Below are 46,776 nucleotides of genomic sequence, written 5' to 3'. Positions count from 1 at the left end.
ATTTTCCTCATTCAGGACACCTGGTTTATGTGAAATCGGCAGGATTATGCTCCCACGCGCCGGTCGGCAAGCGGCAGGCGCTTCCCCGCAAACCGCTGTGAAAAGTACAACAAAGTGCAAGGAAGTGGAATTGTGGTAGAGCGTGTGCCACTTTCGGGGCTGGCAAAGACTTTGCGACACAGAGGCGCAGAGAAAACAGGGACGGGAAGGCTTCTTAAGTCTTCCTCTTAATGTTGCTTTTCTCTGTTTTCTCTGCGTCTCTGTGTCGCATATTCCCCGGCTTCTGCCTGCATTGTTGCATATCAGACGGATCGGTGTTTGCAGGCCTGATGAATCTTCCAGAGGCTGCGCCAGGTGGCCGCGGCGCGGTCCATGAGGCCCATGTTCTGCAGCGCCAGGGCCAGCGAGGCTCGGATCTGCTCGTTGTCGCCGGCGGTTTCGCTGGCGGTGTTCAGGTGCGCGACGGCCTGGTCAAACATGCGGCGGTCGGTGTACAGCAGCCCGAGGCGATAGTGCAGGTCGACGTACTGGGGTTTGATGTCCAGCGCCTGCTTGAAGGTCGCGATGGCCTCATCGACATGGCCGAGTTCCTCCTGGCAGATGCCCAGCTTGATGATCGCCTGGATGTAAGCGGGGTTGATCTCGACGGCCTTGGCGAACTGCTCCATGGCGTCGGCGGTGCGGTTCTCTGCCCGCAGCAGCACGCCGTAGCGATAGCGGACATCGGCGTGCTGGGGCTGGCGCAGGACTTCCTCGGCGTGGCGCTCGATCTGCTTGTGCAGCAGATCGTCGTTGTCCAGTTGCACGCCGGCCGCCGGGTCGTCCTGCGGGGCGTCGAAGGCCTTGAGGTATTCGTCGGCCAGGGCGGCCTTGAGCTGGAGTCGCGCGGTCTCGGACAGCAGTAGCGTCGAGTTGGGTTCGACGGCGGCGGCGAGGTCGAAGCTGTTCATGGCCTCGGACTTCTGCCCGGCGGCCAGTTGGGCCACGCCCATTCCGATGTAGTTGATCATGACGTTGTCGTTGAGCTCGGAGGCCTGGTGGAAGTATTCGGCGGCCTGGTCCCATCGTCCGAAGACCAGGTGGTGCGTGCCGAGCTTGACGAGGGCTTCGAGGTAATCGCCCTGGATGTCCAGCGCGGTCTGGTAGTACTTCAGGGCCGGCTCGTCGTCGCCGATCTGGCTGTACAAGTCAGCCAGGCGCACGTGCAGGTCGGCGAAGGCGCCTTGGGCCTCGATCATCTCGTGGAGGCGGTCGATGGCCTGGCGCACCTGCCCGTCGGCGACGAGCGTCTCGACCTGGTCGTCCATCAGGGCCCAGTTCTCGGGCTCCATGGTGATGGCGATCTGGAACTCCTCGATGGCCTCCTTGTAGCGTCCGGCGCGATGGTACAGATGGGCCAGGGTCGAGCGGATCCACGTCTCCTGCGGCTGCGATTTCTCCATCACCCGATACTGCTCGATGGCCTCGTCCAGGTTGTCGCAGGCGGTGGCGATGGCCGCCAGTCGCTGGCGGGCCTGCAAGGCCTCGCCGTCGGCGGCGATGACGTCGCGGTAGTACTGTGCGGCCTCCTGGGGGCGGCGGGCCTTTTCGAGGCAGAACGCGATGGCGAACAGGATGGGCGTTTCGCCGCCCTTGAGCGTGTTGGCGATCTTCAGGTGCTCCAGGGCCCGGTCGATCTGGCCGTGCTCTTCATACGCCGCGGCCAGGCCCACGCGGGCGGCCAGGTAGTCGCTCTTGTATCGGCACGCCAGCGTGAGGTGCTCGATGGCGGCCTCGACATCCATGCCGCGCAGGCTCGCCAGGCCCAGGCGGCACTGGGCGTCGGGCCATTGCGGGTGCTGGCGGCATTGCTCTTGGAGTTCGTGCATGCTCTGGCGCGGCGCGGACCAGAAGTACCGGTCCAGCACGTCGCCGATTTCGCAGTCGAGCCCTTTGCCCAGCAGTTCCAGCAGATAACTCATCTCAGACCTCGTGACTCAGGCGGCGCGTCTGGCGGCCGCCGGCGTGTAGTGCGGGTTCAGTTTCAAAGCGGTTGTCGCATGTTCTGCGGCCTCTTGGGGCTGGCCGAGACTCTTGAGCAAGCCCGCCAGGCGGAAGTGCAGGTCGGGCCAATTGCCTCCGGCGTTGATGGCCTGCTGGAGGCTCGCTGCCGCCGCGGTCGCGTCGCCGGCGCCTTCGAGCAGTTCGGCCAGCAGGAGCCAGGCCTGGACGTAGCGGGGGTTAATCGCGATGCAGCGGCGGGCGTGGCTCATGGCCTGATCGATGCGATGGATCCTCGCGTGGATGCGTGCCTGGTAATAGTGGAGGTCGGCGTAGCTCTCGTGCCGCGCCAGGGCGATACCCATCACGTCGGCCAGCATGGCGAAGAGGTCCTCGTCGATGTCACTGGGCGGCAGCGACAGCAGCGCCACCAGGTAGTCCGGTTCGGCGACCAGGTACGCCGCCAGTTGCCCCGCCGCGGTGGGACTGACCGGGATGCTCGGTTCGGGCAGGCGCAGGAAGACCTGGTATCCGCCCTGCATGGCCGAGCGGACAACGAGGGGAAGTTGAAACGCCAGCGTCAGATCGGCCGGGTCCAGCTCGTACGCCCGCTGGAAACTCCGCAGCGCCGCCTGCACCTGCCCCAAGGCCGCGGCGACCATCCCCAGCCGGTAGTGCGCCTGGGCGTTGGAGCAGTCGAGTTCAACGGCGTGGGCGATAGCCTTGCGGGCGGCGGCGTAGTCGCCTTCCGCGGCGTGGAACAGGCCCAACTGTATCAGCAGCCCAGCGTCGTCGGCGAACAGGCGCACCGCCTGGTGCATCGTCATGTAGGCGTCGCAGCGCCGCCCGGCCCGCCATTGGGCCAGCGCAAGCCGGCGATGCTGCGCCGGGTCGTCCTGCCTTGCCTCGTGCTGGCACTCGACCGCCGCCATGCATTGGTCATGTCGGCCGGTTCGCGCGTAGAGGCACGCCAGGTGCTCGGCCAGGTCGGCGCGGTTGTCCATGATGACGGCCGCGGCGCGGAGGTGCTTCTCGGCGGCGGAATAGTCGCCTGCCTTCAGGGCCTCGATCCCCATCGCCCGCAGCGCCATGCCTTCGTAGAAGGTGCCGACCTTTCCCAGGAGGTCGCCGCGTCCCTGCAGGCGCGACAACTCGTCGGCCGCGGCGGCGTATTGCTGCCTGTGGTAAAGGCTCAGACCGTTGGTATAGGTCCCCAGTTGGCTCTCTCGCTCGGGCACGCCAAATCCTCCATCCGATACATCGGCACGAGAGGGCGGCGGGTCAAATAAAGGGGCAAAACGGATGGGACAGGCCGGCGGCGATGGCGATCAATACGCCCCTTGGCCCGAGAGAACCACCGGAAGGGTCTGGATCATGATCAGCGCATCGAGCAGCAGGCTGCGATGCTGGACGTAGTACTGGTCCAGGCTCATCCACTGGGCGAAGGACAGGTCGCTGCGGCCTGAAATCTGCCACAGGCACGTCAGCCCGGGTTTGACCGCCAGGCGGATGCGCTCGGGCCCCTGGATTTTCAAGGACTCGGGCATCCACAGCGGTCGCGGACCCACCAGCGACATGTGCCCGGCCAGGACGTTGAAGAGCTGGGGCAGTTCGTCGATGGAGCTTCTTCGCAGCAGTCGCCCCAGCGGCGTGAGGCGCGGGTCATCGGAGATCTTGAAGACCGGTCCGTCCTTCTCGTTGCGATGGCCCAGGAAGGTGCGGTCGTCTTCGGCGCCGACTCGCATCGTGCGGAACTTGTACATCGTGAAGGGCAGCTCGCCCCGCCCCGCGCGCGTCTGGCGGAATACGACCGGGCCGCGAGAGGTGATCTTCACCAGCAGCGCCGCGATCAGCATCAGCGGGGCCGTCAGAATCAGCAGCAGCGTCCCCAGCACCACGTCGGTGGCCCGCTTGGCGATGTCGTAAACGAAATTTTCCGGCAGGGCCGGCGCGGGCCGCTGAGCCAGCGCGTCCAGAGAAACCTGAGTATCGAGTACCGCGGCCATAACGAGCTCACTTGCATCGGAACATCGCACGGTCGTACAGCGATTCCATTCGCCTGGCGACGGCCGCCCACGACATCTCGTCTCTGACAAGACGCTGGGCGCTGAACCCTCTGCTTTGTCGCATCCCTGCTCCAGATATACATCGGCTGATCTGGTGTGACAAATCAGCATAATCGTCAAGACTAAAATATAGCGCCTTGTCCCCCAAAAAACAAGCGTTTTCTGCCGTTGCGGCTGCCAAAATGCATTTTCCGAACGCGGCGGCCTCCAAAAGCACCAGCGACATGCCCTCAAGAGCGCTGGGGTGGACGACAAAACCGGCATTGTCGTATAACTGGACCAGGTCGTCGCCAAATTGCGGACCCAGGAACTTGACGCCCGGCCCGGCCAGTTCGCGGCACCTTCGGCCGAACCGGTCGTCGGGCACTTCGCCGGCCACCGCAAGGGGCCACTGCCCGCCGGCTTCGTTCCAGGCCCTGATCAGCAGGTCGAGGCGTTTCTCGGGAACGACGCGTCCGACATAGAGCCCGTACGCGTCGCGCGTCAGACCCATCGCCTCGACGCGGTCGCTTCCGACGGGCTGCTGCGGCGACGGCGGCGCGGCATTGGGCACATACAGCACCTCGCGGGCAAACTTCTGCGACAGCTCCTGCGCCAACGGCTGTGACACGCACGTGACGACCCTGGCCATTCGCATGCCCATCCACAGCCCACCGCGCAAGGCCCACCGCGCGGGCAGAGACCACTTGTCGCGCCGCCAGTCCGGCGCGTGAACGGTCAGGACCATGGGCAGCCGCCCCATCGCCGCCAGCGGGCTCCACAGCGCCGGCCCGGGGGAGTGAACGTGAACCACATCCACGCCGCGCCGCAGCACGTCGACAAACGCCGTCGCCGTGTGCGTCAGAGCATCCAGATGCTTTCCCCGCAGCCCCGAGGTGATAATGCGCCGCCCGGGCCCGTCGTAGGCGGACGTGCCGACGTAGTGGCGGCGGCTGTACACGAGCACCTCATGCCCTGCCGCCGTCAGCTCTGCCGTCAGCGCCTCCACCACCCGCTCGACGCCGCCCTCGCGGGCCGGAACGCCGCGGGAACCTATCATTGCGATGCGCATCGTCGGGCCGCCTCATCAAAGAGCTCTTCAAGCCGTCGCACGGTCGCCGACTCGTCGTGCCAGTCGCGCAGCCGCTGGGCCGCCGCGACGCCCATCTGCCGCCGCTGCTGGGGGTGAGCCAGCACGTCCTTGACCACCTCGACCAATGCCGCCGCGTCGCTTGAGCGATACAGCCGCCCCGTCTGACCGTCCTGCACCCATTCCCGCAACGAGGGTTGATCGGGCACGATGACGCACTTGCCCGCGCGCATGGCCTCGAGCATGCTCATCGGGCTGTTCTCCATGCACCGGCTGGTCACCACCAGCGCCGCCGCCCGGGCCAGGTGCGAACCCAGCGCGTCGTGGCCGACGTCGCCCAGGAACGTGACGTTGCCAATGCAGCGGCGTGCGGCCATCTGCCGCAACGGCTGCTCGGTGGGCCCTTGCCCAGCCAGCACGACGCGAAGCCGGGGCATGGCGGCCGCCAGGTCGATCAGCAGTTCGTTGCCCTTTTCGTCGCTGAGGCGTCCGACATAGAGAACGCTGCCGTTCTCTTCGACGTCCGGCGGCAAAGCGATCTGGCTGACGAGGTTTCGCAGCACGACGGTCTTATCGCGCGGCAGGCCCGCGGCCACCATCGTGCGCCGCATGAACTGCGTGGGGCAGATGAACACGTCGACGCCCCGCTGGTAGCGCCGCGTCAGGCGCTGCAGGTAGCATTCGATCGCCAGCGCCAAGCCGCGCAGCCCCGCGCAGCGCGGGCTGGCGGCGTGATAGAACCGGTTGGGCAGGCAGCGCTGACAGAGCCCGTCCTTTCGCATGAAATGCTTGGTCGGGCAGGCCAGGCGGTAGTCGGCCAGCCGCATCACCACGCCCACGCCGCGGCGCCGCAGGACCGGCAGAATCGCCGGCGTCAGGTGATGGTAGATGTTCTGCAGGAACGCCACGTCGATCTTCTGCCGCCCCAGCATCGCGTCAAGCTTCTGTGCCGCTTCGCGATTATGCACCAGGCGCGGCAGGTCGGCGGCTTTCTCGAAGTCGTGAAACGCCGGCATGTCGGCCGCACCGCCCGGGCGGACGCAGCCGAAGCGGAAGACCTCGTGCCCGCGCCCGCGCAGCAGCGCCTCGGCCAGGCGCAGGTACGTGCCCACGCCTCCGAAGGCATCATAGAATTTATCCACCAGCAGGATTCGCATGTCAGTCTTTGCCGTCGAGCCGCAGACGCCGCAAGTGGGCGCGCAGCTTGTTGAGGGCGATCCACCCCAGCACCGCCAGCGGGCGGCGCCGGTATTCGCTGCGGGCGGTGCAGATCATCCAGCAGTTCTCGGGGCAGGCCGCCGCGGCGCGACGGGCCTCGTGTGCGTCGCCGCCGTGCCAGATCGTCTGCCAGTCCTGCCGGCAGAGGTTGCCCATCGCCCGCCCGTCAACCGAGCAGTGATAGACCGTGCCGTCGGCCTGGAGGAAGAAGAAGTCTCGCCCGGCGGCACACTTGACGCGCCACGCCCGCCCCGCCAGGTAGTGATACGTGAAGCAGGCGAAGTGCGCCCGCAGCCATTGCTTGGGCCGCCATGATCGCAGCCATCGCTGCGTCAACTGCGCGAACGCCCCCACCAGCCAGTCCGGGATCTGCTCGTCGCCCAGGTCGCTGACGCCCAGGTGCGTGCGGGCCTTGTGGGCGGCCACCACGCCCAGTTCCAGGTCGTGCTCCGCCGCCAGGGCCGCCACGTCCAGCAGTTGGTCAAGGTTCGAGCTGGATAGCGTCATCCCCAGCCGCAGCCCGCGGAACCCCGCCTCGGTCAGGCCGCCGATGAGCTGCATCGCCGCGTCAAAGGCGCCGCTGACGCCGCGGACGTTGTCGTGGGCCTCGCCCAGACCGTCGAGGCTGACCGCCAGGCGGATGGACGGGTCGATGAAGCGGATTTCCTCCATCGCCGTCAGGATGCGATCGACCATCCAGGCGTTGGTCGAGATGGTGATCTGCGCGTGCGGGCAGCGCTGGCGCAGTTCATCGACGAACTGCGGCAGGTCCGGTCTCAGGAACGGTTCGCCGCCGGAGAGGTTGATCGTACGCAGGCCGCGCGGCAGGCGGCGCATGTCGGCCGGCGTCAGTGCGTCCGCGGCGGTGCTCTGCCACACCTTGCACATCGAACATTGCGCGTTGCATCGGTGGGTCACGGCAATGACCGCGTCCGTCGGTCCCTGCGCGGGATGAGGCCGCGTCGCCTCGGCCTGTTGTGCTTGCGTCATGATCAGGTCCTCAGACTTTGAACGCCATCCGCCGCAGCCACCGCTTCAGCGGCGTCCGCGCCGCCAACACGTCCACCAGCGGCGGGCAAAGCCGCATCGCCGCCGCCAGCACGCTTGCGGCTGGAATCTTCACCCACCGCGGCAGCGGAAAGAACGTCCGGAACCGCTGCAGGTACAGAAAGGCCCGCAGCCGCCGGTACACCCGCCGCATCGCCGCGTCGGTCATGTGCGTCGGACGAATGCTCGGCCGCTGGGTATATCCATCGGCCTGCTCGTAGTCGTCCCGCAGCAGATTCGCGGCCGCCGCCCGCTCGTACAATGCCGTTGCCGGGTAGGGATAGAAATAGAATACCGCGCCGGCGCTGGGCTTGACGCGGCAATTCAACTCGTACGTGCGCCAGGCCATCTCGGGGGTTTCGGTCGGCAGGGCGATCATGTTGTACGCGTAGGTTGCCAGGCCATGGCGGTGCAGCGTCGCGAAAGCGGCGATGATCTGCTCGTTGGAGATCCGCTTGCCCAGCACCTCCTCCCGCAGCGACGGGTCCCCCGATTCGATGCCGATGTCGACCGAGACGCATCCGGCCGCGGCGAGCTGGCGGGCCAGTTCGTCGCTGACCATGTCGGCGCGGCAGTTGCATTCGAACGGCAGATTCACCGCGGCGCGGTACAGGTCCAGAAACTCCCCGCGCCAGCGCGCGTTGAGCAGCAGCAGGTCGTCTTCGAAGCGGATCGACCGCGCGGCGTACCGCCGGGCCAGTTCGGCCGTCATCGCCGCGGCGGAAGGCGGCGTGCGAAACCGCACGTACGACTGCGGCGGATCGAAGTCCTTGCGCAGCGCCTCGTTGCAGCAGAACGCGCAGGCGAACGGGCAACCGCGGGAGACCACCACCGACAGCCGACCGCCCAGGTCGTGGACGATGCGAGGCATGTCGAAGTCGTCGTAGCACGGCTGCGGCAGGGCGTCCAGGTCGCAGGGGTCGTCGGCACGGCTGCTGATGAACCGCTCGCCGTCGAAGTAGCAGCAGCCTTTGACGCCTCGCCCGTCGCCGCCGGCGGCCAGCGCGTCCAGCCATGCCGGGAGGAACCGCTCTGCCTCGCCGCGGCAGGCGCAGGTGACGCCCTCGACCGAGGCGGCCTCGCGCGGGGCCAGCGTCGCGTGAACGCCCCCCACCACGATCGGCTTGCCCGTCGCCCGGGCAAGAATCGGCGCCAGGCGCCGCACGTGCTTGAACTGATTGGTCATGGCCGAGAAGCCGTACGCGTCGGCTGCGTCCGTGGCCACCGCGGCGAGGAATTCCTCCTGGCCGACGGCGCGGGACAGATGCGTCAGGCGAACCTGGTGCCCCGCCGATCGCACAGCGGCGATCAGCGACGCCAGTCCGTGATGAGCGCCGGGATAGAACCCTGTGTCGATGTCCAGGTAGATCAGATGGATGGCTGCGCCCATCAGCGTCCCGCCTCGGCCGCCGGCACGGCCACGTTCCAGCGCCGGCGCCACAGCTCGAACATGGTCAGGGCGAACAGCCGCCACGTGTGGTCGTAGCCGCGATGCTGCTGGTCGATCATCTTGGCGATGAACGCGCGGTCGAAGAGTGAAGGCTCCGCCTGGCGGAGCGGTTCTTCCATGGCCTGGCGCCACGCGCCGGCGAACCACTGCGCCACCGGCGGCGTGAAACCCTGCTTGCGGTCGAGGTCCAGCCCGCGCGGCAGCAGGCGGCGAGCGAGCAGTCGCGGGAGGATCTTGCCCGCGGCGGTCGTAGCCCGCAAGCGGTCGGGAACGCGGGTGAAGGCGAACTCGATCAGCTCTCGCGACAACAGCGGGCAGCGCACCTCCAGCGACGTGAGCATGCTCGCGCGATCGATCTTCACCAGGATGTCGTCGGGCAAGTAGCTCAGAAAATCGCCCGCGGTCACTTTCTGCAGCGGCGTGGCAAATCGCTCGCCCAGGGCGGCGCGGCAGATTTCGGGGGCGCCCCAATCGGCAATCTGCCCAGCCGCGCCTCCCAGAAGACGCCGGCGATAATGCACATCCCAATACACCGGCAGTTGCGCCATGCCCTCGTCCGCCTCGGCGGCCAGGGCGAGCAGACCGTTGCGCCGCAGACGCCCTGCCGGAATGCACCGCACGGCCATGGCGCCCAGCGCGCGCCGCACGGGACCGGGCAGGATCGCCCGCAGCCGCTCCAAACGCAGCGTCGCGCGATGAGCCTGGTACCCGCCGAAGAGCTCGTCGCCCCCGTCGCCGCCCAGGGCCACCGTCGCGTGGCGGCGGATCTCGCACGAGACCAGGTATGTCGGAATCATCGACGCGTCGCCCATCGGCTCGTCGAACTGCTCGGCCATTCGCTCCAGCAGATCGACCGACGCCTCGGCGGCCGCCAGCTCCGTGTGCCGCGTGCCGAAGTGCTCAGCCACCTGGCGGGCGTAAGGCCCCTCGTCGTGCGCGCCGTGACCGGGGAAGGTGACGGTGAAGGTCCGCAGCCCCGGCCCGGTCACTTCGGCGGCGGCTGCGGTTACCAGGCTCGAATCGATCCCGCCCGAGAGCAGCACGCCGACGGGAACGTCCGCGACCAGTCGCGACCGGACCGAACGCCGCAGCAGTTCGTGCAGTTCCTCGACGAGCGCTTCGGGGTCGGCGGCGGCGGGGGCGGGGCCGGCGGGCAATTGCCAGTACGGCCAGACCTCCATCCGGTCTTCCCGCAAGTCGTACGTCATCGCGCATCCGGCGGGCAGCTTATTGACGCCCTCGAGCACGCACCGCGAGCCGGGGATGTGCCCGTACGCGAGGTAGTGGTTCAACGCGTCGATGTTCAGCCGGCGCGGAAACGCCGGGTGGGCCATCAAGGCCTTGAGCTCGGAAGCGAACCACAGCACGCCGTCGGCATGGCGGTAGAACAGCGGCTTCTCGCCCGCGCGGTCGCGGGCCAGCAGCAGGCGCTGCCTCGGCCGGTCGTACAGGCAGAATGCGAACATGCCCTCCAGCCGCTCCAGGCATGACGGTCCCCACGCGCGGTAGGCCTCGATGATCACTTCGGTGTCGCTTCCGGAGCGGAAGGCGTGGCCCAGGGCGATCAGTTCGCTGCGCAGGGCCTGGAAGTTGTAGATCTCGCCGTTGAAGACCAGCACTAATTCGCCCGCCGCGTCGGTCATCGGCTGATGGCCCAGCGGCGTCAGGTCGATCACCGCCAGGCGGCGATGACCGAGCATTATCGGCCCGCCGTCAAGCGGCCAGACGCCCGCGTCGTCAGGCCCGCGATGGGCCATCGTGTCGCGCATGGCGATAAGCTCTGATGTGCTGACAGGCCAGCGGAGCGATGCAATGCCGACGATGCCGCACATGTCAGCGCCCTCCTTCGCCGGCGAGCACCTGGCGATACAGGCGGTCGTACTGGGCCGCGACGGCCGAGGCCGACCAGGCGCCGCAGGCCTGCGCGGCCCGCTGGGCTTTGGCACGGGCGGCCGAAGCGTCACCGAGCACCTCGCCAAGCACTGCCGCCACGTGCGCCGCATTGTCCGGTTGAACGAACGCCGCCTGCGTGCCGTCCACGATTTCGCGGTGGGCGTCGATATCGGACAGGATCAGCGGGCATCCGCACGCCATGGCCTCCAGCACCGCGTTTGGCCGGCCCTCAATCTTGCTCAGCGAAACCATCGCGTCGGCGGCTTTCAGGCACGACCACAGATTATCGACGTATCCGGCAAACAGAACCGCCTGCCCCAGGCCCAAACGCCGCGCGGCGTCCGCCAGCGCCGCCGCCTGCGAGCCGGTCCCGCACAGCAGCAGCCGGGCCGGCACGCGCTGACGAAGCACCGCCAGAGCCTGCAGCAGCACCGGAAGGTTCTTGCCCCGTTCCAGTCGGCCGGCGTAGACCAGCAGCTTATCCTGGGCCGTCGCGCCCAGTTGCTCGCGCGAGAACGCCGGGGCCGCCTGGATTTCCTCCAGCGGCACGATGTTCGGGATAACGCAGTGGCCGCACGAAGCAATCTGCACGCGCCAGTAGATGTCGGCCGCTGCGGAATTGCAGACGATCGCAGCGGCCCGCGGCGCCGCCCTGCGGCGCAAGGCGTTCTTGAGAGTCCAGAACCCCTCGGGATACGTCCGCCCGTCGCCGCGCTCGCAGAGAATCCAGGGCACGCCGGCCCGGCGCGCCGCGGCAGAGCCGCAGATGTCCATCGCCGTCAGCCAGGACTGCACGAGTTGGGCGCCGGTGCGCTTGACGATCGCCGCGATGCGCGAGGCGTTGCGCAGATCATAATTGTGCCAGGTCCCCAGCGCGTGTACGGTCGCGCCGGACGCCTCGAGCCGCTGCAGGTTGACGCCGCCGTCCTGGCGCAACGCCACGTGTACCTGCCACCCGAGGTCCTTCAGCGCCGCGGCCAGGTACGCCAGTTGCCGCTCGGCCCCGCCGCCGCCCATTGACGGTATGCAGTGCAGGATGGTGTTCATGTAGGCCTGCCTCGCGCGGGGTCGCTATCGCCGCCCCACATGTCGCGCACGGCGGCGGCCGCACGCGAGCACATCTCCGCCGCCATTCCGCGGGCGAACCCCAGGTTCCATCGCTTGCCGAGGGCGGCGCCCCAGAGGGCGTGCAGGAGCATGGTGCCGATGAAATCGTGCATCACCAGCAGCCACGTGCCGGCCCCGCGATCCATCGCCGTGGCGGCCACGTGCAGCGAATTGCGAACGTACCGGCGTCCGCAGGCGGCGCTGTCGCCGGAGCGTGATTGAGCGTTGTCGTGGATGATCTGAAGATCGGCGGCCAGAAACAGCCGGCGCCGGCGCCCGACGCGGAAACAGAATTCGCGGTCTTCGGAATACGCGTACCCGGTCATGGTTTCGTCGAATCGTTCCGCCGCGGCGGCCTCACGCCTGAGGCTGATGGCCCCGCCGCTGATCCACCGCGGCAGGGACAGTTGCCGGCCCAGCGGAGCGGGCAGGCGAACGTACCGCGCCGCCTGCACGCGGGGGCGCCAGCAGCACTCGCCGGCCAGGCAGGACGCGACGCTCCAGAGCCGTCCGCCCAGACCGCGGGGGTCCTGGCGGCAGAGCCCGCCAATGCCGTCGATGACGCCGGCGGCGTCCTGCTCGTACAGCGCCACGAGGCGCTGCAGGAAACCGCCGGGCATGATCTGGTCGTCGTCGAACAGCAGCACGATATCGCCCCGGGCCCGCTCCAGGCCGAGGTTTCGCGTTGCGGTCGTCGAGGGCGGTTCATATCGCAGGCAGCAGTACTCCACGCCCGCCCGGCGCGCCTCGTCGCCCAGCTCCGGCGCAAGGCCAACCGTGCCGTTATCGACTACGATCAGTTCCAGCGGTCGAAGAGGCTGGTCGAGGATCGATCGCACCGCCCGCCCCAGTGCCTCGGGACGGTCGCGCGTCGGCAGCACGACTGAGACGCTCATCGCCATGCCGGCCTCCTCCGCAGTCCCTGGATCGTCTGGCGCAGATACAGCAGGATCAGACGCTTCTGCTGGTCGGAGATGATCCAGCCGGTGAAAATCACCACCAGCAGCAGACCGATCCATACCGGTCCGGCGGTCAATTGAGGCAGCAACAGCACGACCGGGCTGGCCAGGATGACGTACATCGAAAGCTCCAGGCGGCTGCGGCTGATGAGCAGATACGGCACCGCCACGAGCAACCCGCCGCCGAACATCGCCACGCCCATCGCCCAGGCGGCGCGTATGGCGCCCTGGGTGGGCCCATCGGCCAGCGTCACCCAGTAGAAGCCCAGCAGCAGGTTGATCGCCCCGGCCGTGGCGGCCATCAGCATCGGCACCAGCGGTCGCTCATGCAGGCGGGCGACCATGTTCAGCAGCGACAGGTTGGCCGCGGAAAAGAAGAAGAGCAACTGCCCCCCCACCAGCAGGGCGCTGTCCTGCTGGTAGGCGGCGGGAAGAATGCGCACCCACATCGGCGCGCTGACATATGCGACGACCGCCACGGTGCCCACCGCCAGACCGACGGTTTTGTAGGACACCTGCAGCACGGACATCGCGATGTCGCGGCGGTCTTCCTGCCAGCGCTTGACGACGTGCGTAAAGACGACCATGAAGACCGCCGTGGCGAGGAACTCGATCGACTGCGTGAACCGCAGCAGTCCGCCGAAAATCGCGCTGACGTCGCCGCCGTAATGCTTGTTGGTGATCCGGTAGCTCAAGTACGTCAGCACCCGCCAGAGCAGGTTGCCCGCCAGGATGATCGCGCCGAACTGGTAGAGCTGCCAGAGCGAACCGGCGCGGGAGGGCGCTTGCGGCCGCTTCGCCGACGGCGAGGCCACCGCCACCTCCGGTTCGTCCTCGACGCTGATTGGGTCGAGCACCACTTCCGGATCGCGCGGCGCCAAGCGGGCGGCTGCAGGCGCCAAACGGCGCACGGCCGCGTTCAGCATCAGGGTTCCGACCGCCACCGCCACCGCGACGGATGCCGCGTGGGCGATCAGAATCGCCAGACCGCTTCGCCAGAGCGTCAGCGCGCCCAGCGCCAGCAGCAGGAAGAGCACGCCGCTGAATGTTTCGGTCGCGGCGATGAGCCGGTACGTCCGCAGCCCGTACATGAAGCCCAGCATGTTCAGGTACAGCGCCAGCAACAGGGCGTTGACCAGGGCGGCGGCGCAAACCCAGCGCTCATAGGGATGATCACCCGCAAGGGCTCCGGCGGGCAGCAGCGTGTGCTCGGTGATGAAGTCCAGCGCGCCCATCGCCGCCGCGGCGGCCACCAGGCACGAAATTGCCACCGTCAGCCGCACGCGGCGATAGAAGGTCTGCAACTGCCCCTGGGCCTCGTGAAGGCTGACGTAGCGCGTCAGGCCATGGTTGGCGCCCAGGGCGATGATCTGGCTGCCCAGGTCGAAGATCATGCTGCCGGCGAACCAGAAGTTGAATTGCACGGCGGGAATCATGTACATGAACAGCAGCGTTCGCAGCAGGCCCAGGCCCCGCTGAAAAAGCATCGACGGAAGATACACCCCGAGCGAATCGGCGATGCGCCCCACCCGGAACAGTCGGTCAACCCGGGACAACGGTCGCCTCCGGATGGGCCGGGGCATAGCTGGGCAAGTCGATCCGGTGAGGCTCCAGCAGGCGGTTATAGCCAACGACAAGCCCGGCCAGCGTCCATGTCAGGCCCGTAGTGAAGAAGTCCGTCGTCGTGTCATTGAACATGGAGATCGTAATGTAGTTTGCCAGCGCCACCCAGAACAGCACCACCAGCGGGCGGCTGAGCAAGCCGTGAGCGTCCGGGGGCATCTTGCGGTAAAGCTGCAGCGACTCGCGGAACATCAGCACCAGGATGCCCACCAGCAGCACCAGGCCGAGGATTCCGGTTTCGGCCAAGATCGCCAGGAAGACATTGTGCTGCATCATTTCCGGCGGCAGGGAACGCGTCGTGGGATCCTGCTCGAGCGACTGGCGCGCCTCGGCGAAGCGCCCGTATCCCACGCCGGTGAACGGATGCTCCTGGGCGATCTGCCAGGTGATCTTCAGCAGCGCGATGCGGTCTTCGATCGGACTGACCTCCGCCACGCCGCCCTTGAGACGGTCGCTCTGCTGGAGGTTCTGCCAGAACAGCCCCGTCAACAGCAGCAGCGCCACCAGGCCCGACGCCAGTTTCAGCACCCCGCCGCGACGCCCGCCCCAGATCAACCAGATCAGCCCGCAGATCAGGAAGCACAGATACGCCGCCCGCAGACTGGTGAAGAATATGCCCGGCACGACCAGCAGCGCCTGAACCGCCGCCAGCACGCGAACGAAGCCCCGCGATCGCCGGATCAGGAACATGTCGACAAAGAACAGGAATACCAGCAACGCCCCCTGCGGAGCGGCAGAATAGAACGGCCCGCGCGACCGGGCAAAGTGTATGCCCGCTTCGACCTCGGGGTTATTGATGTAGGCCGGGAAAATGAAGTCGCGCGCCCCCGCCCAGTATTCGGCATTGGCCAGGTACTGCAGGTAGCCGATGTACAACGCGTACCACCCGAAAATGAAAATCAAAAACAGCCCGACCGAAACCTGGCGCTCGTTGCGCGCGGCGTTGTACATCAGGAAGAACATGACCGCCGGAAACATCAGGCCGCCGATGAATCGGAAGTATGGCGGCTGAAGGATCACGTCGCTGTCGGCGGACCAGCCGTAGGCGGTGGCGCTGATGGCGCAGTAGACCAGCATGGCCCACATGACCCACAGCACCGTGCGGTCGAACAGGACAGGGCGGCGTCGAAACGCGAAATGCAGGGTGAATGCCAGCACCGCCGCCACGAAGAGCAACCGCGGGATCGTGAGGTTGAAGAAGCCCGGCACTTCGCCCCGCCAGAACGTGCTGTCCAGGACGCCGTAGGCCAGAACCCACAACCACGCCCAGGCGGTGATTTCCCATCGCAGGGCGGCAAAGACCAGCAGGGCGGCCAGCGCCGCGCCGGCCAGGAGGATCATCGTCTGGTCGGGGCGCAGCAGCGCCATCGCGGCAGCGCCCAGGGCGACTGCCACGACGAAGGCCCCGCTGAGGATGTCGGTTCTGGGCCGGCCGGTCGTGGGCATCACGACACCTCGCCGCTGCGGTCGGCGGCCTTATACACGGTTGTAAAGGAACTTGGGAATCGGGTATGTCCGCATATTCAGGATGACGCCGACGACCCGCCCGCCGGCACTTTCGATTCGCTTCTTGGCCATGGCCACCGCCTCGCGCGGGGTCTGGTCTGCCCGCACCACCAGGACGGTGTCCTTGACGATGGCGGCCACCATCTGGGCGTCCGGATACGCGTTGGCGGCAGGAACGTCCACCAGGACGCGGTCGTATTTCGAGGCCAGGCTTTCCAGCACGCCGCGCAGGGCCGTGCTTCGCAGGATCTCCAGCAGCCGCTGGGAGCCTCCGCCGGCAGCGAAGACATCCAGGCCCGGCGTGACGCTCTGGGCGGCGATCTCCGGCGCCACGCCGTCGAGCACCATCTCGCTGACGCCGAGGTTCTGCTCGAGCCCCATCACGCGATGCAGCGCCGGCGAGCGGAAGTTCAGGTCCACCAGTGCGACGCGTTCACTGCCGGCGGGCAGGCTGCCCGCCAGCGCCAAGGCTGACGCGACGGTGGTGGCGCCTTCCTGCTGTCCGATCGAGCTGACCATCACGCTCTTTCCGGCGCCGTGCCCGGAGAAGAACAGCGAGGCCCACAGGCTGTGGAAAATCTCCTGCGCGTCGCCACGGAGGGTCATTCGCACCGACGGCAGTTCGGAATGTTCCAGGATGTTATTTTCGGATTCAGTCTCGGGCATGGGTCACCTATGCGGTGCGAACAATTCTTCTTCCCAGTTTGGGCACCGACCCCAGCACCGGAACGCCCAGGTAGCGTTCGGCATCGTCGATGCTCTTGATCGTGTGGTCGAAGTGGTCGGCCATGAAGGCGTAGATCAGCCCAAGCGTCACCGCCGCCAGCAGCGCCACGGCGATGTTCAACCACACGATCGGGCGGTACGGCTGATTCGGATCCGGTCGCGTCGGGGCGTCCACCGTGCTGATCAGGATGGGGGTCCTGCTCAGCTTTCCGGCCGTGACGGCCTTGACAAGCTGCTCGTCCTCTTTGTCGTACTGCGCCTGGGCGCTATCGAGTTCCAGGCGGAGGCGCTGATATTCAGCCACCTTGAGCGCGAGGGAATCCATGTCTTCCTTGTTCTTCTTTTCCGCGGCCTCAAGCGAGTCGCGCCGGCTGGTGAGCCGCTGGCGTTCCTGCTCGAGCCTGGCGGCGTGGCGTTGCAGTTCATCGAGCAGCGCCCCGTACGTGGAGCTCAACTCGCGGCGGAGATCCGCCACCTGCTGAAACGTGTCGGTATATCGAGTTCGCAGGGCCGTCAATTCCAGCGTGATCGCCGTCAGGCGTTCCTGGAGCTTCGCGACGGTGTCGTTGCCCTTGAGCACCACCTCCGGCACGGCAAGCTTTGAAAAATCCTCGCGTTTTCCGGCCTCGAACTTGGCCATCTCCGCCAGCCCGTTATCCGTCTGGGCCTTAAGACTTTCCTGGGTCTTGCTGATCTCCGCCAGGGAGGCGTTGAGCGTGATGATCTCGCTGCGGCTGCGGGTTCGCAGGATGGCCTCGCCCATCTCGCCGCTGGAGCCGTTGGTGTACATCTGCAGCACCAGGGGCAAGTCGCCCTTGATCTTGGTCTCGATTTCCAGCTGCAGGGCCGCCTGGGCCTTATCCCGCTTCTTTCGCGCGGCGTCCAGCGCCGTGTCACGCAGGAAGGCCGTCGCCTCGTCGCTGCGCTGGCCTTCGATCACCTTGTTGCGATCCATGTAGGCCGCCAGGATGCACCGCATCACCTCCTGGGCCCGCTCGGCGGATTTCTGCCGCGATTCGGCCGTCTGGCGCTGCAGCGGCACGAACTCCTCCGACCAGTCCACCCGGATCTGGAACATCTGCGTAAAGGCCGAACCCGTGCCGCCGGGCGTGACCACGCTCACGCTGTTCTGGACCTTGCGGAACAGCGACTGGTTGGCGGAAACCCAATTGGCGATTTCCTTCTCCGACGGAGGCGTGTAGTTCTCGCCGGGTTCGCCGAACTTGCCCTTGTCCAGACGGTCCATCGCGGCCGCCAGCACGTAGTCGCTCAAAATCAGCTCTCGCTGGCTGCCGACGTAGAGAGAGATTTCGTCGCGGTCGGCCATCCGCGTTTCCAGCGGGCTGCCGATCGACGTGGGGGCGGCTTTGAGCCGCACCTCGCTGCGGTATGTGCGGGGGGCGAAATACGTCGCCGCCGCGGCGGCGCCGACGACGACGATCACGATGATCGTCATGCCGACGAATCGCCCGGCCAGCACGCGCACCAACTCTCGCAAAGTCCTGCCTGAATAGTTTTCTGCCATAGTTGCACCTTGTTGCCGCCGGCGGCGGTGGCCGCCCGGCGAGCGTTGATCCTACTTAAGCCAATCCACCGTGTCGCCGACGGTATAGTTGGCCGACACGTTACTGCTGAAGCCGCCGATATTGCGGATGCCGCGCTGCCAGACGTACTCGATGTAATCGGCGCGTTTGGCGATATCGGTAGTGGGCACGTAGACGATGTCGCCGTCTTCGAGCCACATGTCGTAGCGGTACTTGCGACAGTCAACCTGGACCGCCCCGGCGTCGGGTCGCTTGCGGTTCTCCAGCAACTGGTACACGTTGACGATCGCGGCCTGCGGGCGAGGCAGGTGCCGGCGGCGAATGACCATGACCTTGCTCAGGTCCGCCCGGGGCGGGATGTAGCTGCCGGCCTGCGACAAGGCCTGCAACAGCGACAGTTCCTGGTTGGTCTCGATGGCCCCGGTCTTGTTCAACAGCGTTCCGGGGATCTTCACCTCGCCCAGCACGTAAATTCGCGTCGGGGCCACGGCCTGGATGTTGACGGTCACCTCGAGTTCTTCCAGACCGACGTCCTTGTAGGCGCTGTTGAGGTCGGTGTGCAGTTCGCCTACCGTTTTGCCCGCCGCGCCGATGTTGCTGACGAACGGCAGCGAGATCGAACCCTCCGGCGTGATCGGCACCAGGCGGCTTTGACCGCGAGGCGCCGTGGTGATCGCGATGCGCAATTCCTGGATCTTCTTGTTCGACTCCAGGAAGCTCACCGTCAGCACAGGATTGCGGATGTACTTGGAATACAGCTTCACAAGCTCGTCCTGCAATTCCTGAATGGTCTTATTATACACATTTACCGTCCCCACAAGAAGCAATTGAAGCGTCCCGTCGGAGTTCACCCGCTCGGTCTGATTCATGTTGGGATTGAACGGAAAACGGATGCTGATCTCGTCCTCGATCTTGATCTTGTACGAGGGCGTGCGGTTGTGCCGGACGTGATAAATGATCTCGAGCTGATCGCCCTCGCGAAGGCGATAGTCCCGACGCATCACGTGCGCCACCGGAACTTCCTGCGCCGGATACTTGTCCTGCAGAAACTCAAGCGGGAGCGGACTCGACGCCGGTGGCGTGTGTGTTTGACAGCCGACAACAATTACCACGGCCGCCGCCAATGCGATGCTGCCATATCGAAGGATCATATCGTTACCTCGTGGTCGCCACGAATGCGTCGCTGACATCCTGACGGACCCGCTCCAGGGCCTTGAGCACTTCCTGATACGATTGGTATCGGCCCACCTGCACGACGAAGCTCACCGTCTTATTGTTCATCGCCGGCTCCACGCGGGCCGGCATGCCTGTCTTTTTAAGCCGCTCAGCCGCCTGCTGCGCCTGGCTCTTCTGAGCGTAGAGCCCGGCCTGCACCGTCCAGGCGCGGCTGTTGATCCGGGCCGCCGCCTTCTGCGACAGCTCGCCGGCGGGGAAATAAAACCCCAGCTTCGAGAACTGCTGGTCGGCCTGGGACCATTTGCCCTGCCGCTGCAGCACGCTGCCCAGTTGATAGTAGGAATGATCCGCCGGTTTCTCGCCGGGCTGGACGTGCATCAGCGCGGCGGCGTATCGCCCGCCGGCCACGTCCATGTTGTTTTCCTGCCAGGCCATGTCGCCCAGTTTGTTCAGCGAGTCGGCCATGATCGGGTCGCTGCCGCCGCGGTCGACAGCCGCGACGAAATCATTGCGGGCGCCGGCCTGATCGCCCAACTGCAATCGGGCCAGGCCTCGCAGGTAATATCCTTCGTAGGCCTTTTTCGAACCGCCGACCTGATCGATGAACACGTTCATCTTCTCGATCGTGCCTTTGTAATCGCCCTTGCGGTAGATCTTGTGACCTTCATCCAGCAGCGACTGGGCCTGCGGGCTCAAACCGCTGGCGCATCCCGATGCCGCCATCGGCAATAAAAGCGCGAACACGATCTTCCACATCGCTCTGTGCATGCAAATCCTTGGCTGTTGACGTCGCGTGAAACCAAGACTATTTCATTGACTTTATCATCGACATGAGCCGCGCCGCGACTTTAGCCATACGTGGCGACGCCTTAAGCGGTTAGCCCGAAAACTATATGAACCGCAGAGATCGCAAAGCACGCAGAGAAGCAGATGGCTTGAAACAAGAACATTCAATGTTGCGGCTGGCGCTGACCGTCAAAATGCCTCTGCGGTCTCTGCGATCTCCGCGGTGAGATACCTGGGTTAATGCGCGACGCGTACGCTCGAGGCCGCCACCGTCAGCGTCCCGAACTGTTCCTGCACGGCGCCGCGGATCAGGTAAGGACCATAGGAAACATACCTACCCTCGCCCGCGCCGCCGCCCCGCTGGGGCAGAACCACCGCTTCGAACAAGCCCCACTCGTCGTCGAGAGTCACAAAGGTGATGGTTCCGCCGTCACGCGAGGGCGTGTCGCGACGGGCCTCCAGCAGGCCCGCGATGCGCACCTCGCGCCCCACCCGATGGGGCAAGTCGCGGCTGCTCGCATCGGTCTGCCCCGCCAGGGCCCGGCGATAGAGGCTCATCAGGTGCGCGCCCGTCGAGATGCCCAGAATGCGACGCGCATCGGCGTATTTCCGCGCGGGCGGGTAATCGTCCAATCCACACCCCACCGTGGCCGCTGGCGACAGCAGCATCGCCCCCTGACGCCTGGCCGCGGCGCTACTTCCGCCGCCTTGGCGCAGACCGCTGGAGGCGAACATCTCCAGTTCCATCATCAGTCGCGCCCGGTTGGGCTCGAAGGCATCGAAAGCGCCGCAGAGGATCATCGCGCGGCCTTCGTTGAACCCCAGGCCGCTGCGATAGAGGCAGTCGCTGAGGCTTTCGTACGCCCGGCGGGCGCGGGCGTCGATCAGCGAGGCGATGGCGACCGGGCCCAGGCCGCCAATGCGGTTGAACCCCACGCGGATGCAGTCGCCCTCGAGCGTGAACTCCTCGCCGCTGGCGTTGGCGTCCGGCGGCAGGAAGACGATGCCGGACCGCTTGGCCTGCTCGACGTACACGCGAGGGTGGTACATGCTCTGGTTGTTGTTGAGCGCCGCGACCCAGAACTGCCGCGGGTAATGCGTCTTGAGCCACGCCGAGGCATACGCCAACTGGCCGTAGCTGGCCGCGTGGGCGCGGCAGAAAGAATAGGCGTTGAACTTGGCCATCTGAACCCACAGGTCCTTGGCGTAGTCGGCGTCGACCCCGCGAGCGCGGCAGCGCGACAGAAACTCCTGTGACAGCCGCAGACGCTGCCGGTCGTCACGACACTTCTGAACCGCCTTGCGGAATCGGTCTCCCTCGGCCAGCGAGCAGCCCGTCAGTTCCGCCGCAACCCGCATGACGTCGTCCTCATAGAGCATCACGCCGTGCGTTTCCTGCAAGAGTTCCCCGACAGCCGCCCCGGCGGGCGAGGACTTGTCCGCACGTGCCTCTTCTTGCCCAAGCCGCCGGCGGATGAACGTTTCCTTCATCCCGATCCCGCCCGCGCCCGGGCGCACCAACGCCAACGCCTGCATCAAATCCACCACGCCGCGCGGCTGTATCGCCCGCAGCAGATGCCGCATCGCCGGCGATTCGATCTGGTTGCAGCCGACAGTGTCGGCGGCGCGAAGGGTCGCCAGGGTTGCCGCATCGCCGTCGCCCAGCGACTCGTGATCGATCGCCGAGCCGCCTGGCCCGGCCGCCACAAGATTGCACGCGTAACGGATCGTCGAGAGGCTGCGGTTGCCCAGCAGGTCAAGCTTCACCAGCCCGATCGCCTCGACGCCGTCCTTGTCCATCTGCGTGACAAGGACGCCCTTGGCGGCCGGCTGAACCGGCACGTAGCGATCGATGGGCTGCGGCGAAATCACGATTCCGCCCGGATGCACTGAAAAATTATGCGGCAGGCCGTTGATCCGCGCCGCCATCGAGGGGACTGTACCCGGCTCCGATAGAGCAGCCTCCCCCATCCGCGAGATCTGATCGTTCGAAAATCCAAAGGCTTTGGCCGTCTCGCGCAACGCCGAGCGATCCTGAAACGTGCAGTGCGTGCTGACCATCGCCGCGTGCCCGCGGCCCCAGCGGTCGAAGGCGTAGTCGATGATCTCGTCGCGGACGCGCCAGCAGAAGTCCAGGTCCAGGTCGGGAAAGTCCACCCGCCGCTCGTTGAGGAACCGCTCGAACGCGATCCCATACGTCAGCGGGCAGACGTTGGTGATCCCCAGCAGATACGCCACGAGGCTGCTGGCGCCGCTGCCGCGGGCGGCAATGGGCACTCCGCGCCGGCGGGCGTGCTGGGCCAAGTCCCGCACCACCAGGAAGTATCCCGAGAAGCCTTTCTCGTCGATCAGCGACAGCTCCCGCTGCACTCGCTGCTGCAATCCCGGCGGGTCGTTACCGCCGTAGCGCCAGGCGGCCCCCTCGCGGCAAAGTTGCTCCAGATGCTCGCGCACGCTCATGCCGGCAGGCGCATCGACGTGCGGGAAGATCGGCCCGCGCGGCAGCAGTCTGAACCCCTCGCAGCGCTGGGCCAGGCGGCGGTTATTCGCGATCGCATCGGGCCAATCGGCCAGTGCCGATCGCAATTGCTCGCTCGATCGCAGGTGCGCGCCGACGGGAGGCAGTTCGTCGGCCGCCACATCCTCATATGCAAGCCCCAGCCGGATCGCCGCCAGCAGGCGCGCGACGTCGCGGTCCTCCTCGTTCAGAACCAACGCGGCGCCGGTGGCCGTCAGCGGCACGGACGCCTCATGCGCCCACGGTATAAGATGATGCAATACCCGGTGCGGCTGCACTGCCGGATCGATCCCCGCCCACAACCGCCCCCGCAAGGCTCCCCCGTCCGCGACCGACAGGGCGGCGCCAAGACGGGCGTCTGCGACAATAAATTGCAGCCCCTGCGAAAGTCCCGGCAGATCCCGCACCAATGAGAACCCTCCCCCCGCCCCGCCGGGGCGGGTTCGAGAGGGAGCGCCGTCTCCGGGGGCTTCGCCCCCGGCTAGATCTCCATCGCCCCATTCGGGGCGAAGAGGGAGCCAAACATCCGCAGGTTCCGCCAGAATGGCCGTGATGATCCGGCACAGATTCGCATACCCCGCTTCATCTTCAATCAACGCCACGACGGACTCGCGCCCGACAAGCAGTTCCGCCCCCACAAGCGGACGCACCCCCGCCTCGCTCGCGGCCGACCAGAACATCGCAATCTCGGCCAGACTGTTCACATCCGTCAGCGCCAACCGTTCATGCCCCAGCCGCGCAGCGCCAGCCACCAGCGCCCCCGGCAGCGCCGTCCCGCGCAGCATCGAATAGCCGCTGCGCACGTGCAGTGGGATGATTGTTTCGTTTCGCATAAGTCGCCCGACGCGAATGAGCCTCGAAGAGGCTCCAGGATTTAGCCGGAGGCGTGAGCCTCCGGAAAGCGTTGCTTTTTGCACCCGCCTCGCAGAGGCGGCAGGTTTCATGGTTCCATCCGAAACCTGCCGCCCCTGCGGGGCTTGGAGTAAATTGGACCTTGTTCCGGGGGCTCACGCCCCCGGCTAAATTCTGAACGCCCCTTCGGGGCTCTTATTCTGTTGTTCTCTCACCTCTCACCTCTAACCTCTCACCGCTGTTTCATTTCGTCAGACTCGGCGTCCGCAGCACGAAGCCGTAGTCGTTCTGATCGAGCTTGCCCAGCAGCTCGATGCTCTTGCCGCTGACGACGGCAGCGTGGCCGTAGCGGTCGCGGATGGCGTCGATGGTCTGATGGAGCTGGCGGCGGCGGGCCTCCTGCGACGACTCGAACAGTTTGCCCGCCTCATCAATGCGGGAAAACTTCGAAAGCACCACTCTCACGTGCCGCAGCGACACGCGGCGGCTGTACAGGGTCGCCAGCAGGCCCTTGACGGTGTTGAAAAGAACGTCATCGTCTGCCGAAGGCTCGGCCAGCACCTGCTGGCGGCGGTCGCCCCTCCAGTCGTCATAGCGGATGGAGACCTCGACGGCCCCGGCCGCCAGCCCCGCGCCGCGGGCGGTGCGGATCGCCCGTTCGGTCAGGTAGAAGAGCATCCCGGCGATCTGGTCGCGATTGCACGTGGGGCTGTGGAATGTCGTCTCGCGCGAGATGCTGCGCGGGCGCGCCTGCGGCTGAAGCGCCTGCGCATCGCGGCCGCGGGCGCGCTCGTAAAGCACCTCGCCGCGCTGACCGAGCATCGCCCGCAGGAACTCGCGCGAGAGCCCCTGGAGCTGCCCGACCGTCTGGATGTTCATGTCGGCCAGGCGGGCGCCCGTCGTGGGACCCACGCCCAGCAGCTTGCGCACGGGCAGGTTCCGCAAAAACTCCTGCACCTCGCCCGGGGCCACCCAGACCACCCCGCGCGGTTTGGCCGCGTGCGAGGCCAGCTTGGCCAGCATGCGATTCTCGCCCAGCCCCACCGACACCGGCAGGTGTACCTGCTCATGCACCTCCTGCTGCAACCGGCGGCCGAGCTCGTCGGGACGGCCGTAGAGCCGCCCGAGCCCGCCGGCGTCGCCGTAGGCTTCGTCGAGGAACGTCTCGAGCCCGCACGTGTAGCGGCGGCAGACGTCCCAGACCTGGTCGGCCAGGCAGCGGTAGATCTGGTAGTCGCCCTTGAGGATGACGGCCTGGGGGCAAAGCCGCTTGGCCTCGGACAGGCCCATCCCCGCGTGCAGCCCCCGCGCCCGCGCCTCGTACGAGCACGAGGCGATGCACCCGCTGCCGACAATCACCGGCCGCCCGCGCAGGACGGGAATCAGCAACTGCTCGACGGAGGCGAAAAACGCGTCCATGTCGACGTGGACGATCAGGCTGTCTTCACTGTGAAGCATTTACAATTTCCAATTTTCAATTTCCAATTTGCATGCCGATTGAACCGCTACAGCGCCGGCCCGTTGTTCAATTGGAAATTCCAAATTGGAAATTCGAAATCGACACTCACTCCACCGCCACCTGGTCCAGCCACCACTGCATTTCGCTGCTGGCAAAGTGGATGAAATACGTCTCCTGGCCGACCTGCACGCTATAGTGCAGGGTGTAGCCTTCGCTGGTTCGGTCGCTCCAGCGGGCGTTGACGGCCTTGATTTCATACGTCCGCCGGCCCCAGACAAACCGCACGGGGCTGGCCTGTCCGCCGGAGAACTCCGCGACCACGCGGATCGGTTCCTGGATTTTTTCGATGTTCATAATCCACCCTAACATCATACTAACATCGGTCCGGACCGAAGTCAAACTCAAGTTTTTGCCGCTTGGAGCAATGCCTGGGCGAATCCGGCGCATTCGGCAGACCGCGTGCCGCACCGGCGGGCAATATTGATGAATTGGCGATGAGGCCTCGTCGAGGCCTGCAAGCCTCCCCCGCTATTGCCACATGACCATGAAAAAACTCCTGCCCGAAGGCAGGAGCGATAGTGGAGCCGAGGGGGCTCGAACCCCTGACCTGCTGATTGCGAACCAGCCGCTCTTCCAACTGAGCTACGGCCCCGGAACGTCTCTACTGTATCGGAAAATATCGCCTGTGACAATAGCCTATGCACAGTTGAAGCGAGTCGTTTGTCCCTTTACTATACGGATAGCGAATGAAGGAGCGTCCCATGAAACTTCAAGGCAAGCGCATCGCCATCATGATCGACCAGGGCTACCAGGAAATCGAGGTCTGGTACCCGTACTACCGTTTTATCGAGGAAGGCGCCCAGGTCCTGTTCGTCGCCCCCGAGGCAAACGCCACGTACCCCTCCAAGCTGGGCTATCCGTGTACGTCGCGCGTGGCGGCCGCCCAGGTCAGCGGCAGAGACTTTGACGCCGTGGTGGTCCCCGGCGGATGGGCGCCAGACTTCATGCGCCGCGACGAAGGCATGGTCCGCTTCATTCAGCAGTGCGTGGCGGCCGACATCGTGCTGGCGGCGATCTGCCACGGCGGGTGGATGCTCTGCTGCACCGACGCGCTGCGCGACAAGCAGGCCACGAGCTTCATGGCGATCCGCTTCGACATGATCAACGCCGGCGCCCGCTGGGTCGACGAACAATGCGTCGTCGACGGAAAGCTCATCACGGCCCGCAAGCCCGACGACCTGCCGGCGTTCTGCCGGGCCATCATCGAGGCGCTGACCTTGTGACCATTTCCAATTTCCGATTTACAATTTCCAATTGAACAACGTCGGCGCACAGAGGCAGTTGAGCGTTTTGTTATAAATTGGAAATTCCAAATTGGAAATTGGAAATCCTTACTGCGCGAACAGCGCCCGGCCGATGCGGAGCATCGTGGCGCCTTCGGCGATGGCGAGGGGATAATCGTCGCTCATGCCCATCGAGAGATGCTTGAAGGCCGGTCCGCCGATCTTCTGGCTGCGGATTTCTTCGAAGAGTTCGCGCAGGCGCACGAAGGCCGCCCGAGCGCCGGCGGGACCTCCCTCGGTCGGGCCGATGGTCATCAGCCCCACCAGTCGCAGCGACTTGAGCGTGACGGCCAGTTCCGCCATGTGCAGGGCGGCGCCGACGGCGCAGCCGGATTTCTGCGGTTCCTCGGTGCAGTTGACCTGCAGGAGGATATCGACGGTCTTTTCGTCCTTTTCGGCGCGGGCATTAATTTCTTCGGCCAGTCGCAGCGAGTCGACCGAGTGGACGACCTGCACGAAGGGAAGGACCTTTCGGACCTTGTTCCGCTGCAGCGTGCCGACCATGTGCCATCGCGGCGTCAGCGGTTCGCTGCTGCGGCGTCGGGCCAGCCAGGCGTCGATAGCCTCGGCGCGTTCGGCGAGAATTTGCGCCCGGCTTTCGGCCAGATCCGTCACGCCGGCTTCGAGCAGGGCCTTGATGCCGTCAAGTTCGGCGCTCTTGGTCACCGCGATGATGGAGACTTCCTTCTCGCTTCGGCGCGCCGTGCGGCAGGCGTCGGCGATGTTCTCGCGGATCTGCTGGAGATTCTTCAGGATGCGGTTCTTGGTCAGCGCCATAACGGGGGCACCATACCGCGCTGGGCGTCGATTAGCAAGGCTGCACAACGGACACGAGGGTCAAGAACTTGAACGGGGATGAAATCAGCCGCTGAGGTCGCTGAGGACGCTGAGGAAAGAAGTTGTTTTATCTCTTTCCGACCTCAGCGTCCTCAGCGACCTCAGCGGCTTAATCAATCGGCAACAGGCCTACTTCAGTTTCATGACGTAGTTCATGCAGTATTCATCGCGGCCGGCGACGGCTTCGGCGGCGTAGATCGCCGGCATGATGCCCTCGATGCACGGGTCGATGAGGCCGGCATCCATGCCGTGATAGATCGCCTGGCTGAGCAGGGCGAAGTTCACGAACTTGCGTTTGGGCAGACCGAAGCTGATGTTCGAGCAGCCGCCGCCGATGTGAACCGTCGGCCATTCCTTGTGGATCGCCTCGATCGCCGAGATCACCATGCGTCCGGCGGTCTGGTCGGCCGAGACGGGCAGGAAGCACGGGTCGATGATGATCTCGTCGACTTTCTTGCCCACGCCGGTGAGTTTCTCGATCAGCGCCTGTGCGCTCTTGAGACGGTCGTCGATGCCGCAGGGCGTGCCCGCGTCGCTCATCAGCAGCGCCACGATCATGCAGTCATACGAGCCGGCCAGCGACAGCAGCCCGTCCAGGCGGTGCTGCTCGAGCGAGATGCTGTTGAGGATCGGCTTCTTCTTGGCCTTGTCCAGGCCAACCTTCACCGCCGACGGGTCGGCCGAGTCGATCGCCAGGGGCAGGTCGCAATTGGCCTGCACCAGGTCGGCCAGCCAGGCCATGTTCGCCGCTTCGGCGCCGGGGCGCGGGTCGCCGCCGTTGATGTCGATGTAGTCGGCCCCCGCCGCCGCCTGTTCCTGCGCGGTGGCGATGATCGCCTTCTCGTCCTTGGCGGCCAGGGCGGCCGCAATGGCTTTACGCGTCGCGTTGATCTTCTCGCCGATGATGATCATGGCTCACCTTTTTAGTACCGGCCGCGGCCGGGGAGTCCTTCGAAGGGGTTCTTCATAGCCTCTGGCGACGCGAGGATCAAGAGGCAACGGTTGAAATTCGCGTGGCGTGGCCGTCTCTCCCGTGATTATAGGGAGCATGGGCGAGATGCCCATGCCACGACGGCGATCACTTCTGCATCTTGTCCCGCGCTTCGGCGAACTGCGACCATAACGTGCTGCGATCGAAGACACGGCACACGCCGGCGACGCTCTTGGCAAACTCCGTCATGCTCTTGGCCTCGAAGTCGGTGGCGCAGATGCTGATGATCACGATGCGGACTTTCGCTGCCTTTATCGTATCGGTCAGGGGCTGGAGAGTTTCGCTTCCTTTTCGCGTCAGCACGACGACGGTCTGAGGCTTGAAGAAAAGTGCCTTCTGCATCGCTCTTCCCAGGTCGGTCATGCCGTTAGGCTCGATGCTGACCAGGAACATCCCCGCTGCGGCCAGGCCGGCCTTATCGGCCTTTACCGGCGAATTGGGCAAGACCAGATCTTCTTTGGCCTGACAGGCTACGATCGAGAACTGCCCGCCGTCGAGAGACTGCATCGAGACCCGAGTCATGTCGCACGCAAAGACCAGCGCCGAGTCCAGCGACATGCTGCCCGCGCCATCGACGATGTAGACCACCGGCGCCTTGATGGCCACGTCGTCGGCCACGGCGGGGGCGCTCTTGGGCAAGAAGGGGTTCAAGTTGTCGGGAGTGGCGCCCGGCGGCGGCGGCGGAGGCGGCGGGTTGACGATGGATACGACGATCCAGACGCCAAAGCCCAGCAGCACCACCAGCGCGCCAAGCATGACCATGGCGGTGACGCCCTGCAGCAACACGCGCTGGGCCTCGGGAACCTCGCTCGCGTCGACAGCCCCCGCCGCTGTCGCCGCCACGGGCTTCCTGCCTGCCACAGCCGCCCCGGTCCCCGGCGCCGCCGGACGCGAGCCTGGGGCTCCCGGCCGGGCGCCGGGCGCCGCCGGGCGGGCGACCGTCTTGGTCGTGTCGACCATTCCCGGCACCGGCACCAGGGCCCGGCAGTACGGGCATCGGCAGATGCCACCGGCGAAGGCCTCGTCGATGGCAATTCGTTTCTTGCATTCCGTGCAACGTATTTTCATGAACAGATTTCCGCTGCTATTGGTTCTGACCTATTATCATACCTCAATCAGACGACAATGCAAACGTGCCTGCGCCAATCATGCCAAACGACCGCCATGGCACCCTGCAAACCAATCGTCTATACTCATTGAATGCCTCTTGCAACGTTCAACCCTGTGTCGATCGGTCCGGTTCGGATCGAACTGCCGGTCGTGCTGGCGGCGCTGGCGGGATACACCGACCTGGCGTACCGCCGCATCTGCCGCAAACTCGGCTCGCCCTTCTGCGCCACCGAGGTCATGCTCGACAGCAGCCTGCTGGCCGGGCGAAAGCTGCGACACCGCCTGGCCGCTACCGCCCCCGACGACGAACCGCTGGCTGGACAGCTCCTGGGCAGCGACCCGGAGGTGATGGCCGAAGCCGCGGCCAGCCTCGCCCCGGAGGAGTACCAGGTGATCGACCTGAACTTCGCCTGCCCGGTCCGCAAGGCCATCCGCCGCAAGCGCGGCGGGTTCCTGATGAAACGCCCCGAGCAGGTGCTCGAGATCATCCGCCGCGTCAAGGGGGCGGCGCCTCAGCCGCTGACGCTCAAGCTGCGGTCGAGCTACTCCCGCGACGCCAGCGACCGCGAGGCGTTCTGGCAGATCGCCCGCGGCGCGTTCGATCTGGGCGTGGCGGCTATCTGCGTACACGCCCGCAGCGTCGAGGCGCTCTACAGCGGCGCTGCCGACTGGGAGTTTCTCGCGCAGGTCAAAGCCGCCTTCCCCGACCGCGTGGTGATCGGCTCGGGGGACGCGACCAGCCCCGCCGCGGCTCTGCGGATGATCGAGCAGACCGGCGTCGACGCCGTCGCCGCGGCGCGCGGGGCTCTGGGCAACCCCTGGTTCTTCCGCCAGTTCGCCGACCTGGCAGCCGGTCGCGAGCCTTATCGCCCCAGCCTGGCCGAGCAGCGGACTATCATGGAAGAGCACCACGCCCTGGCGTGCGACCTGCACGGGGCGGTGCGGGGGCCCAAGATCATGCGCAAGTTCGGCATCAAGTACGCCCGGAACCACCCACACGCCCGCGAACTGCGAGTGGCGTTCGTCGCGGTCAAAAGCACCACAGACTGGAACGCAGTGCTGGATCGGTATTACCAGCCGACATAGGTAGATGTTCCGTTGTTTTGAAAGCGAGATCAACATGACCAAACGCACGATTGCACTGGCCGCCGCACTGCTGCTGCTGGGCAGCCCCGCCCTCGCCCAGGCTACCAAACCCGCCGACAAGGGCTCGGTCGAATACATGGCCGTGCTGCTGGACGGTCAGAAGATCGGGCACGTTCAATCACAGCGAATCGTCGAGAACGGAAACGTCGAGTCGCGAACGCTGACCAACATGACCATCAGCCGCATGGGTACCTCGCTGACGATCACACAGACCGTCTCCTGCGTCGAAACCACCGCCGGGCGCCCGATCTCCTTCGTCGCCACGATGGAGATGGGACAGGCCGGCAAGTCGCTGGGCAAGCTCGGAACCCAGTCCGTGCATGGCATGATTGACAGGAACGGCCGCGCCATCGTCACCACCGGTCAGCCGCCCTCCACGCAAAGCCGCACCTTCGCCTGGCCAAATGGAGCGGTGCTGGCCGAGGGGCAAAGGCTCACGATGGTCAAGCACGGACTGGCCAAGGGCACGACCTACACCATCGCCGCGTTCGACCCGACGATGCAGAGCGTCACGCCGACGCAGATCGTCGTCGGCGACCGAGAACCGGTCGACCTGCTCGGGCGCGTCGTGACGCTGACGAAAGTCACCGCCACCCTCACCGCCGCCGGCAGCACCGTGACGGCGACCAACTACGTCGATGACGACTTCAACACCCTCAAGAGCGTCATGCCGATGATCGGCATGAACGTCCAGATGGTCGCCTGCGACAAGGCCTTCGCCCTGAGCAAGAATCAGACCGTCGACTTCATGGCCAAGCTGGCCCTGACCAGTCCCGTGCCGCTGGACAAAGCCGCCAAGGTCTCAGCCGTCAGCTACCGCCTCAAGGCCTCAAGCCCCGAGGCCAAACTGAAGGTGCCCGCCACCGATAACCAGAGCGTCAAGACCGGCGACGGCGCGGTCACCGTAACCGTCCGACCGCTGCGGGTCGTCAAGGGCGGCGCCATGCCCTACCGCGGAACCGACCAGGCCGCCCTCGATGCCCTCAAGCCCACCGAGTATCTCCAGTGCAACGAGCCCAAGGTTAAAGCCCTGGCCCGCAAAGCCGTCGGCAAGGCCGGCGACGCCGCCTCCGCCGCTCGAAATATCGAGCAGTACGTTCGGGCGTACATCAAGAAGAAGGATCTTTCCGTCGGGTACGCCACGGCCGCCGAGGTCGTCGACAGCCGCCAGGGCGACTGCACCGAGCACGCGGTTCTGGCCGCGGCCCTGTGCCGCGCCAGCGGGATCCCCGCGCGAGTGGCCGTGGGGCTTGGCTACATGCCGGTCATGGGCAAGATGCGAGACGTCTTCGCCCCGCACGCCTGGTTCTGCGTGCTTGTCGACGGCAAATGGATCGGTATGGACGCGGCGCTGGATGGGTTCGACACGCGGCACATCACGTTGGCCGAAAGCGACGGCAATCCCGAAGACTTCTTCGGTCTCATCGGCACGCTGGGATACTTCACGATCGACGCGGTCACGATCAGCAAATGATCGAGAATAACCCGCTGAGGTCGCTGAGGTCGCTGAGGGAAGAGGTTGTTTTATCTTCTACATCCTCAGCGTCCTCAGCGACCTCAGCGGCTATCTATCCGCCGCCGGCGGCGCGGGCCTTGGCGATGTGGATCCCCAGCACGGCGATGTCGGCGGGCGTGATCCCGCTGATCCGCATCGCCTGGCCGAGCGAACGCGGGCGAAGGGCCCGCAACTTCTCTCGCGCCTCGAACCGCAGATGCGAGGCCTGGTCGTAGTCGAAGGCCTCGGGGATGAGCTTGCTGTCGAGGTCCTTCATGTGCTCCAGTGCCCGCTCCTGCCGCTGCAGATACCCCGCGTATCGCAGATCGACCGTCAGCGACTCGACCACAGCCGCGTGCGCCTCCAGCAGCGCCGCCAGTCGCTCGCGCGGCGCACCCTCCAGACCCGCCAACACCTCCGCCAGACCCACCTCCGGGCGCCGCAGCAGTTCCGCGGCCGTCTTGCCCGCGATCCGAACGCTCTCCAGCAGCCCCCGGGCCTCTTCAAACGCCTGCCGCGAAGATATGAACGCCTGCCACCGTGCGTCGTCGACCACGCCGGCGGCGCGGCCCAGCGGCGTCAGGCGCCGGTCGGCGTTGTCGGCCCGAAGGCTCAGGCGGCACTCGGCGCGGCTGGTGAACATGCGGTATGGTTCGGTAATCCCCCGCGTGACCAGGTCGTCGATCATCACGCCGATGTACGCTTCGTCGCGACGAAGCACCAGCGGCGGCCGACCCGCGATGGCGGCCGAGGCGTTGACCCCCGCGACGAGCCCCTGACCGGCGGCCTCTTCATAGCCGGTGGTGCCGTTGATCTGCCCGGCCAGGAACAATCCGCCAACCCGCTTGGTCTCGAGCGTGGGCGCAAGCTGCGTCGGCGGGGCGTAGTCGTACTCGATGGCGTATCCGTAGCGGATGATTTTCGCCTGCTCAAGCCCTGGAATTCCACGGATGATCGCCTCCTGCACGTCGGCAGGCAGCGACGTCGCGATGCCGTTGCAGTAGATCCATTCAGTATCGCGCCCCTCGGGCTCCAGGAAGATCTGGTGGCGGTCCTTGTCGGCGAAGCGATCGATCTTCGTCTCCAGCGACGGGCAGTACCGCGGACCCACCGATTGGATCTGCCCCGTGAACATCGGCGCGCGGTGCAGGTTCTCGCGGATGATCTGATGCACAGCCGGCGTCGTAAATGTGATCCAGCAGGGAATCTGCTCGGTCGCGATCTGGGGCGTCAGGAATGAAAACGGCGCCGGCCTCGCGTCGCCGTCCTGGCGCCCGCAGGCGGAATAGTCGATGGTCCGCCCGTCCAGCCGCGGGCAGGTGCCGGTCTTGAGCCGCTCCAGAGACAGCCCCAGCCCGCGCAGGCTCTCGCTCAGCGCCGACGACGCCGGCTCGTCGTACCGCCCGCCCGCCCAGGTCTTCTCGCCCAGGTGCATCAGCCCGTTGAGGAACGTCCCGGTCGTGATGACGGCGGCTTTGCATGAGATCTCCCCCGCGCCCGCCAGACGCAGCCCGCACACTCGCCCGCCGGCGCGATGCTCCTCGGGGGTGCCACGCACAACTCCGTTGTGCGTGTCTCCACATCGCGCTGCCCCGCACGCCGCGCCCTCCGTCAGCACCTCCACCGCCTCGTCTTCAATTATGGTAAGCCCCGGCACAGCCCCCAGCGCCCGCTGCATCCACGCCGCGTACGCGTGGCGGTCTACCTGGCAGCGAGGGCCCCACACCGCCGAGCCCTTCGACCGGTTAAGCATGCGGAACTGAATGCCGGTAGCGTCGGCCGCCAGACCCATCAGCCCCCCCATCGCGTCGATCTCGCGGACGATCTGCCCCTTGCCCACGCCGCCGATGGCCGGGTTGCACGACATCTGCCCAATCGTCTCTCGCGACAGCGTCACCAGCGCCGTAGCCATCCCCAGACTCGCCGCCGCGCGTGCGGCCTCGATCCCCGCATGCCCGCCCCCCACCACCACGATGTCAAAGTCCAGATTCATCGCCGCCTATTGTACCGCCGACAAGTGCGGCGTTGTATGGAGAGCGTTGCCTGGAATGCCTCGAAGCTTCCGCAGGGATTGCGAAGGCGGCAAAATGTCTTACTGAAATAGCTTGAATAATGGACCATCCGTGGTACCATCTGGTTTCTGGCTAGTTGCCCCGTTCATTACCCAGGAGAAGCCGTTCGTCACTGAAGGGCTGGGTTGCAGAGGACGGAGGCGGGCATATCGGCTGGATCAACCAAGACTATACATTTGGCTGCATCAAACGGTTCCTTTGAAATAAAAACGTAGAGGAGATGACGATGAGAAGCACAATGTACATGGTGGCGGTAAGTGTCTGTTTGCTGTTGGCCGGCGCTGCACATGCGGGAGACTATTATGGGTCTCAAGACGGTGACTGGTCTCTTGCGGCTACCTGGAATAACGCCGGCGTTCCGGGCACCAACGATGGGGTCTGGATCAGCGGCGAGAATGTGGTCCATGATTCCGCGGCCAGCGGCCTGGCAGGCTATGGGGCGGTCGATAATGGAAGCTTGACGCTGCAGAAAAGCCTGAATGTGGAACAGTGGTGGAACGTCAATGGCGGCGGGGTCGTGGACCTTAACGGCAATGATCTGACCGTCGACGGCGGTCTGAACTTCAACGGCGGCAGCATCGTCAACAGCGGCCGTATTCTCGTGCCGACCGAACACATCAACGTCGGCGGCGGCACCAGCATCGCGCTGGATGGCGACGACTATATCAACCGCGCCTACGTCTATGATGGCTGCACCATGGCCCTGGGTTCCGTGGGCGGCAACGTCGAGGCTGGTATCGTGGCAGACTACCACGGGCTGGTGACGGTGGATCCCGGCTATGTCACCTCTTCCGGTTTCTACTTCGACGTCCGCAACGGCGGCATGGTGCGCATCACCCAGGGCGCCGGCGTCACCACCGGCGTCACCTATGCCCCCTATGATGACCCTTACTGGCGCGCGTTGAGATGGGCGGTTCAGACAGGCGGGCTCGTCGAACTGAATTTTGATTCCGGTTCCGCCAGCGGTGACTGGATCTTCAAGATGCTCGATACGACGGACACGCTGACAGACATGGTCACTGATGGACGCCTGGTCATCACCGGCGCCCCCTACGAGATCGTCAACGACGGGACCTGGACGATCGTCCGGGCTACCGGCGAAATCCCCGAGCCGGCGACGATGAGCCTGCTGGCCATCGGCTCCCTGGCGGCGCTGATCCGACGCAAACGTTGAGGTTCCCCCAAAGAAAGGAATGCACATGAGACTCGTCTCGATCATCACTATCGCGAGCGTCTTGCTGTTGGCGGGGGCAGCCCAGGCGGCCGTGGGCGAGAACATTGTTGCCGGGATTACGACCGGAGCCGCCGCTCCCAACATCACCTACGGCGTGTGGACCCAGAACGGCAACCCCAACAACCTCACCGACGGCAACCTGACCAACAGTTATGACCACTGGGGCGATGCCAATACCGCGCCGTGGTGGAAAATCGATTGGGTGGACGATACGCCGGTCTCCCAGATCAAGATCTACGGTCGGACCGGATACGCCGCGCGCATGATCAACGCGACGGTGATGCTCTTCGACAGCACCGACACGATGCTGCTGCAAGAGGTCATCGACAGCAGCGAGATCGTCAACGAAGACCACAGCGGCGTTCGGCCGACCTGGACGTTCGACCTCGCAACACCGATTCTGGCCAGTTCGATTTACCTGGACGGCAAGAGCTATCTGACCGGAGCGAGCATCGACCGCAACGTTCTGGCCATCTCCGAGGTCCAGGTGATCGAAGGAATCCTTCTCCCCGAACCGGCGACCATGAGCCTGCTGGTCCTGGGCGGCCTGACGGCCCTGATTCGGCGGAAGAAGTAATCGCGATCTGGTAATGAGGATTAGTTTTCAACGGGCGACCGCTAACACCGGCCGCCCGTTGTCAACCACGTGCTTCTCTGCGTGCTCTGCGGTCTCTGCGGTTCATGCAGTCTTCAGCTTAGCGGTCCGGCGCGGAGTTCCGCTCCGGCCGGCGCATGATCACAATGTCTTCTTTGGAATCGGGATCGTAGTTGATTCCGGCCGCGGGCGCAAAGCCCATCGCCTGCAACTGCGGTACAGACTTCTGGTGAGCGAACAGCCACAGCGGCGGATCGGACTCGTTCAGCCATTGCTGCCAGCGCCGCGTCCCCGGGTCTTGGCCATATCGTCTCACCCAGGTCTGCTTGAGCGCCTGGGCGTCGGGCACCGGTCGGCCGAAGTAGTACAACACTATGCCTTCGACCGCGTCCCATCCGGCCACCCGGGCGTCCGGCGCGATGGCTGCCGCGGCCTGGCGGGAGATGATCGCTTCATCATGGCGGCCATCCCAGAGGTCCTGGCGGGTGAAGAAGCCAATTTTGCCCAGGACCGCCGCGGCGATCATTGCCGCCACGGCCCAGCTAGTGTTGCCCTTGTGCAGGGATGCCACGGCTTCGGCCATGCTCCGCGCCGTGACGGCAACATACGCTTCATGACTCTCGATCTTGGCGAGTCCCACTCTCCAACCGCCCACCAAAGCCGCCAACCCGCATGCCAGCACGGTGCCAAACGTTCTGTTGAAAACGAAAGTCACGGACGGTTCCTTTCGAAAGCCCCCGAAACCGCCCTGAAGGTAACTTTCGAGACATTAAGCCATTCTGAGGCCGCGAAAGATTGTGCCCCAGAGAAGTGTCCGCTGATCACGGCGCGACGCTTCGACAACAGCGTGAAATGCGCATGAAGCCTACGCGCCGGCGTGGTTCGGGATGTCTGAAGCTATCAGGGCCTTCTGGCGGTGTTTCTTTCGCCAGGCGCGGGGGTTGCTGCCGGTCTGGCGGATCAGCGTATCGCGAAGGCGCTCGGCGTTGCCGTAGCCGCACTGACGGGCGATATCCTGCACGGTCATCGTCGTCTGCGCCAGCAGTTCGCGCGCTTTGGCAAAGCGGACGTTGCGCAGGTATTCGCCAATGGGGCAATTGAGATGGTGGCGAAATCCCGCCGCCAGGGCGGTCTTGGATGTGTCGGTGGCGCTCACCACCTGCGGCACGCCGATGCGGGGGTCGGCATAGTTGGCCCAGATGAACCGCAGGGCCTTGGCCACCTGCGGGTCACCCACGGCCTGGACATTGGTGCTCTGGCGCATGACGACGCCCTTGGGCTTGACCAGCACGGGTTTTCGGGGCGCGGGGCGGCCCTGCATCCGGCGATCGAGCAGCCGCGCCGCCTCATACCCGACGGCGAACATGTCCGGGTCGGCGCTGGACAGCGGCACCGGGGCGCCTTCGCAAGGGGCTTCGATGTTGTAGGCCCCCAGCACCGCCACCTGCTCGGGCACCATCAGTCCGGCCTCGTGACAGGCTTCGATGGCTTCGACGGCAGTCCAATCGCTGTCGACCCACAGGCCCAGCGGCTTGGGCAAGGCGGGCAACTCCCGCCCGAGCCATCGCCGCAGCTCACGCATGCCGCCGCCGCGATGCGGATTGGTCGTCCAGTCCAGGATGTGCAGGCACTTTCCCGCCGCGCGGGCCGCCCGCGAAAACCCCTTGCGCTGAGCGTTAAGCGACCAGTCGTCGCCCAACCAGCAGTATGCCAGGTGCTCGAAGTGGCGCTGGATAAAATGCTCTGCCGCCTGGCGCCCCAGCGACTCCCAGTCCGGCAGCACCAGGGGCAACGCCAGGTCTTGATCGATATAGTTGAGGCTGACGGTCGCAATACCGCAGCGCCGCCAGCTTGATCCGGCGCTGCCCAGCGTGCCGACGACGCCCTGCACGTCCCACCACCCCACGACCTCACGGGGGTTCTGGTCTTCATACCAGCGCGTCAGCAGCGTGATCCATCCCGCGGACTTCCCGTAGGCGACCACGCCGGCGGCCTCGGGGCGAGTCTCCTCGACGTTAATCAAAAGCACACGAACCGGTTGGGCGGCGGACTTCTTCATGGCGGGGCAGTATACCCGAGGCTTCGCACAAAAACCCCGTTATTGGTGTTAAGATTCCGGATTGACAAAAAGCAAAACGCGTGTAAACTGCCCGCTTAGTTGGCCTCGATGCCCCGTTCTTTTGCCAAGGAGCAGACCGCCGTCACGGCGGTCTGGGCGAGCAGAGACGGAGGCGGGCATTTCACGGGCCTAGAGATTTTGAGTTCGTTTCGCGCTGCCTCTGTAAGCATCTGATCGCGTTGCCGGGTGGAACCGTTCTGCTTGCCGCATCAGAAGCCGTCAGGGCTCATATACGGAGAACCTCATTATGAAACACGTATTCGCTTTTGCGGGAGCGGTTCTGGTTCTTGCCGGGGCGACCGTTGCCGCACCCATCACGATCAACAACCCCGGCTTCGAGTCCGGCAGCACCGGCTGGACGGTGTGGGGCAGCGGTTGGACAGCCCAGCCGACCGACGCGGAATTCCCCGGCGCCAGTTCCGGCTCGCTGCCTGCCCCGGCCGGCGGAACCACCACCATGGTCGGCGGCTCGACCTTCGGCGGGCGAATCTGGCAGAAGGTTGACGGGGTGACCGTGCAGGCCGACATGATCTACACCCTGACGGTGGCGACCGGGCGTCCGGCCAATCTCCCGTTCGACCTGACGCAGTGGGACATCTACCTCTCTGCCGGCAACGACGCCAACAGCACGCGTCTGGGGACGCAGTGGATCACTCCCTCCAGCGTTCCCGCAGGCACGTTCGTCGACACGACGCTTGTCGTCGACACGACCGGCCTCGACCCCTCGCTCATCGGCAAGAACCTGATCGTCGTCCTCCACGACAACGACGGGTTAAACGGATACCCCTCGGCCGGATACCACTTTGACAACGTCCGCCTGAATATCTCGCCCATCCCCGAGCCGGCGACGATGAGCCTGCTGGCGCTGGGTTCCTTGGCGGCGCTGATGAAGAGACGACGCAACAACTAAGCGACCGTCCGCTCAAGGACGGCCTGTCGATGCGGCAACGGGCGGCGTGCCTGGGGAGCGGCCGCCCGTTTCCATTGCAGCCAAGCCCCCAATGGCCGATGGGCGAAGGTCCGCCTTGTTTTGCCAGATGACTGTGGTAATAATTCCTGATGGATATGATAGATGACCTTTGGCCTCTCATACCATCGCAGCAACTGTTGTCAAGGAGTCTCCAGGGCAAGGCAGAATGAGAAGCAGGGCCTTCACATTAACGGAGCTGCTGATCGTTATCGCGGTGCTGGCGGTTCTTGTAACGCTGCTGGTTCCGTCCGGGCGCAGCCTTCTGGGGCGCGTCAACGAGACGATCTGCGCGGGGCAGCTTCGCAGCATCGGCAGCGCGGCCGCCCTGGCGCGGCAGGAGGGCAAGACCAACGGCCAGATCAGCACGGTCAACTGGCAGGTCACGCTGTTTCCCAAGGTCGACAACGCGGCCAAGGTGTTCCTGTGCCCTGACGGTCCGGTGCCAGTGTCCCAAAGCAGCGAGGAAGATCCTCCCGCCGACCCGGTGCCGGGCGGGCCGGGCATCGCCGCACAATACGTGCTGTGCAAGGTCTTCGGCGGCTGGGGCGTGTGGTATTCGAGCGACTACGCCGGCTGGCCCATCGGCGGGGTGCCGCTGGATGACGACAGCCCGTGGATCATCCACTTCTCGCAGCGTCAGCGCGACACGATCACGGCGGGCGACAGCTACGGCGGGCAGACTCCGCGGCGCCATCTGGGCGATCCGGAAGCGTTCTGGTTCGTCTGGTACACCGATCTGAACCGCTGGGGCCCGCCCTCCTACATCTACGAACCCGACGGCACGGGCGTGTCGTATTGGGCCGTCAACGTCGGCTGGTTTGCCGGTCGATACTGCAGCTACTTTATGAAGACCGAGCCCGCCGCCGGAGGCGAGAAGCTCTGGACGCACTGGGAAGCCGCCTCGGCGCCGGGACATCTGCTGACGCTGATCAGCCAGGCCAACGAGACGGTCGTCACCAGCAAGGGCACGACGCAGTTGATCTCGGGCTCGGCGTTCTCGATGAGCATGCTCCACGGCCTGTGGGTCAGCGAGACGCGGATCTACCCGGTGCCCCAGCCCGGTCAGACCATCGGCGACCTGACGTGCGGTCCGGGCCCGCTGCTGATCAACGCCAAGTGCCAGATGAGCCAGCTCTGCCCGAACTACCCGAACTGGGAGAGCGCCTGCAACGGCCGCGACGACTGGATTCTGTTGGGCGGCGGCTCGGGTGGGGATGAAGGCTCGGGCGGCGCCGGCGGCGGCGCGCAAAGCGGGTTCAACTGCACCAACTACGGCATGAACTCGGGGGCTGGGTCGATGTCGCGCCAGGAGCAGATCTTCGCGATGGACTACGGCGACACGATCGTCAAGCCCGAAGAAGATGACTGGACGGCCCCGGCGTGGGACGCTGACGGCGACGGACAGGCGGACTTCGCCCGCCACCGCGGGCGCGTCAACGCGCTGCTGGTGGACGGTTCGGTGCGGTCGATGGCGCCGGCTGACATTGACCCCCAGTACGAAGACCTGCGCAACCGCTTCTGGATGCCCTGAGAGATCCCATGGCTCTGACGAAACGCACCAGAATTATCACGATCAGCGGCGTCGCCCTGTGCGTCGTAGCGGGAGGATGGCGCCTCTTCAACGCCTTGGGACCCGCCCAGGCCGACCTGACCGACGCTCGCCGCGCCATCCAGAGAAAAGACTACGATACAGTCGTTCGGATCGTGCGCGATCAGCCAACGAGCGAGGCCCAGAGCTATGTGCGGTCTTTGGGGCGCCAGTTTGGCCCCCAGGCGGCGCCGGTGCTGACACGCCTGCTGGACCCCACCGTCGAACCTCGCGACGAGGTGCGGGCCTGGAGCGCGACCGCTTTGAACACGGCCATCCCCGCCGACCAACCCAAGGACCCCAAGGACCCGCCCATCCAGGCGCTGGTACACGCCCTGCATCGCGACCAGGCCCCCGCTGTGCGAGCCTCGGCCGCCACCACCCTGGGACACACCCGGACGTGGCGGACAATGGAAGATCTCTTTGGGGCGATGGACGACCCGGATGCCGCCGTCCGCCGCGCCGCGGCGGGGGCGGCCGCTACAATCCTGCGTATCAAGCTTAACTACCACCCCGACGCCCTGCCGGAGCAGCGCCAGGAGCAGATCCGCAAGCTCAGGCTCTGGTGGAAAAATCCCGAGAACAGCGGCTTGGTTGGCGGATACTACGACGGCGGGCGGTTCAAAAAGGTCTACGAAAAATATTCCCGATAGCAGCGCCCCGATCGCTGCCCGCGTCAGGCCGCCCGTTGTTCAGCCGGCGCGCTGGACTGCTGCCACTGCGAGCAGGTGTCGCTGCGGCGGCGGGCAAAGCCCCTCCAGCGTTCGGTGCATGTGCCGGCGGCGCTGTGGGTCACAGACATGATCTCGCCGGTGTTCTTGAATGCTCGTTGCCCGCGCCAGAATGCGCAGGTGCCGCAGGTGTTGCCGCTACAGGTTTGGTCGCCCATAGATTTCCCTTTCCCACCCAAAAGGCATATCGGCTCAGAGACAGGGGGAATTCACTTTCGGTTCGTGATGTGCTGTACACCCAGTCCATGCCGTGAGGACAGGGTGATGCGTGTCGCCATGCCACCCGCGCACTGAAGGAAAACTCTTAAAGCGGCAGCTAAGGCTGCCGCACTCCATAGAGCCGCGCCGGGTTACTGGTTACTCGGCGTCGTAGTTGACGACGCCTTCTTCGTTGTAGCGTTTGAGGATTTCGGCGGCTGTGGGCGACTTGTCGTCCAGGGCGGCCTGCGTGTGCTGGCTGACGCCCCATGTCCAGGCCGGCGGGGCGAAGTGGTGCAGGCCACGGCTGGCGGGGTTGGCTATTGTCTTGAGCTCCCAGACCTCCACCTTTTTGAATGCGGCCTTGCCGCCCTCGGCGAGCACGGAGACTTTGCCGGGCTGGTCTACCTTGACGGGCTTGGTCATGCGGTAGAGGTTGTTGCCCAGGATGCTCAGGCGGTCCTTATCGATGAGGATGTGCCACTCGAGCGTCTTGCTGGGAGCAATCTTCATCGGCGGGAGCTTGTCGCCGGAGGCGAGCTTAAAGGGCACCGGGGCGCCGGCAACGCTGACGGCCGCGCCGTCGAATGTGATTTCGATGGCGTCTTTCTCGCCGACGCGCAGGCCGACCTTCCTGGCCGACAGCGGATCGATCTGCACGACGATCTCACAGGAATCGAGCCCCGCGGCAGCGGTTAGTGGCACAGGCTTTCCAGCCTGTGTCTCCACAGCCTGGAAAGGCTGTGCCACAAGCTGCTTGAGGCGGCGTTTCTCCATCGCCGCCGCCGTCACGCTCTTGAAGTATCCCAGCAGCGAGCTGTTACCGTAGGTCATCGGGCGCCGCTCGACCATGTCGATGGCGGTCTCGGTCACGATGCCGTTGGCGATGCCGTAGTTGGTGAACGACGGCACGCCGGCGAGTTTGGCAAACAGCGGCACGTGCGTGTGCCCGGCGCAGACCTGGTCGACGCGGTACTTGTGCAGGGCCCTGAAGAACTCGGCCGGAGCGTCGTAGCAATGCACCAGCAGGACGACGCGACGGTCCTTGGGCATCGCCGCCAGGTCCTTCTCGAGGAACTGCACGCCGATCTTCGGGATCATGTCGGTGTAGTTCTTGGGCGGCGCAACCTTCTCCATGTAGTCGATCGAGACGAAGTGTACGCCGGCGTAGTCGAACGACCACCGCGTCGGCCCGCAGTACTTCGTGTACGCCCCCCACCCCGCCAGCGGGTGCGAGGTCATCTTGGTCTTCTCGTCTTCGCCGACAAAGTCGTGGTTGCCCGGCGAGAAGAACATCGGCAGCGGGAACGCCTTGGCGTGGCCGTCGATGCTGCGGAACATCTCCTCGGCGCCTTGCGGCGTGGCGTAGCCCATGTCGCCGGTGTTGAAGATGAACTTGGCGTGGGGCTTGGCGGCCGCCGCGTCATGGGTGTAGTGCTCGGAAAGCATCTTGCCGCTGCCGTGGTCGTCGCTGATGTGCAGGAACACAAAGGGCAGCTTCTGTTCGTCGGCCCGCAGGGCGAAGTTCACGGCCTTGGCGTCGGTCACTTCGCTGAGGCGGTACCACCATTTGCCCGCCGGCCACGTGTTGCTCGGCCAGCAGACGCTGACGGTCCGGGCGGGACGGTACGGGATCATGTAATCGTCGGCGATGGTCAGGCTGTACGACCCGTCGGCGGCGCTGACGGCGAAGTTCACCCCGTCGGTGACGCGCACGCCCGCCAGCGGCTTGGCGTCGAGCGTGACTTTGCCGCTGACCGCGACGGGGGCGTCGGCCAGAGCGGGGCAGACCATCAGAGCGATGACCATCGCGGAGCAGAGCAATCGGGTCATTGTGCAAACTCCTGTGCAAGGCGTGGGAACGCCAGTCCTTCAACACTCAAAGGGACTGCAAGTCACGCGCACTCCCGGTTCGCGATTTCGATGCACAACTGCCAAACCGCAAGCGGCGGCGATCACACCGTCATCCTAGCCGGAGCGGCCTTCAAGTCCTCATAGAACAGCGCGAACATGGTCGCGCCGTACGGGGACAGGAAAAGCACCGCCGCGATCAGGCTCAGGCCCAGCGTGGGCAAGGCCGCCAGATAAGCCAGCAATGCCCATCCCATCATGCGCAGGTACAGACAGAAGAGCTTGCCCTTGTAGCCTTGCATCATGGCGCGGCTGGCCTTGAGCGCGTCGATGGCGCCCATCCCTGGGTTGTCGGCAAGCAGGAAGAACGTCATCGCGAACATCAGGCTGACGATCCATGTCGCGACGATGCAGGCGATCAGAATCAACAGGACCAGAAGGAAGACAAGAATCGCGCCAATCACGGAAGCGTCGCTGCCCTGCCCTGCCGCAATAGCCAGGCCGGCCATCATCATGATCATCGCCAGGAACATCGGCACCATGCATGCCAGCATGGCCAGGCTGTACAGCAGGTACGCCACCATCGACTCGCCAAAGCGGGAAAACCCGTCGAAGAGCATCCCGACTCGCACCGAACCGCCGCGGACGAGCGTCAGGAAGTAGATCACCCCGCCCAGCGTCAACGGACCCAGAAGGATCAACTGGCCAAACGGTACGATTGCAGCGAGGTAGCTTAGAAGGATCCAAAGCAGGCAGAATCCGATCGCCGGCCACCAGCGCCCCTTGAGGATGGCTCGCGCGCGGGCGGTGAGTTCGGCGTTAGGCGTGGCCCCGCCGGTTCCGCCGGGCGAGGCCGGCAGGACCCTTCTGGATTCTGGGCCCAGCCGAGGCGCAGCGGCAGCGATATCGGCAAACTGCGGCAGCGATGACGCCGGCGCCCATTGAGCCATTCCTTCCGTCCAGACCGCGTCGCCGGGACGAACGCGCCCCTGGGCGATCCACTGCCGCAGAAGTTCCAGATCGATCGGTCCGTACTGCTGCCCATTGACGATGCAAAACCATTTGCCCATGAGACTCTCTCTAATGGCAGTAGATCAGATAGGCCCAGTTGGCCAGGACGGCCGCCACAAGAACCAACACCGCCGCCAGGCGTTCACGCGGACGCAGTTGAACTTGCACCTGCCGCCGCATGATCAGGCGCATCCCCAGGACCGCTGCCGCCAACGCGCAGGCGACCGCCGCCAGCGGATTATACGCCACAGCCGCAAGGATGTCGCCCTGGAGCAGGCACAGGAAGCACCGCGTGCCGCCGCAGGCGGGACAGGGCAGCCCGGTCAGTCGCCTGAGCAGGCAGATGGTGGTGTCGATCTGAAAAAATCTTCCGACAGGCTCCAGCGCGAGCAGCAGGACGCCCCAGACAGCCACAACCACGACGGCAGCCTTGTTATGAGGCGCGACGCGCCGGGCTGGGACCCAAGCAAGTTTCATCGCGATGGCCTTGGGGCAATAGACTCCGCGCGCCGCATCCGGAGAGGATGCGGCGCGCGGGATTCAACATACACAAAACATCAGACCGCCGGCGGCGCCGTCGGCGGAACGGCCGGACCCACATACTGGGCCTTGCCGAAGCCCAGGATCGGCCAGAAGATCGGACCCAGCAGGGCCAGACCCACGCCGAAGCCAGCGCTCTGGGCGAAGCTCTTGGCCACGTCGATCATGACGATGAACGACATGACGATGTTCACGCACGGCACCAGGAATAGAACCACCCACCATACCGGTCGCCCGACCATCTCCAGAATGACGATGATGTTGTAGATCGGGATGATGGCGGCCCAGCCGGGCTTCTTGGCCTTGACGAAGGCCTTCCACATGCCGATAACCACAACCGCAGCGACTGCCAGGTAGAGCAGCCACATGAAGCACACGCACAGCATGCCCATGACTCCACCGCCGGTCTGAACGCTTCCTTCGTATTCCATGATTGTTCTCTCGTTGAGAAAGGTCGATCCCGGCCACGGCGACCGGACTTGTCGATAGAAAATCTACTTCGTCAAGGCGCGGCTGTCAAAGAACTTCCGACCGTGCGTGGGAGAATTCCCGATACCCTCTTTTCCGGACGGCCTTGAAAAACCCCACCGGCCGCTCTACACTCTGGGCCCCTGTGCGACGGGAAGGAAGGGCCTATGACACTGGCGTATTTTGACTGCTTCAGCGGCGCCGGCGGCGACATGATCGTCGCGGCGCTGGTAGACGCCGGCGCCGACGCCGACGCGGTGACGCACGGGCTGGCCGACCTGGGCCTGCCGATGAAGGTCTCCTTCGAGACCGTCACCCGCAAGGGTATCGGCGGCACGCGATTTGTCGTCGAGGTCTGTGCCCACGAGCACCATCACCATCGCCACCTGGATGACATCCTCAACCTCATCGCCAAGGCGTGCCTGCCCCCGCGGGCGGCCGCACGAGCCTGCGACATCTTCAACCGCCTGGCCGTCGCCGAGGCGACGATCCACAAGACGCAGCCCGAGCACGTTCACTTTCACGAAGTCGGCGCTATCGACAGCATTGCCGACATCGTCGGGGCGTGCCTGGCGCTGGAGACGCTGGACATCGACGAGCTGGTCTGTGGGCCGCTGCCGCTGGGCAGCGGAACCGTCGAGTGCGAGCACGGCATTTTGCCCGTGCCCGCTCCGGCCACCGCGGCGCTGCTCAAGGGCTTCGCGGTGACGCGCGAGGAGACCGGCGTCGAGATGACCACTCCGACGGCGGCGGCGATCTTCACCACCCTGGCCCGCAGCGCCGCCATGCCCGCGATGCGCGTCGAGGCGGTCGGATACGGCGCCGGAACGCGAGAACATGGAGCGGTGGCGAACCTGCTGAGGGTGTTCGTCGGCCGCCGCGACGCCGACGGGCAAGTCGACTCGCTGACGGAGTTGGCCGCCAACATCGACGACTGCAGCGGGCAGATCATCGGCGCGACGCTGGAGAAGCTCATCGCCGCCGGATGCCACGACGCCTGGGCGGCGCCGATCACGATGAAGAAGTCGCGCCCGGCCTGGATGCTGTGCGTTTTGTGTTCCGACGACGACGTGCCCCGCATGGAGGCTATACTATTCTCCGAAACGACGACGCTGGGCATCCGCCGCCGTCCGTGCCGGCGCCGAAAGCTGCTGCGGCGACACGAGACGGTCGAGACGCCGTACGGACCCATCCGCGTGAAGATCGGCAGCAGCGAGACCGGCGACCTGACCTGTCAGCCGGAGTTCGCCGACTGCCGGACCGCCGCGGACGCGCATCACGTGTCCTTGCGCGAAGTGATACAGGCGGCCGTGATCGCCCAGCGCGGAAAACAGTTATGATTTCTCCACGGGCCGCGCCGGAGGCCCCTCAAAGCCTCCCCAGCGCGATTCTGACCCTGATCGGGGAGTGACCATGGCGGGATTGGCCGCGATACTGACGATTCTGACGGGCCTGGCGGTCTTGATCTGGTGCAACCGCATCATGCAGTTGCGCCGGT

The 46,776-nt window shown here is 65.4% G+C and carries 40 protein-coding genes and 1 tRNA gene (1 of these 41 only partly in view); 10 read left to right on the top strand and 31 right to left on the bottom strand.

Going from position 1 to position 46,776, the window contains the following annotated elements:
* Nucleotides 1-302 precede the first annotated feature (302 nt).
* From ABFD92_02715 to ABFD92_02620, 20 genes are all read right to left on the bottom strand, one after another.
* Nucleotides 303-1,961, bottom strand: coding sequence for a tetratricopeptide repeat protein (locus tag ABFD92_02715; GenBank protein ID MEN6503428.1), 1,659 nt, complete (start codon nt 1,959-1,961; stop codon nt 303-305).
* Nucleotides 1,962-1,976: 15 nt separating this feature from the next.
* Nucleotides 1,977-3,218 (bottom strand): tetratricopeptide repeat protein, encoded by a 1,242-nt coding sequence (locus tag ABFD92_02710; protein ID MEN6503427.1) that lies wholly within the window; start codon nt 3,216-3,218, stop codon nt 1,977-1,979.
* A 90-nt stretch (nt 3,219-3,308) separates the two neighbouring features.
* Nucleotides 3,309-3,986 carry a sugar transferase gene (locus ABFD92_02705; GenBank protein MEN6503426.1) on the bottom strand — a complete coding sequence of 226 codons (678 nt, stop codon included), beginning with the start codon at nt 3,984-3,986 and terminating at the stop codon, nt 3,309-3,311.
* Between the two features lie 7 nt (nt 3,987-3,993).
* On the bottom strand, nt 3,994-5,097 hold the full coding sequence (locus tag ABFD92_02700; protein MEN6503425.1) for a glycosyltransferase family 4 protein: 1,104 nt from the start codon (nt 5,095-5,097) through the stop codon (nt 3,994-3,996).
* A complete protein-coding gene (locus tag ABFD92_02695; protein ID MEN6503424.1) occupies nt 5,082-6,272 on the bottom strand; it encodes a glycosyltransferase family 4 protein in 1,191 nt (396 codons plus the stop codon). Before ABFD92_02695 ends, ABFD92_02700 begins: the two co-directional genes overlap by 16 nt.
* Nucleotide 6,273: 1 nt before the next feature.
* Nucleotides 6,274-7,323 carry a radical SAM/SPASM domain-containing protein gene (locus tag ABFD92_02690; protein ID MEN6503423.1) on the bottom strand — a complete coding sequence of 350 codons (1,050 nt, stop codon included), beginning with the start codon at nt 7,321-7,323 and terminating at the stop codon, nt 6,274-6,276.
* Between the two features lie 10 nt (nt 7,324-7,333).
* Nucleotides 7,334-8,770 carry a radical SAM protein gene (locus tag ABFD92_02685; GenBank protein ID MEN6503422.1) on the bottom strand — a complete coding sequence of 479 codons (1,437 nt, stop codon included), beginning with the start codon at nt 8,768-8,770 and terminating at the stop codon, nt 7,334-7,336.
* A complete protein-coding gene (gene asnB, locus ABFD92_02680; GenBank protein MEN6503421.1) occupies nt 8,770-10,662 on the bottom strand; it encodes an asparagine synthase (glutamine-hydrolyzing) in 1,893 nt (630 codons plus the stop codon). Before asnB ends, ABFD92_02685 begins: the two co-directional genes overlap by 1 nt.
* 1 nt (nt 10,663) lies before the next feature.
* A complete protein-coding gene (locus tag ABFD92_02675) occupies nt 10,664-11,770 on the bottom strand; it encodes a glycosyltransferase (GenBank protein MEN6503420.1) in 1,107 nt (368 codons plus the stop codon).
* Nucleotides 11,767-12,732, bottom strand: a complete 966-nt coding sequence (locus tag ABFD92_02670) for a glycosyltransferase family 2 protein (GenBank protein ID MEN6503419.1) — start codon at nt 12,730-12,732, stop codon at nt 11,767-11,769. Before ABFD92_02670 ends, ABFD92_02675 begins: the two co-directional genes overlap by 4 nt.
* A complete protein-coding gene (locus tag ABFD92_02665; protein MEN6503418.1) occupies nt 12,723-14,345 on the bottom strand; it encodes a hypothetical protein in 1,623 nt (540 codons plus the stop codon). The genes ABFD92_02670 and ABFD92_02665 overlap by 10 nt, the downstream gene beginning before the upstream one ends.
* Nucleotides 14,332-15,858: an O-antigen ligase family protein gene (locus ABFD92_02660; GenBank protein ID MEN6503417.1), complete on the bottom strand. Its 1,527-nt coding sequence runs from the start codon at nt 15,856-15,858 to the stop codon at nt 14,332-14,334. The genes ABFD92_02665 and ABFD92_02660 overlap by 14 nt, the downstream gene beginning before the upstream one ends.
* 30 nt (nt 15,859-15,888) lie before the next feature.
* Nucleotides 15,889-16,584, bottom strand: a complete 696-nt coding sequence (locus tag ABFD92_02655) for a CpsD/CapB family tyrosine-protein kinase (GenBank protein MEN6503416.1) — start codon at nt 16,582-16,584, stop codon at nt 15,889-15,891.
* A gap of 7 nt (nt 16,585-16,591) precedes the next feature.
* A complete protein-coding gene (locus ABFD92_02650; GenBank protein MEN6503415.1) occupies nt 16,592-18,169 on the bottom strand; it encodes a hypothetical protein in 1,578 nt (525 codons plus the stop codon).
* Nucleotides 18,170-18,220: 51 nt separating this feature from the next.
* On the bottom strand, nt 18,221-19,339 hold the full coding sequence (locus ABFD92_02645) for a polysaccharide biosynthesis/export family protein (GenBank protein ID MEN6503414.1): 1,119 nt from the start codon (nt 19,337-19,339) through the stop codon (nt 18,221-18,223).
* Nucleotides 19,340-19,343: 4 nt separating this feature from the next.
* On the bottom strand, nt 19,344-20,132 hold the full coding sequence (locus ABFD92_02640) for an SPOR domain-containing protein (GenBank protein MEN6503413.1): 789 nt from the start codon (nt 20,130-20,132) through the stop codon (nt 19,344-19,346).
* Between the two features lie 255 nt (nt 20,133-20,387).
* The gene (locus ABFD92_02635) at nt 20,388-23,501 is read right to left on the bottom strand and encodes a PHP domain-containing protein (GenBank protein MEN6503412.1); all 3,114 of its coding nucleotides are present in this window, start codon (nt 23,499-23,501) and stop codon (nt 20,388-20,390) included.
* Between the two features lie 262 nt (nt 23,502-23,763).
* Nucleotides 23,764-24,978: a DNA polymerase IV gene (locus ABFD92_02630; protein MEN6503411.1), complete on the bottom strand. Its 1,215-nt coding sequence runs from the start codon at nt 24,976-24,978 to the stop codon at nt 23,764-23,766.
* Nucleotides 24,979-25,084: 106 nt separating this feature from the next.
* Nucleotides 25,085-25,333, bottom strand: coding sequence for a hypothetical protein (locus ABFD92_02625; protein ID MEN6503410.1), 249 nt, complete (start codon nt 25,331-25,333; stop codon nt 25,085-25,087).
* A 225-nt stretch (nt 25,334-25,558) separates the two neighbouring features.
* Nucleotides 25,559-25,631 (bottom strand) — tRNA-Ala (locus ABFD92_02620).
* 109 nt (nt 25,632-25,740) lie between these two features.
* On the opposite strand from ABFD92_02620, the gene ABFD92_02615 reads away from it, so the two are divergent.
* Complete coding sequence (locus tag ABFD92_02615) at nt 25,741-26,262, top strand: type 1 glutamine amidotransferase domain-containing protein (protein ID MEN6503409.1); 522 nt, start codon at nt 25,741-25,743, stop codon at nt 26,260-26,262.
* 108 nt (nt 26,263-26,370) lie between these two features.
* Here the strand turns inward: ABFD92_02615 and ABFD92_02610 are convergent, their stop codons facing one another.
* The 3 genes from ABFD92_02610 to ABFD92_02600 all read right to left on the bottom strand — a co-directional run bounded on the left by ABFD92_02610 (nt 26,371) and on the right by ABFD92_02600 (nt 29,218).
* Complete coding sequence (locus ABFD92_02610) at nt 26,371-27,099, bottom strand: YggS family pyridoxal phosphate-dependent enzyme (GenBank protein ID MEN6503408.1); 729 nt, start codon at nt 27,097-27,099, stop codon at nt 26,371-26,373.
* Nucleotides 27,100-27,288: 189 nt separating this feature from the next.
* Nucleotides 27,289-28,071, bottom strand: coding sequence for a dihydropteroate synthase (locus tag ABFD92_02605; GenBank protein MEN6503407.1), 783 nt, complete (start codon nt 28,069-28,071; stop codon nt 27,289-27,291).
* Nucleotides 28,072-28,237: 166 nt separating this feature from the next.
* The gene (locus ABFD92_02600) at nt 28,238-29,218 is read right to left on the bottom strand and encodes a hypothetical protein (protein ID MEN6503406.1); all 981 of its coding nucleotides are present in this window, start codon (nt 29,216-29,218) and stop codon (nt 28,238-28,240) included.
* Nucleotides 29,219-29,350: 132 nt separating this feature from the next.
* On the opposite strand from ABFD92_02600, the gene ABFD92_02595 reads away from it, so the two are divergent.
* Together ABFD92_02595 and ABFD92_02590 are read left to right on the top strand one after the other, a co-directional pair.
* On the top strand, nt 29,351-30,346 hold the full coding sequence (locus ABFD92_02595; GenBank protein ID MEN6503405.1) for a tRNA-dihydrouridine synthase family protein: 996 nt from the start codon (nt 29,351-29,353) through the stop codon (nt 30,344-30,346).
* A gap of 34 nt (nt 30,347-30,380) precedes the next feature.
* Nucleotides 30,381-31,880, top strand: coding sequence for a transglutaminase-like domain-containing protein (locus ABFD92_02590; GenBank protein MEN6503404.1), 1,500 nt, complete (start codon nt 30,381-30,383; stop codon nt 31,878-31,880).
* Between the two features lie 94 nt (nt 31,881-31,974).
* On the opposite strand, the gene mnmG is transcribed toward ABFD92_02590, so the two are convergent.
* Nucleotides 31,975-33,894 carry a tRNA uridine-5-carboxymethylaminomethyl(34) synthesis enzyme MnmG gene (gene mnmG / locus ABFD92_02585; GenBank protein ID MEN6503403.1) on the bottom strand — a complete coding sequence of 640 codons (1,920 nt, stop codon included), beginning with the start codon at nt 33,892-33,894 and terminating at the stop codon, nt 31,975-31,977.
* A gap of 305 nt (nt 33,895-34,199) precedes the next feature.
* Between mnmG and ABFD92_02580 the strand changes: the two genes are divergently transcribed.
* Both ABFD92_02580 and ABFD92_02575 read left to right on the top strand, forming a co-directional pair.
* Nucleotides 34,200-35,147 (top strand): PEP-CTERM sorting domain-containing protein, encoded by a 948-nt coding sequence (locus ABFD92_02580; GenBank protein MEN6503402.1) that lies wholly within the window; start codon nt 34,200-34,202, stop codon nt 35,145-35,147.
* A gap of 25 nt (nt 35,148-35,172) precedes the next feature.
* Nucleotides 35,173-35,784 (top strand): PEP-CTERM sorting domain-containing protein, encoded by a 612-nt coding sequence (locus ABFD92_02575; protein MEN6503401.1) that lies wholly within the window; start codon nt 35,173-35,175, stop codon nt 35,782-35,784.
* Between the two features lie 118 nt (nt 35,785-35,902).
* Here ABFD92_02575 and ABFD92_02570 read toward each other — a convergent pair whose 3' ends face one another.
* Nucleotides 35,903-36,517, bottom strand: coding sequence for a hypothetical protein (locus ABFD92_02570; protein ID MEN6503400.1), 615 nt, complete (start codon nt 36,515-36,517; stop codon nt 35,903-35,905).
* 150 nt (nt 36,518-36,667) lie between these two features.
* Nucleotides 36,668-37,861, bottom strand: a complete 1,194-nt coding sequence (locus tag ABFD92_02565; GenBank protein MEN6503399.1) for a substrate-binding domain-containing protein — start codon at nt 37,859-37,861, stop codon at nt 36,668-36,670.
* Between the two features lie 307 nt (nt 37,862-38,168).
* Between ABFD92_02565 and ABFD92_02560 the strand changes: the two genes are divergently transcribed.
* The 3 genes from ABFD92_02560 (at nt 38,169) to ABFD92_02550 (ending at nt 41,132) form a co-directional block, all read left to right on the top strand.
* Nucleotides 38,169-38,831 (top strand): PEP-CTERM sorting domain-containing protein, encoded by a 663-nt coding sequence (locus ABFD92_02560; GenBank protein MEN6503398.1) that lies wholly within the window; start codon nt 38,169-38,171, stop codon nt 38,829-38,831.
* Between the two features lie 226 nt (nt 38,832-39,057).
* Entirely contained in the window at nt 39,058-40,422 is a 1,365-nt protein-coding gene (locus tag ABFD92_02555; GenBank protein MEN6503397.1) for an H-X9-DG-CTERM domain-containing protein, read from the top strand.
* 8 nt (nt 40,423-40,430) lie between these two features.
* Nucleotides 40,431-41,132, top strand: coding sequence for a HEAT repeat domain-containing protein (locus ABFD92_02550; protein MEN6503396.1), 702 nt, complete (start codon nt 40,431-40,433; stop codon nt 41,130-41,132).
* 23 nt (nt 41,133-41,155) lie between these two features.
* On the opposite strand, the gene ABFD92_02545 is transcribed toward ABFD92_02550, so the two are convergent.
* The 5 genes from ABFD92_02545 to ABFD92_02525 form a co-directional block, all read right to left on the bottom strand.
* Nucleotides 41,156-41,368, bottom strand: a complete 213-nt coding sequence (locus tag ABFD92_02545; protein MEN6503395.1) for a hypothetical protein — start codon at nt 41,366-41,368, stop codon at nt 41,156-41,158.
* Between the two features lie 199 nt (nt 41,369-41,567).
* Nucleotides 41,568-43,241, bottom strand: a complete 1,674-nt coding sequence (locus ABFD92_02540) for a metallophosphoesterase (GenBank protein ID MEN6503394.1) — start codon at nt 43,239-43,241, stop codon at nt 41,568-41,570.
* Between the two features lie 122 nt (nt 43,242-43,363).
* Nucleotides 43,364-44,329: a DUF975 family protein gene (locus ABFD92_02535; protein ID MEN6503393.1), complete on the bottom strand. Its 966-nt coding sequence runs from the start codon at nt 44,327-44,329 to the stop codon at nt 43,364-43,366.
* 10 nt (nt 44,330-44,339) lie between these two features.
* Entirely contained in the window at nt 44,340-44,747 is a 408-nt protein-coding gene (locus ABFD92_02530) for a DUF2752 domain-containing protein (GenBank protein MEN6503392.1), read from the bottom strand.
* An 80-nt stretch (nt 44,748-44,827) separates the two neighbouring features.
* Nucleotides 44,828-45,241 (bottom strand): DUF5684 domain-containing protein, encoded by a 414-nt coding sequence (locus tag ABFD92_02525; GenBank protein ID MEN6503391.1) that lies wholly within the window; start codon nt 45,239-45,241, stop codon nt 44,828-44,830.
* A 204-nt stretch (nt 45,242-45,445) separates the two neighbouring features.
* On the opposite strand from ABFD92_02525, the gene larC reads away from it, so the two are divergent.
* Nucleotides 45,446-46,618 (top strand): nickel pincer cofactor biosynthesis protein LarC, encoded by a 1,173-nt coding sequence (gene larC / locus ABFD92_02520; protein ID MEN6503390.1) that lies wholly within the window; start codon nt 45,446-45,448, stop codon nt 46,616-46,618.
* A 73-nt stretch (nt 46,619-46,691) separates the two neighbouring features.
* Nucleotides 46,692-46,776: the 5' end (the start) of a glycosyltransferase family 2 protein gene (locus ABFD92_02515; protein ID MEN6503389.1), read on the top strand. 1,094 nt of this gene lie beyond the right edge of the window; the window shows 85 of its 1,179 coding nt (coding positions 1-85); it begins with the start codon at nt 46,692-46,694; its stop codon lies beyond the right edge, outside the window.

The sequence above is a fragment of the Planctomycetaceae bacterium genome, from assembly GCA_039680605.1.
Taxonomy (GTDB): domain Bacteria; phylum Planctomycetota; class Phycisphaerae; order SM23-33; family SM23-33; genus JAJFUU01.
Note: the sequence above shows the minus strand (reverse complement) of the source record. Positions and strands in the feature narration are given on the sequence as shown.

Excerpts from the sequence above, each read along its gene's own strand:
- ABFD92_02715 (MEN6503428.1), bottom strand. The coding sequence starts at position 1,961 with ATGAGTTATCTGCTGGAACTGCTGGGCAAAGGGCTCGACTGCGAAATC.
- ABFD92_02705 (MEN6503426.1), bottom strand. The coding sequence starts at position 3,986 with ATGGCCGCGGTACTCGATACTCAGGTTTCTCTGGACGCGCTGGCTCAG.
- ABFD92_02700 (MEN6503425.1), bottom strand. The coding sequence starts at position 5,097 with ATGCGCATCGCAATGATAGGTTCCCGCGGCGTTCCGGCCCGCGAGGGC.
- ABFD92_02695 (MEN6503424.1), bottom strand. The coding sequence starts at position 6,272 with ATGCGAATCCTGCTGGTGGATAAATTCTATGATGCCTTCGGAGGCGTG.
- ABFD92_02690 (MEN6503423.1), bottom strand. The coding sequence starts at position 7,323 with ATGACGCAAGCACAACAGGCCGAGGCGACGCGGCCTCATCCCGCGCAG.
- ABFD92_02685 (MEN6503422.1), bottom strand. The coding sequence starts at position 8,770 with ATGGGCGCAGCCATCCATCTGATCTACCTGGACATCGACACAGGGTTC.
- asnB (MEN6503421.1), bottom strand. The coding sequence starts at position 10,662 with ATGTGCGGCATCGTCGGCATTGCATCGCTCCGCTGGCCTGTCAGCACA.
- ABFD92_02675 (MEN6503420.1), bottom strand. The coding sequence starts at position 11,770 with ATGAACACCATCCTGCACTGCATACCGTCAATGGGCGGCGGCGGGGCC.
- ABFD92_02670 (MEN6503419.1), bottom strand. The coding sequence starts at position 12,732 with ATGGCGATGAGCGTCTCAGTCGTGCTGCCGACGCGCGACCGTCCCGAG.
- ABFD92_02660 (MEN6503417.1), bottom strand. The coding sequence starts at position 15,858 with ATGCCCACGACCGGCCGGCCCAGAACCGACATCCTCAGCGGGGCCTTC.
- ABFD92_02655 (MEN6503416.1), bottom strand. The coding sequence starts at position 16,584 with ATGCCCGAGACTGAATCCGAAAATAACATCCTGGAACATTCCGAACTG.
- ABFD92_02650 (MEN6503415.1), bottom strand. The coding sequence starts at position 18,169 with ATGGCAGAAAACTATTCAGGCAGGACTTTGCGAGAGTTGGTGCGCGTG.
- ABFD92_02645 (MEN6503414.1), bottom strand. The coding sequence starts at position 19,339 with ATGATCCTTCGATATGGCAGCATCGCATTGGCGGCGGCCGTGGTAATT.
- ABFD92_02640 (MEN6503413.1), bottom strand. The coding sequence starts at position 20,132 with ATGCACAGAGCGATGTGGAAGATCGTGTTCGCGCTTTTATTGCCGATG.
- ABFD92_02635 (MEN6503412.1), bottom strand. The coding sequence starts at position 23,501 with ATGCGAAACGAAACAATCATCCCACTGCACGTGCGCAGCGGCTATTCG.
- ABFD92_02630 (MEN6503411.1), bottom strand. The coding sequence starts at position 24,978 with ATGCTTCACAGTGAAGACAGCCTGATCGTCCACGTCGACATGGACGCG.
- ABFD92_02625 (MEN6503410.1), bottom strand. The coding sequence starts at position 25,333 with ATGAACATCGAAAAAATCCAGGAACCGATCCGCGTGGTCGCGGAGTTC.
- ABFD92_02615 (MEN6503409.1), top strand. The coding sequence starts at position 25,741 with ATGAAACTTCAAGGCAAGCGCATCGCCATCATGATCGACCAGGGCTAC.
- ABFD92_02610 (MEN6503408.1), bottom strand. The coding sequence starts at position 27,099 with ATGGCGCTGACCAAGAACCGCATCCTGAAGAATCTCCAGCAGATCCGC.
- ABFD92_02605 (MEN6503407.1), bottom strand. The coding sequence starts at position 28,071 with ATGATCATCATCGGCGAGAAGATCAACGCGACGCGTAAAGCCATTGCG.
- ABFD92_02600 (MEN6503406.1), bottom strand. The coding sequence starts at position 29,218 with ATGAAAATACGTTGCACGGAATGCAAGAAACGAATTGCCATCGACGAG.
- ABFD92_02595 (MEN6503405.1), top strand. The coding sequence starts at position 29,351 with ATGCCTCTTGCAACGTTCAACCCTGTGTCGATCGGTCCGGTTCGGATC.
- ABFD92_02590 (MEN6503404.1), top strand. The coding sequence starts at position 30,381 with ATGACCAAACGCACGATTGCACTGGCCGCCGCACTGCTGCTGCTGGGC.
- mnmG (MEN6503403.1), bottom strand. The coding sequence starts at position 33,894 with ATGAATCTGGACTTTGACATCGTGGTGGTGGGGGGCGGGCATGCGGGG.
- ABFD92_02580 (MEN6503402.1), top strand. The coding sequence starts at position 34,200 with ATGAGAAGCACAATGTACATGGTGGCGGTAAGTGTCTGTTTGCTGTTG.
- ABFD92_02575 (MEN6503401.1), top strand. The coding sequence starts at position 35,173 with ATGAGACTCGTCTCGATCATCACTATCGCGAGCGTCTTGCTGTTGGCG.
- ABFD92_02565 (MEN6503399.1), bottom strand. The coding sequence starts at position 37,861 with ATGAAGAAGTCCGCCGCCCAACCGGTTCGTGTGCTTTTGATTAACGTC.
- ABFD92_02560 (MEN6503398.1), top strand. The coding sequence starts at position 38,169 with ATGAAACACGTATTCGCTTTTGCGGGAGCGGTTCTGGTTCTTGCCGGG.
- ABFD92_02555 (MEN6503397.1), top strand. The coding sequence starts at position 39,058 with ATGAGAAGCAGGGCCTTCACATTAACGGAGCTGCTGATCGTTATCGCG.
- ABFD92_02550 (MEN6503396.1), top strand. The coding sequence starts at position 40,431 with ATGGCTCTGACGAAACGCACCAGAATTATCACGATCAGCGGCGTCGCC.
- ABFD92_02545 (MEN6503395.1), bottom strand. The coding sequence starts at position 41,368 with ATGGGCGACCAAACCTGTAGCGGCAACACCTGCGGCACCTGCGCATTC.
- ABFD92_02540 (MEN6503394.1), bottom strand. The coding sequence starts at position 43,241 with ATGACCCGATTGCTCTGCTCCGCGATGGTCATCGCTCTGATGGTCTGC.
- ABFD92_02535 (MEN6503393.1), bottom strand. The coding sequence starts at position 44,329 with ATGGGCAAATGGTTTTGCATCGTCAATGGGCAGCAGTACGGACCGATC.
- ABFD92_02530 (MEN6503392.1), bottom strand. The coding sequence starts at position 44,747 with ATGAAACTTGCTTGGGTCCCAGCCCGGCGCGTCGCGCCTCATAACAAG.
- ABFD92_02525 (MEN6503391.1), bottom strand. The coding sequence starts at position 45,241 with ATGGAATACGAAGGAAGCGTTCAGACCGGCGGTGGAGTCATGGGCATG.
- larC (MEN6503390.1), top strand. The coding sequence starts at position 45,446 with ATGACACTGGCGTATTTTGACTGCTTCAGCGGCGCCGGCGGCGACATG.